Here is a 53,913-nt window from a genome sequence, read left to right as displayed (position 1 = left end):
TTTGTAGTGGTCCCCCCTGATATAGGTCAAGCTTATCTGTATGCCAGTAGGCGTTTTCCCTTACCCTGGGATTGGAACTGGAATGCCAATACTCTGGCTGCCACGGTGGCAAACGCCTGGGTATTAATGAATAAATTCGATTTTAATCCTTTCCAATACCAGGGTAAATTAAGCGGTGAAAATTATTCTGTCCCCGCTAAGACGGATATAAGAAATGTTGATAACTTCATAGAAGGTGGGGCACTGCCGAAGCGCGTTACTGTGCAGTTTACAGCAGGTGATTTGGGGGCAATCAGTCAGTTAAGCCTAAGTTATAACCTGGATGGTTCTCAAGCCAATTGGTTTGTAGCGTCGACAATAGGGCGGCGCGAAGGCATTGCCTTTTTACCTAAAGGTACTCAGGCTATTGCAATTACCTTTTTTAACGGAGGATGGGCAATGGCTTGTCAGGTAATTCCAGCTTCCAAGATCTGCAAGGATCAAGAATGTGGTGGTGTTAAAACTATTAAAGCACGGTGGAGCTCTGACGGAAAAGGAGAGTGTGATTTAAGTGATTAACTAGTTTGGAGTTAAGTTAATAGTTATTCATGAACTAATTAATTAACCTGAATAGGTGGCGAACCATGATTAGTTAAATCACCTGTATCTGTAACCTTCGCTTTTTCTACTTTCTGCTGCTGGGCAAAAAATTGGAATTTATTTTCGTCACAAGAAACGCCTTCATTTTTAAATAAAATCTCTCTACAAAAATCAGTGAATTTGATGAGTGCAATCCCCATGGAAAGCAATAAACCCACTGACTGATGTTTTTTCTGTGCAATAACCGCTTGGGCTTTCTCTGAAAAAACCATACCATGACTTTGGAGTGTATTGAGTAGTCCTAAATCAGTTTTTTCAATAACGGATAAACTTAATGATACTGTTTGCAGCAGAGCAGGTGACAAGTTTTCTACTAAAATTTGTACCGAAATGGGTTGATTTTTCTTGATTGCTAACAGCAAATAGTCCAATTTTTTTCTATTGTCTAGCGGATTAGCTACAGTATCCACTTTTTCCAAGACCAATCTAAGGCAGGCTGGATCTTTTCCAGCAATTGCTGACATAACTGCGTCCTTATCTTTAGTCTTGGCAAGCAGCGCTCGGGTGACATCACTGTCAGTAAAAGGTTGTCCAAATATATCTGTACTATGTGTTTTAAAAGCATCGATCATTTGTTGTAAAAGTGCGGGATTACCGCCCCTTGCAGCATTATGAAAGATAAATTTGGCATTCACGTCATCTTTTACAAATTTGTCGAAAACCTTTTTTCCACTTTCAGTCTGTATGAAAGCATCAAAGGCTTCTTTTCTTCCACATCGTAATGTGGTTAAAAAGATAATTTGGGTCTGTTCCTTATTTAACTCTGGTAACAATACTGTTAGTGTTGCTGGGTTATTATTTACGGCTGCAATGTGGGCTGCCTGAAAAATGTTGTCTTTATCTTTTTCCAAAACAAGCAGTTGCCTTGCCAGATCAGCATTATCAAAATACCCTGCAAGTTCAATGGTACTCGTAGCTATATCGTCTGCTCTGGCTTTTTGACTCACATTAGTAGTGGTTAAATATTGCTGATAAATTGAATCAACCTTTGGGAAATTGGTTCTTACCGGTTTTTCTGGATGACTAACTACACTCACTAATAAGCCCATTTCCGAGGTACTGTATGTAAAGATATTTTTGCGTAATTCAGTTACCAAATCAGTTTCGTTAGAGAAAAATTTTGGTCCATCCTCATAATTCGGATCGTAGACTTCGTATTGACCGTTGCTTTTGGAAATAGTCACTGTATGGTTGGGACTGCGTACCAACATAACTTCATCATTCTGTAGGTTGATATCTGCAAATATTTTTCTCCAATTAGTATCGTTAGTCACTAAGGGGAGATCAAAGTCTGATTTTAATGGTTTATTGTTAATTTTTTGAGTTTCATAGGCACGGGTTTGGTTGAGTCCCTTGATGTATTTATCAGGCTTAAAGCTGAGAATAACTTCCGCTACAAATTGATTAACAGACTCTTCTTCGTTCTGGCTGATTTTCTTTCCTGCCACATAGTCCATTAATTTCCAAAATTCCCCTTTTTTACCTTCCAGGATATATTTTGCATAGATAATAGCTAATCCATTACAAACGCCGTCAGAATTCATTTTCAAGGGTAGATTATGCCATTGCAGGTACTGATTAAGATTTTCGATCACCTGATTTTGGGAGAGATCCACTGCCATTAAGTCACCTTTAAGCGTTAACCTTCCATGAGCCACCTTAATCCGTATAATCCATATATTAGAGCGTCTGGAGCTCTATAAACAGTTAGTCTAATTTTAGCAGTCGATTATTAAGCTTAAATTAAGTCGTAATGAGAAAGAAACTGAGAAACTAATTGAGGCAATCACATTATAAAATAATACCTAGCACTACCTCACGTTGTTCACTTAGCAGCACGTTGAAAGTACGGCAAGCAGCACCAATAGACATACACTCCAAACCAATCCCCTGATTTGCCAGAGCCTGGATTATAGAGAAAGAAACAAACTCTCCCTGTTTATGGTGGCCGATAATAAGGATTTTCGGTTGATATTTAAGAAGAGGGAGTAATAATTCGTCATTCAATTCATTAACCCGGTGAATTGGCCAGTCAGTTATAATTTCATGGCGATTAACAATGAGACTGGTTTGATAAGAAATTGAGTCAATCTGAATTTCTTTTTCACTATAGGCTTGTACCGCGTGCCGGTCTGTTGTTTCTAAGTTGATATGCATGGTGTTTAATCAAACAAAATAATTTATACTACTGCTCAGTATACCACAGAGGTTAAAAAGATGAGTCAATTTCCACGAATCAAACGTTTGCCGCCCTATGTCTTTAACACATTAACACAGTTGAAGTCTGAGGCGAGGGCGCGTGGAGACGATATCATCGATTTTGGCATGGGTAATCCTGATCAACCAACACCGCAACATATTGTTGATAAATTGATTGAAACAGTAAAGCGTCCTGACACTCACCGCTATTCTATGTCGAAAGGGATTCCCCGATTACGCCGTGCGATGGCATCCTGGTATGAACGCAATTATCAAGTTAGCCTTGATAGTGAAAAGCAGATTGTTACTACAATAGGTTCAAAAGAGGGGTTAGCCCACCTTGCTTTGGCAATTAGTGGCCCAGGCGATACGGTACTGGTTCCTGATCCTGCCTATCCGATTCATACCTATGGCTTTATCATTGCAGGAGCAAATGTTAAGCAAATTCCTCTCATTGATGAAAATCAATTTCTCGAAGCGGTACAGGCTGCTATTGAACAAACCTGGCCAAGGCCCAAAGCCTTGGTTATCAGTTTTCCTGCTAATCCAAGTACCCATTGTGTTGAATATGAGTTTTTTGAACGGGTAGTTGCTTTGGCCAAGCATCATGGCATTTGGATTATTCATGATTTAGCTTATGCTGACATTGTTTTTGATGGTTACAAAGCACCATCGATTTTACAAGTACCAGGTGCAATTGATGTGGCAATTGAAACCTATTCTATGTCGAAATCCTACAATATGCCTGGTTGGCGCGTAGGATTTGCTTGTGGTAATGAGGAGTTAGTAGCTGCCTTAACCCGAATTAAATCTTATCTGGATTATGGAACATTTACCCCCATCCAAGTGGCTGCTATTGCTGCGCTCGAGGGGCCTGATGACTGTGTGCATGAGATTCGAGCTTTGTATGAACAGCGACGGGATGTGTTATGTGAAGGTCTGCAGGATCTTGGCTGGTATGTAGAAAAACCAAAAGCTACCATGTTTGTCTGGGCACCGATTCCTTCTTTTTACAGCGCAATGGGTTCCCTTGAGTTTTCCAAATACCTGCTACAGGAAGCCTGTGTTGCCGTATCTCCTGGCATAGGGTTTGGTGCACAAGGAGACAATTTTGTTCGCTTTGGCTTAATAGAAAATAACCAGAGAACCCGCCAGGCGTTACGCAATTTAAAGGCATTATTTAAACGAGATGGTTACTTGCAGGCAGTTTAGTGATGGATGTGGTTGTTAATAGTGTAAAGGAAGATGCTCCAGATGGGAGTAAACCACTTGTCAGTTATGGACATTATTACCTCAATTTTTTAAGTTGCCTGGGTTATGATCCAATCTATCCTCCTCTGGCTGATTTACTGCGTCTCTCTCACCACTTAGAGGGGAAATGGGTAATCGCATCCCCCATTCATTGGCAAGCAACTCATAATGATGCAATGGTGGTTGCAACTGGTGAAGAGCTGGAGTTAACAGAAGAAGAGTCTCTCTTATGGTTTGCGGAGCTTGAGCAGTTTTTGAAAGAGGATGATTTTTCGCCGGTATATCACGACGCGCAAACTTGGTTATTTAACATTGATTCGAAGCCTGTTTTTAGTAGTAAATCAGTTTACGCAATGCAGCATCAGTCGATGATGCCTGCTCTTGAGGCAATGGATAATACCCTTTTTTGGTTGCGTCTGATCACTGAATTACAAATGTATCTGAGTTCTCATCCCCTGAACCAGCAACGACAGAATAAATTGGCTATTAATGGCTTGTGGTTTTGGGGGCCCGGTGAATTTAAACTCCCCAAAAATAGAAAAATAGCCACCGATGATAAAGTGCTCCTTGTTAATCCTTGTAACCAACTAGAGCAAATTACCCTTTATACGCCAGATTCAGTCATTCAAAAAAATGATTTGTTGCTCTTGAAATACCCGCAGCAATTTAATTTGGCGATGATCGAGGCAAACACCAAAAATATTACCACGCATTGGTTTTGGAATAACATGGCATATACCAAGCAAAAGAGTCGCTGGTGGTCGAGATTATGGAGATAATAGGTTATGCGTATTAAACAACGAGAGGTACCCGACTCTTTACCCATTTTTCCTTCTTGCCCGCCTGTTTTACAACGTATCTACGCCTCTCGTGGAGTAAACTATGAATCCCAATTAGACAAAAGTTTACAAGCTCTGCTGCCGTTTGACGCCTTAACAGATATTGATAAAGCTTGTATTCGTCTTGCTAAGGCCCTGGAGGCGAAAGAACGTATTCTTATTATTGGTGATTTTGATGCAGATGGTGCAACATCCACGACTCTCGCTGTTTCAGCATTACGTGCAATGGGAGCATCTCAGGTTGAGTTTTTAGTTCCTAATCGTTTTGATTTTGGCTATGGCTTAACGCCAGCAATAGTGGAGGTTGCTAAAAAATGGCAGCCACACCTGATAATTACGGTCGATAATGGTATTGCCAGTATTGATGGTGTTGATGCAGCCAATCAAGCGGGTATTGATGTCCTGGTTACCGATCATCACCTGCCTGCTGACATTTTGCCAAAGGCTTGTGCAATCGTAAATCCTAATCAAGTAGGGGATCAATTTCAGAGTAAATCAATTGCCGGTGTTGGTGTTATTTTCTATCTGATGTTGGCTTTAAGACGGCATCTTGTTAATCACGATTGGTTTAATGCCCAAGAACTTACTGCACCCAATATGGCACAATTTCTTGATTTGGTTGCTTTGGGCACCGTTGCGGATGTGGTGGCGCTTGATCAAAACAATCGTATTTTGGTTAATCAAGGTCTGGCACGTATGCGTCAAGGTCTTTGTCGTCCTGGTATTAAGGCTTTAATTGAAATTGCCAATCGTGACTGTTCCCGTTTACGGGAAAGTGATTTGGGTTTTGTCGTTGCGCCAAGATTGAATGCCGCAGGACGACTTGATGATATGTCATTGGGTATTGAGTGTTTGTTGAGTCATGATCTTGATAAAGCACGTCTATTGGCAGAACAATTAGATGAGTTGAATCAAGAGCGGCGAGTGATTGAAGCTGAAATGAAAGAGCAGGCAATGATAGCAGTAGACAAGTTAGCTAAAAAAATGGCTGATACACAACGGTTGCCGCTTGCTTTATGTTTGGTGGATCAGTCTTGGCATCAAGGGGTTATTGGTATTTTGGCAGGGCGCTTAAAAGATCGTTATCACCGGCCAGTCATTGCTTTCGCTGCGGTGAGTGAGAATGAATTGAAAGGTTCGGCAAGATCAGTACCTGGTTTGAACATACGTGATGTTTTGGCTGTTGTTGATAAAGATAGGCCTGGGTTGCTCACTAAATTCGGTGGACATGCTATGGCAGCTGGTTTAAGTATGCATCCTCACGCGTTCGAGGATTTTCAACAGGCTTTTGTTGCTGAAGTTGCCAAACATATTGATATCTCTCAGTGTGAGGGCGAACTCTGGACAGATGGTTCTTTGAATCCTGACGAATTATGTTTGCAAATGGCCTTGCTTTTGCAGCAGGCTGGACCTTGGGGGCAGCAATTTCCTGAGCCTTGCTTTGATAATATTTTTGAAGTCCTTGATCAACGTTTAGTCGGGAAAAATCATTTAAAGTTAGCCTTGGTTCATCCTGATGGTGGAGAGGCTATTGATGCAATTGCTTTTAATGTCGATCTAAATCAATGGCCCAATCACAGAGTTAAAAAAGTACATGCTGCTTATAAGCTGGATATCAATAGTTATCAGGGAAGAACGAAACTCCAGTTAGTCATTGATGCCTTAGAGGCAATTTAAATATTAGGGGCTGCGAAGCGCAAGGAATCAATGTTTTTCAGAAATGTGAAAAGACTCTGCAAAATAGAGTATAATAGTGCCTTAGTTTAATGCTCCGATAATTTGCAGTGCAATCATTACCTAATCCGCCGTTTTCAACAGGGCTTACGAAAAACTCCGATGTCGAGACAAAATTTGATTTTAACAACGAAATCGGCGTTTTGCGCACATCCTTAATTTCGCCGCTTGCTATAGCGCCAATGATTGATTGGACTTACACGCATTTTCGGGTCTTTATGCGTCTTATAGCTCCCCATGCCTTGTTGTATACAGAAATGCAAACCATAGGGGCTGTCACCAATAATCCTGAGCGCGCACTTGCCTTTGATCCTGTGGAACATCCTTTGGCATTACAACTTGGTGGTGCAAATAAGGATGGTTTAGTTCGTTGCGCAAAAATCGCAGAAGAAAAGGGCTTTGCAGAAGTTAATTTAAATTTGGGTTGCCCCAGTGACAAAGTACAGGCAGGCCATTTTGGTGCTTGTTTGATGGCTGAGCCTGAACAAGTAGCTGATTGTCTTTCAGCAATGAAAAAAGTAGTTTCAATTCCGGTGACGGCTAAGACGCGAATCGGAATAGATCAGCAGGATAGCTATGATTTTTTTGCAGCGTTTGCCCACCGATTGATAGATGCTGGTTGTGATAAATTGATTGTGCATGCTCGCAAAGCCTGGCTGCATGGTTTAAATCCCAAGCAAAATCGCACCATTCCTCCTTTGCATTATGACTTTGTTTATAGAATTAAAAAGGAAATACCAGCGATACCTGTCGTTATCAATGGTAATATTAATACAACAAATGAAATTAAAAGCCATTTGCAACAAGTTGACGGGGTGATGTTAGGGCGTTTGGCTTGCCAAAATCCTTATGCATTGGCCGCTATTCATCATCAGCTTTATCCGGAATTACCCCAACCAACACGTTCTGCTATCTGGCATGAATATATTGCCTATATTCGTGGACAATTTGAGCGTGGTGTGCCTTTAACTCTATTACTTAAACCAGTTTTTAATTTGGCTTATGGTTTGCCGCATGCCAAATCCTGGAAAGACAAATTAGTACAAGCACAACAGCTAAAACAAATTGATAAATTAGACGAGTCAGTCGCTATGCTAAGTGAAATGGAAGAGGCCGCAGCTCTGGCTGCGATATAAAAACTCAGCGAATCAAGTTGTATTTATTGTTATTGCCCCCAAATGAACAAGAATAGGATATTCAAACGTTCATTTTGTTTGCAGTGCTGAGCTATTTGGCTGGCATTGTATGGTTTACGTGGCATTTTGGGCAAAATTCTAGTAAATTAAGCGCCTTTAAAGCCGGAATTATCGAGAGGATTATCAGGGCTATGCTGAATACGTTGATGAAAAAAATGTTTGGTAGTCGCAATGAACGTACTTTGCGACGCATGGAAAAAACAGTACAGGTTATTAATGCTTTTGAAGCCCAGATGCAGGTACTTAAGGATGAGGAATTAGCCGCTAAAACAGCCCAATTTAAAGCCCGTTTAGCTGAGGGCGAAACACTGGATGAGTTGTTAGCGGAAGCGTTTGCCGTGGTACGTGAGGTATCAGTACGTACTTTGGGATTAAGACATTTTGATGTGCAATTAATCGGCGGTATGGTGCTGCATGAGGGCAATATTGCAGAAATGCGCACTGGGGAAGGTAAGACACTGGTTGCTACACTCCCTGCTTATTTGAATGCGATTAGTGGGCACGGCGTGCATGTTGTTACAGTTAACGATTACCTTGCCAAGCGTGATAGTCAATGGATGCAGCCTATTTTTGAGTTTTTAGGCTTAACGGTGGGGGTTATTTATCCTGACATGCCACATGATACCAAGCAAGCTGCCTATGGAGCAGATATTGTTTATGGTACTAACAATGAATTTGGGTTTGATTATCTGCGCGACAATATGGCCTTTAGCCTGGCAGATAAAGTTCAGCGTGAATTAAATTTTGCGATTGTTGACGAAGTTGATTCTATTTTGATTGATGAGGCACGTACACCTCTGATTATTTCAGGTGCAGCTGAAGGTAGTTCAGAATTGTATATGAAGGTGAATACATTGATCCCCTTGCTAAAAAAGCAAGAGGAAGAGGGAGACGATGGCGATTACACGATTGATGAGAAACAAAAACAAGCCCATTTGACAGAGCTTGGCCATCAGCATATTGAAGACCTGTTAATGAAAGAAAATTTACTGGATCCAGGCGAAAGCTTGTATCACGCCAGTAATATTATTCTTATGCACCACGTGAATGCGGCACTTAGAGCCCATGCAATGTTTCATCGTGATGTGGATTATATTGTTAAAGACAATCAAGTTGTGATTGTGGATGAGCATACTGGTCGTACTATGGCGGGCCGGCGTTGGTCAGAGGGTTTGCATCAAGCTATTGAAGCCAAAGAAGGTGTCGCTATCCAACAGGAAAATCAAACACTCGCTTCAATAACCTTCCAGAATTATTTCAGATTATACAATAAACTGTCTGGGATGACAGGAACAGCTGATACGGAAGCTTATGAATTCCAACAAATTTATAATCTCGAAGTGGTGGTTATTCCTACGAATAAGCCCATGCGCCGCCATGATCAAGCTGATCTGATTTATCTAAGTCAGCAGGATAAATATCAAGCGATCATTGAAGACGTAAAAGATTGTGTGGCACGTAAGCAACCTGTGTTAGTTGGTACGGCATCCATTGAGGCATCGGAATTGTTAAGCCAGTTGCTAAAAAAAGCGGGTTTAAAACATCAGGTATTAAATGCCAAATTCCACGAAAAAGAGGCGCAGATTATTGCCGAAGCTGGACGCCCTGGTGTTGTAACGATCGCTACTAACATGGCGGGGCGAGGTACGGATATTGTATTAGGGGGCAGCCTTTCTGCGGAGCTGGCAGCTTTATCAGAGGATGCAACAGAGGCTGACCGACAGGCTGTCCGGGCTGATTGGAAAAATCGCCATGAAGCAGTGCTCAAAGCAGGTGGGTTACGTATCATTGGCTCGGAACGCCATGAATCTCGTCGGATTGATAATCAGCTACGTGGTCGTGCTGGGCGACAAGGTGATGAAGGAAGCAGTCGTTTCTACCTATCACTAGATGATAATTTGATGCGTATTTTCGCTTCTGAGCGTGTTGCCGCCATGATGCGTCGTTTGGGTATGAAACCGGGTGAGCCTATCGAACATAGTTTGGTGACTAAAGCGATTGAGAATGCCCAACGTAAATTGGAAGGACATCATTTTGATGTCAGAAAACAGTTGCTTGATTATGACAACGTCGCCAATGAACAAAGAAAAGTCATCTATACTCAACGTGCTGCGATTATGGCAATGACTGATCCACGCGGGGTAGCTGAATCAATGCGGGAAGATGTTATCTATGGCTTGGTTGACAATTTTATACCCCCGCAAAGTTTGGAAGATCAATGGGATCTGAAAGGACTTACACAAGCTCTATCGGAAGATTTCAAGCTGAAGGCAGATGTTGAGCAATGGATAGAAGACGATCATAGTATTCAGCCTGAACAGATTAGAGAAAAAATATTCCAGCTTTGCCTTGAGCAATATCAGGAAAAAGAGAAAATAGCGAGCAGGGAAGTACTGTCTCAGTTTGAAAAGTCGGTCATTTTACAGACGATGGATACCCATTGGCGTGAACATTTAGCCGCAATGGATCATTTACGTCAGGGTATTCATTTGCGGGGTTATGCTCAGAAAGATCCCAAACAAGAGTATAAACGGGAAGCATTCTCTTTGTTTACCATGATGCTTGATAATTTGAAATACGATATTGTTCGTTTACTCTCTTCGGTTGAAGTACAAACAGAAGAAGATGTGAATGCGGTTGAAGAACAACGTCGAGCAGAGCAGATTCGTAAAATGCAGTTTCTGCATGAAGAGGAACAAGCTGAAGCCAGAGAGCAAAATAGTGATACTACCTTTAGGCGAGTTGAGAGAAAAATAGGGCGCAATGATCCTTGTCCTTGTGGTTCTGGCAAAAAATTTAAAAGTTGTCATGGAAGCTTGGCGTGAAGGTAGCCGTTGCCATCATTTTTGATCAGGAACAGCGGGTATTAATTACTCGTAGACCCGTGCATGCTGCTCATGGCGGCATGTGGGAATTTCCTGGTGGGAAGTTAGAAGCGAATGAGTTACCTGAGCAGGCTCTGATTAGGGAAATCAAAGAAGAAGTCGGTATTGATATTCTTGATTATCGTTTTTTGACTGAAGTAACTCATTACTACAATGCCCAAGTAGTTAATTTGCTGGTGTTTATCATCACTGGTTATGAAGGAAAACCCAGCTGTCGTGAATCTCAACTTGACCTGCGCTGGGTTAGTGTTGATGACTTGGATAACTATCAGTTTCCTGAAGCTAATATCCGGATTATTGAATTGATAAAAAAGGACGCTAGGCAGCCAGAAAAATTATTGTAACCTTTATGATAACTCATTTTTTTTGCCGTTCACTCAGTAAAGCAAGTAAGGCACCTGACAATAAGATCAATACACCCAGCGTTTGAATAAAATTGATTGTTTCATTCAAAAGTAAAATACCAAATATAACGACAAAGACTGGTTCCAGGACAGATAGAATCGATGCTTGTACAGAGCTAATATATTTTAACCCTTGTAATAGCAAAACGATGGGTAAAGCGGTACAAATAATCCCAATGCCACAAATATTAAACCAGACGTTTATACCGAGAGGGACTTTGAAGGTATTATCCATTAAAGCTGCTATTAAACAGGCTACCATGCAACCAATCGAGACCATTAAGGTAGCTAACAGAGAGGGTACGGGACTGCTTTTACTGGCTATCAAATAAAGGGCATAGAGAAGCGCCGATAATAAGCTTAAACCAATTCCCGTCACATCAAATTTTATTCCCTCTCCATGCGTGAGAAAGACCAATCCAATGAAGATGATCGTGATTGCCAGATAATAAATTTTGCTGATTTTCTGTTTGTAGAATAAAAAATTGATCAGCATAACGATAGCCGGATAGGTAAAAAAGATAACCATCGACAAGCCGCTACCAATGTATTTAGCCGCGATAAAATAAAAGATAGAACAGGCACCGTAAAATAAGGCACCGGCAGAGGTTACCTTGAAAAGCTCCCAGATACTGGTGGTAGACAGGGCGGTTTTCATGCTGGGAATTAATAGAATAGCAATAAAAAGGCCGGAAACAAGAAAGCGCCAAAATAGCATATTAGAGACTGAAATATCAGCATTAATAACACTAACGCCAAAGTAGCCTATAAGGCCAAAAAAAAGACCAGACAGCGCAGCATAGGCTGCGCCCTTTTTGTTATGTTGCAAGGAGGGTTCTCCCGACAGACGTTTTTTATTGTTGGGGTTCTACCTTTGGTAGTTCTTCACCACCTTGGGGTGCCTCGTTACTCTTATCATCTGTCAACGCAGGTAAAATATCCCGTTTTAGTACGCTTTCCCGATTTGTCTCTGCTTGGCTGAACAACAGAGATTTACCTTTGTATCCGCGATACAGCATAAGAGGTATGAAGGCAAGGGTAATAAATTGTAACACATCTGCAAGAACACGGCGACCGAAGTGTTGATGTTCAAAATGTTCGTGCGCTAAAGTACAGAGTTCCTTCTTTTTAGCCTCACAGGACTTATCTGTTAATAAAGCAGGGATTGCTGCTTTACGGAATTGCCCTAATTGTTCTCTGACTGCTGGTTTACAATCGTAATCATCAACAAAGGTATCAATTTTATTGATAACCGCTGCCATTTTGTTAAGGATTCCCTGTGTCATGAGCGCTTCGTTAATTTCAACGGAACTATATTTATTAATCAGTCCTAAGGCCTTAATTAATTCAGCGTTATCTAGCAGTTCTTTCGTTATAAATTGATCTAAGCCTTTTTCATGCAGTAAATTAACTACCTCGACTGTCGAGCTTGAGGTTAGATAATTTACAGCATCAATCTTTTTAGCGGACAATATTTTAATAAACTGTAATTGCTCTAGCATACCTGAGTATTCTGGGTTGTCTTGTGCCAGGTCCTCAATTGCTTCGATTGCAGGTTGTTTAAAAATATATTCAAAACCGATCGACGTAATACAGTCTTGCAGTTTTTCATTTTTTACAGCTAGATACCTGCCCAGCATAGTAAGCATCGCTGTTGCCTTAGCTTTATCAGCCATATTCATTTCAATAAAAAAGCCGTCATAATGTCCGAAGGCAATACCGTCATGAATAGCGACCATCTCTTTTATTTTTTCGGACTTACCAGCCAAGCCATCCTTTTGAATTTTAAGGGCTTGCATATGCTCTTCTAGCTGTGCACGATCGGTCCATTCTCGATAAGTTCTCGGCAAGGGGGTTTTAAATTCATTGACAAGTGCTTGCTCAGTTTCATCAAATTGGTATTCTGGTTTAAGTTTCCCTGCAAGAGCTTCTCCATGCCCTGTCTCAATTTCATCCACTAATGAATCGATCCTATGCTTTAAGTCAACAACGATATCATTTTCGGCTTGAACTACCACTCTATCTAATCTTGTTGCAATTGCTTTCAAGGCCTGCAATTTACTGTTATGAAACTCGATTGGATCGATTTCATCTTCATTGATTGCATTGAATGCACTATCAAATTCTTCATTGATTTCCGAAACGGCGGTGTGATCTAATCCGTAAGTACCCAAATCAGCGTGCACTTTGTTAAAGACGTCTTTAAATACTTGCTTTTGATTTGCAATACTCTCTTTCAATTCTGCGATTTTGATTACTGTGCAACGTTCTATTGCTTTTTCTACAGTCGATGAAATTTCTACAAATTTAGCTTTTTTCTCTTTTGCTCTTTGTAATACGGGATCGAGATATTCAGGCGAGGTTGCTTGTGCATAAGCTTCTGTAATCAAAGCGTTATCCATGAGTGCAATGGCTTTGCTTTCCTCAATATCAAATTTAAAATTCTGGCCTTCCATTTGCTGGAGAAGCTCATCACGTTTTGCAGTGATTCCTTTTGCAATCTTGCTTATTGCTTGCACCATTGCTGAAGCAAGCCTCTCATTTTGCCCACGTACAGCTCCAGTCAGCTGCTCGTTAATTTCTTTTAATTCAGCCAACTGCTCTTGGTAAAAAAGAATTGGATCTACATCACGACCAGGTTTTTCGGCAGATTTTTCTTCGAATTGGATTGCATAATAATGAATATCGCCCTCTTCATCCCACAAACCATAATCCACTAATTTGCTACGGATACTTTCGTAATAAGGTTTGAAAGTCTCAGATAATAATTGCAACTCTTGCTCCAAAGATGCAACTCTTGCTTGTCGACTACGTGCTATTGCTTTGTCTATTTCTGGTAAAGCAACATTTTTTAAAAGGTCTCGTTTTTTAATAGCCTCTTTGAATTTTCCTTCAAGTACATCAGGAGAGGTTGTTTTCTCGTGGCTTTGTCCAATAAGATAAGAGTCTACTGTTTTAAGAAGAGCGGTTTCTTCTTCCGTAAAAACTAATCCCCTGCCTCTAATACGTTCTATAAGTTGCTTGCGAAGTGATGTAATCTCAGAGGATACTTCTTCAATTTTTGCAACGATTCCTTCCGCTATGAATTCCTGTTCTGCGACCATTGCTTCAGTTAATTTAGGAGCAATCCCTTTTAGTGCAGCCAGTTTTTTCTCAAGGAATTCAACTGGGTCGAGCGCGTCAGTGTTCGCTTGATTTAATTTGTCATTAAATTGCTTTGCTATGGGTGAAATAATACTTAGGTCTAAGCCATAGAGTGCTAATTTTTTACTTTGTATATCATAGTTTTCTTCAAAAACCTGCTTCAAATCAGCAATAGCAGCGTTTAATTGGACTAATTTAGTTTCTCTTTTTTGCTTCAATAGCTCGATTTCAGCTTTAAGTTGTTCAATTGTGTCTTCTAAGGCACGAACATCGTTTTCGCATTCACGTGTTGCTGTTTGGTATTTATCTACCAGATTTTTATTACCTTCCGTGAGGTATCTTTTAATAGCTATTGGAGCTGCTTTTTTTACTAGAGCTCGTATCTGGCTCGCATCGTCTTTAATATCCGCTTGCAAATCAACATGATAGTCAGAAATTACGGTCCCACATAAGCGCCCAATTTCGTCCCACAAGCCGTCCTTCTTCTTTTTTGCTTGTACATAGGCTATGGCTTCAGGTTTAATTAGATTGTACCGTCTCTCTGCTTCTTCTTTATTTGCTCTCAACTGATCAAGAGACATTTCAACAAGAGCGAAAGCTGCTTCAAAAGAAGGTTTTCGGCTTTCTCTAATCATTTTTGCTTGTTGTTCAACAAGATGTTGAAGAGAAGAGGGCGATGCTCCTATTTGTGCTAAAGTTAGCGAAAGCTGTGTATCTGACAAGTAGCTTTCAGGAATAGTAAAGAATAAAGGATAGGGATCACTAGTTACTTCTGCTACGACTGCATTTTTAAAAGCGACGTATAAGGCTGCTTGATCAGCTCCAGCTTTACTAACCGCATTGAGATACGAAATTTTACTATTTATTATCGCACGGTAACTTCCTATTTGTGCTTCGCACTTAGAGTAGGTCTCAGCTATTTTGGAGCTATCATTGGGATTATCATCAGGGAATGTCGAAATTAATTCTAATTTGCTAGTCAAATCAGCTTTTATTCGACGTAACTCTGTAATATGAAGTACTTTCTTATCCAAATCTTTCAATGTGGGGCCCGAGCACTGCGTTTCTAAGTTCTCTATTGCCGCTACCATTTTATTAACTAACGCCTGAAGTGCTTCTTTATTCATAAAAACCCCGTATTCTTGGTAAATTTCTATGCTTCCTGCTGGCATTACCGAATCAATGTGACTATCTGATGTTCATATTTAATAATTGTTAATATAGCTGATCAACATTAAGCAACTATTAAGAATCAGAAAAAATTAGAACATTTTGAAAGAGTCAGGGGGCTGGGGCGTTACGCATTTGCTTGAATTACGAATAAAAAGACTTTTTATAACTGGCAAATCGCCAAATCAAGTCTGGCTTCTGTTTCGCGAACTTCACGCATCGTACTGATTTCACATAGGCGCAGGGTAAAACCATGATGGCCAAGTTGCATTCGAGGCGCAATTCCAAAGGATTTATCAATTCTGAGCAGGATGAGATGGCAGGAAGTCCGCGATGGCAACTGTCGCTGATAAAAACCATTGAACATATCAATTTTGTCAAATTGAGCAGAGTCACGCAATAAAGATAAATAGAGATCAACAGTAGCGTGCAGGGTGCGAAGGCTGTTCAACCAGACAACGAGATCTCTCTGTCGAAGGGCTGGATTAGACTCTAACCATAATAAAAGTTGTGGTGAATAACCTTCGTAATCATTAGTCTGCGTAGGTAAGGTAAGCCTTATTGATTGTAAAAAAGGATTATTATGAATATTTTCCCCGAAACGACCCACCACATGGGTCAACACTTGTATTTGGGTATGAAGACTGGCACATAATTCTTTAGAAAGGCTGGTATTGGATTTATTTAAGATGTGTTCTATCCGCATCAATTCCTTTAAGAACCTACTTTTGAGCTCGGGTTTTTCAATCAGTTTAATGATTTCTATCACATTTTTCAGTGCATAGTGATGGATAACAGGGTGGGTTTCTTCACAAGCCTGATCAATGGTTTGATACAAACATTCAAGCCGTAAGGCAATTTTAGGCAGATAATGAGTGGCTAATTGAAAAGTAATTGTACCTTGAGGCATATGAAATTGCTGTCCTTAGCCGATTTTTGTGCAGTTTAGCATAAAATTATAATACTATAAAAAGGGAAAAAAACATACCTCAGCGCAAAGCTCATGAATAATAAGTAAGTTTTGACTCATGATGGCTTTTGGCGAGCAAATTGTAAATACAGATAATGCAAATTTTCAATTTTTTTTTCTAGTTCCGTTAAGCTATTATCATTTACAACAATATCATCGGCAATTTCTTGTCGATTTAAGTCGTTGGCCTGGGTTTCTAGGATTTGCAACGCCTGTTTGCGAGGACTCTTATCTCTACGCATGACTCGTTCGATCTGTTGTTCACGTTCAGCAAGGACAAGTAATACACGATTTAGATAAGGATAATCCTTACGATTTTTTAGTAATGGAATTTCAATTACACAGTAAGGGCTATTGGTTGTCCTAATTTCGTTTGCGATCTCCTGCCGAATCAGGGGATGTAATAATGTTTCCAGCCATAAGCGCTGTTTAGGATCAGTGAAGATAATTTCCCTTAATGCAGTACGGTCGAGTTCCCCTGTATTATTAATCACGCTATTGCCAAAATGATTTGCAATTTTACTTAATGCAGTTTGGCCAGGGGTAGTTAGTTTTCTTGCAATTTCATCGGCGCTAATCACTTTGAGGCCACGTTTTTTAAAAAAAGAGGCAACGGTTGATTTTCCACTGGCGATATTGCCTGTTAACCCAACACAATACATAGTTAGCGATCTCTTGAATTTAAATTTCTACACATGAACAGGTAAGTGTAGCAAGTATCAGGCAGATCACTTTTAGAATGGCAATAGGCCTTTGCGGCCAGAGCAGCATCGTCTGCATGCATATAAATATTGGATCTCCAAACTTTAGCTTCAGCGTCTAGTGCAGGGCATTGCCACATAGGTCGAGTCGATACGCCGTGTAAGAAAAAATCACAGTCTTCCCTTGAGCTTTTACAACTGCCAGGTATTTGACTTGCTTTTTTGCAGGCATCGAAGGCTTTATTGATGGCTGTTAATTGATACGAATTGCTAACAGTCCATTGTTTGTTTTGGGCGTCATGGGCTGTACACTGCCAATAATTGAGATCATCGGCCATAAGGAAGGGTGAAAAAAGAGAACCTAAAGCTAAACCAAGAATTGTGTGCTTGTTCATGCTATGGCACCTTATTCAATAAGTTGAAATAACTGTTCATGGGGCATTGCTTTTGCAAAATACCAACCTTGCATGAGATTAATTTGATAATGGCGCAGAAAGTTAAATTGCTCAATAGTTTCCACTCCTTCAGCGATAATTGTAAGTTTCAAAACATTAGCCATTTGTATAATGGCTTGACTCAATGTTTCAGTAACGGCTCCTGTGCCAATAGAATGTACAAATAGTTTGTCAATTTTAAGATAATTAAAAGGAAAATGTTGTAGATATTTAATACTGGCATGCCCCGTGCCAAAATCATCAATTGCCAGTGAATGGCCTCTAGCCCGCAATTCATTCATTCTAGTTACAAGGCGAGAATCATTTTGATCGAGTAATTCTCGTTCGGTTAGTTCAATCAATATCTGCTGGGCAGGGATCTGATATTTATCGCTCAGATGATAAAATTGAGTAAAAAATTCCTCTTTCTGAAAGTGGCTCGCTGACAGATTGAACGCTAAATGGAAATAAGAGTGCGTTTTAAGAAATTGATGGCATTGCTGAAAGCTTTTTTCAATCAACTGTAGTGTAATTGGAACAATTAAACCCGATTTTTCTGCTTCCTCAATAAATACATCTGGCAAAATTTCACTGGTGTTTGTATGCCAACGCAGTAAAACTTCCGCTCCGCAAAATCTATTTTTTGCATTATCCATGATTGGCTGATAGACAGGGTTGAAATGTTTGTGTTTAATGGCATTGCTTAAAGCATAGTTTAAAGAAAAACGTTTACTCAAAAGCATGCGGAATTTTAAGTACAATAGAATTAAAACAAGCAGGAGAATTACACCAAGAACTGATTGGTGAAGGAAAAAATCCTTATTAAATTGCAGCTGATTGACGGTAATAATAATTGAGTAGTTATCTAAATCCTGTAAAGGTGTTTTAGCAAAATTATGTCGTGGATTCGTGGAGGTATCGTTACCAATATGAAAAACGATTTTTTTTTCTCTTTCATTGTATAAGCCAATATATCCAATTTGGGGGAAAACCGAGCGAAGCAAATCTTCAATAACATTTTTTATAATGTAAATGCCAAAATAATATTTCCCCATTCGTTGTTGTACTAAAAAAGCAGGTTGCTGTCCGAGCCCTAGAGGGATAGGACCGAAAATAGCCGGGTTTTGGGATGAAGGAGCTGGGAGTAAATAGTTATCCTCTAAGGTTGAGCAAATAATTTTATTTTCTTGATCACTGATGACTGCACCGGAAATAGCAGGATTATTAAAAATAATATTACGCAGTACAGGTAAGATATCCTGCTTACAGTTTTCAAAAGGATGGCCAAAGGGTAGGGTATAAGCTGAGTCGAGTGCTTTATCAAGAAAGTTATCAAATCGAAGTGCTACCTCATTGGCAATAAGCTGTAGTTGCTGTTGTTTTTGTAGATGATATTGTTGCCGTTGATAGTAAATGGAAACAATAATTAACAGGATAGCCAAAAACACCCAGGCAAAATTTAGCAAGCGCTGAGCGTTGATATAGTTAGCGTAGTGTTTGGCGTTCATTTACCTTTAATCATAGACAGCCTTAATTGAGTTTAAGGTGATTTCAGCTAAATTCTCAATGGTTTGCTGATCAGTATTTAATGGCGGTAGCCAATATAAGGTGTTTCCCAAGGGTCTAAGCAGTGCTCCGCGCTTGAGTGCTTCTTGATATAGCTGATAACCAACCCGTTTATTTTTTCTGACAGGCAAATCAGCTGCGACCATAGCTCCTACTGATCGAATGTGGTTTAACTTGCCAGTAATTGCTGCCAGCTCTTGAAATTGTTGTTGCATGAAGCGTCCAAGTTTTTGTGCCTGTTCATTCATGTTTTCTGTTTCAATGACTTTGATAGTTGCCAGTGCTGCACTAACTGCTAGAGCGTGACCGCTATAGGTATGAGAATGAAGGAACGATTTACCTTTCTCATAATCATCATAAAACAAATCGTAAATGGGCTTGTCGATAAGAACGCAGCTTAAAGGCATGGTTCCAGCAGTTAAGCCTTTGGATAAGCAGATTAAATCGGGCTGAATGTCCGCATGATGGCAAGCTAGCCATTGCCCTGTTCGACCAAGCCCTGTCATGATTTCATCAGCAATTAAATAAATATCATTTTCTTTAGCCCAAGTTGCCAGTTTTTTTAAGAAATCCGCACTGTAGCAACGCATGCCGCCTGCACCCTGAATAATTGGTTCAACAATAAGAGCACAAGCTTTGTTCTTAATTTTTTCAAGTGCAAGTTTTATTTGTGGCCAATGAAAATCAGCGTTATGCCATAAAAATTCATTACTATTAGAAACATAGGGAATCGCTTGGAGAAAATGACATTTGACGCCATAGCCTATGTAAGGCTTTTTGTAGATCCCTAAATCGCTGACACTTAATGTCCCTAAAGTTTCACCATGATAACTATTTTGTAGTGCGATAAATTCATTACGAGGCGATCCTTTTAACTGGTTGGCATGTAGAGCCAGCTTCATAGCAATTTCGACGGCGCTTGAACCATCGCTCGCGAAAAAGACATGCTGCTTTTGGCTCATAGCAGCCAGTTTTTCCCCCAGTTCGACTAGCAATGGATGAGTCGTGTTAGCGCTGATCACATGTTCGAATCGGTCCAATTGCTCTTTAATCGCAGCAATAATAGCTGGATGGCCGTGGCCTAAGGATTTACACCACCAACTGGATAAAGCATCAATAATTGGCCCTTGATCAGTGTAAAGATAACTTCCTTTTGCATGGTTAACGACCAGCGGTGGAGTTTGCTGTAGATCCTTCATTTGAGTACAAGGATGCCAAATATGTTTTAAATCTTTTTCAATTAGAGTGTGGTTAACCATCTTTCTATTTTTTGGTTGACAAGAAGTTGTGTGACTTTATCATGTTCACCACGATAAAAAAAAGGGGTGAAGTGTGAGTAATAATAATTCACGTTGGACATTTGATGAGGTGGCCAGTATTTATGAACAACCATTTAACGATCTTATTTATGCCGCACATGGCGTTCATAAGAGCAATCATCCGGCTAATTCTCTGCAATTGGCGAAATTACTAAGTATCAAGACAGGTGCTTGTCCAGAGGATTGTGGTTATTGTTCACAAAGTGGCCATTATAAAACGCATGTGGAAAAAGAAAAATTAATGTCAATAGAGCAGGTACTCGCTAAAGCAGAAGAAGCCAAGGCAAGTGGAGCTAAGCGCTTTTGCATGGGTGCTGCATGGCGTTGTCCTCCTGACAAGGCGATGCCCGAATTAAAAGCCATGATTGAGGGAGTCAAGGCAATGGGTTTAGAAACCTGTATGACCTTAGGCATGCTTGATCGTGAACAGGCTTGTGCTCTAAAAGAGGCGGGATTGGATTATTACAATCATAATATCGATACCTCACCTTCCTACTATGGCAAGGTAACCACAACGCGTCAATTTAGTGATCGACTGGATACCATAGAAAATGTGCGCAAGGCTGGTATTAATGTTTGCTGTGGCGGTATTTTAGGATTAGGGGAGAGCCGTGAAGACCGCATCGAGTTTTTGCTGACTTTGGCCAATATGGAAACTCCACCTGAAAGCGTTCCAATTAATCGCTTGATTCCAGTCGAAGGAACGCCTTTAGCGAAATCCAAACAGGTAGAGGGAATTGAATTGGTAAGGACTATTGCTACAGCGCGATTACTCATGCCAAAGAGTGCTATTCGTCTTACTGCCGGGCGCACTGAAATGAGCGATGAGCTGCAAGCTTTATGTTATTTTGCAGGTGCTAATTCAGTGTTTATAGGTAATAAATTATTAACTGAAGACAATCCGCAACGCGATAAAGATAAATTTTTATTTGAGAAATTAGGGCTCAACGCCTTTACTGAAGCATGATTAGTCAATCTCTTATCCTTTATTCAAAGCAGTTGCAACAGCAGGGTTTACATCGTAAACGAACACTGCCTGCCTGCTTTGATGATAGGGACGTTATTAATTTCAGCTCGAATGACTATCTTTCATTAACTGCAGATGAACGAGTGAAGAAAGCGTTTCAAAGAGGTTTCGCTAACTATCCATCCGGTAGTGGTGGCTCCATGGTTGTTTGTGGCTATCATCCGGTTCACCGCGAACTAGAAAAGGCTTTTGCTTTGGCATTAGAGGTTGATGATGCGCTCTTGTTTAGTTCAGGCTACACAGCGAATTTGGGTGTGATCTCTTTGCTTGCTCGTTTTGAAGGGGAGCTCCTTATTGATAAGGCAGCACATGCTTCATTTTACGATGGTTTGAAACTTGCCAAAGCCAAATACAATCGATTTTTACATAATGATTTGGATAATTTGGCAATTAAATTACAAGCGATGACTTCTAATCCAGTTGTAATCACTGAAAGTGTATTTAGCATGAGTGGGCAAACCGCTTGTCTCGCTGAACTCGCGCGCTTATGCGCCAGGCATAAGGCAGAGCTTATTGTGGATGAAGCCCATGCTTTTGGTGTGCTTGGCCCACAAGGGTTGGGAGCTGTAGCCCAACATGGACTAACCCAGAAAGAAGTGCCTTTAAGAATAATACCCTTTGGTAAAGCGTTTGCTTCCCAAGGTGCAATGGTTGTAGGACAGGGAGAATGGATAGATGCCTTGTTACAGTCAGCTCGCTCTCATCTCTATTCAACAGCCGTTAGTCCAGCAATCGCCTATGGTTTGTTGGAAACACTGAGCATTGTTAGAGAGGCGGATGAGCGACGACAAAAATTGTTGTATTTGATTGATTATTTTCAGCAAGCTATTAAGAGTTCGCCACTAAGATGGCGACATTCGCAAACCGCTATTCAGCAATTACAGTTGGGTTGCCCTCATCAGGCCTTGGTTTATGCACATTTCTTACATGAAAAAGGAATTTTTTGCCAAGCTATGCGTGCGCCTACCGTGAGTAAAAAAGACACTGGTTTAAGAGTTATTTTGAATTATCATCATGAGCCAGCCCATATCGATTACTTATTTTCTCAATTACAACGTCTTTATGAATCTACATATTAACATTATAGGGAAAGGTCGTACCTTGGTTTTTTTTCATGGATGGGGCTTTGATCATCGAGTATGGTTGCCGCTTGCCCGTCTTCTAAGTGCTCGCTATTGCCTTTATCTTGTTGATTTACCTGGATTTGGTCAAAGTTCAGTGATGAGTTGGGAAGTATTCAAAAAGCAGTTATTACCACAACTACCCGAGCATTTTGCTTTAGCTGGCTGGTCAATGGGAGGTCTATTTGCTACCCGTTTGGCGCTTGAAGAACCTGAGCGCGTATCTTATTTGTTAAATATTGCTTCCTCACCACGCTTTATCAAAGACAAGAATTGGCCCGGCGTTGAGCAGGCAATTTTTGATAATTTTTTCCAAAAATTAGCTTCTCAACCAACAAGGACTATTTCTGAGTTTATTGCTCTGCAGCTCAAAGATCAGTCCTATAACTACAGCTTTCCACCAAGTCCTTCCCTATCTGGTTTAGAGGCTGGATTGCAGGTGTTGGCTGATTGGGATTTACGGCAATCACTCTATACGTTTACCAAGCCAACTGGTTTTATGTTTGGACGGCTTGATGCAATTACACCTCGAATGACAATGGCGACTATGCAGAAACTGTATCCTGCTTTTGATTATGTGATGTTTGATAAAGCGGCGCATATGCCTTTTTTGTCACATCCAGATGAATTTATTGCTATTTTGGAGCGTATTTTACAATGAAGACCTTCTTTATTACGGGCACGGACACTAATTGCGGTAAAACCTATGTTACCTGCCAATTATTAGATTATTTAAATGAACAACAGAAAAAAGGTTTGGCCTTAAAACCAGTAGCTAGCGGATGTTTTCTAAGCGATGGACAGTTGCTGAATGATGATGTCTTAAGTTTGCAAAAACATAATAGGAATCAGGATTACTCAATTAATGGTTGGCAGTTTCCCGAGCCAATATCTCCACATCTTGCTGCGAAGGCAGCCGGTAGTTCTTTAACAGCACATGAAATCGCCGATTTCTGCTTGAGCAGGCAATTTGCTAATCATGACTATTTGTTGGTTGAAGGAGCAGGGGGATTACTAGTACCACTAAACGATAAAGAAACTTGGCTGGATTTCCTAAACCTGACACAAATGCCTGTAATCTTGGTAGTTGGCATGCGTCTTGGTTGTTTAAACCATGCTTTGTTGACGGCGAGTGTATTAAAAAATAATAGGACAGCTTGTGTAGGATGGGTTGCGAATTGTCTGGATAAAGAGATGTTGGCTTTAACCGAAAACATCGCTACGTTATCCTTAAAAATGGAAATGCCACTTTTGGCAACTATCCCGTATCAGGGAAAATTAACTGAAACTATTAAATTGTCACAACTGTTTGGTTAGTTGTTGATGAATTCTTCCTAATTGACTTACTGTGAGAGAAAAATTAAGGCTATTAATGGGCCCTAATGAATCGAATTGGGAAAATGCCTTGATTTTAGTCATGCCATGCATTGTTCATAATCAGCTTGTTAGCTATAATTACGGTTTTTGAAAAAATAATATAACTGACCGATCATCTGTGGAGATTTGTTGATGCCAATTTATGAATATGAGTGTACAAGTTGTCATCACCAGTTCGATCTGATGCAAAAAATAAGCGATGCTCCTGCGAAGCAGTGTCCGCGTTGTTTGGAAAATACGGCTGTGCGCCTGGTTTCTGCTGCCGGTTTTCAGTTAAAAGGAACTGGTTGGTATGCAACGGATTTTAAAAATAAAGGCAAGCAAGAAAACAAGAAGGACACCGTGGTTTCTGATAATACAGCTAAACCGGCGTCTGAAGAAAAAAAGACGACTGACTCTAAATCATCAACAACCAGTACAAAAGGTGATAAAGATTGAAATCTAAATATCTTCGCAGTTATCTGTTAACAGGTTTGGTAGTCTGGTTACCGATTTTAGTCACCTTTGTGGTATTGCGTTTTATCATTGATATCCTTGATAACACGATGGCCCTTTTACCAAAAGCGTACCAGCCAGAGCAGCTTTTAGGAGTCCACCTACCAGGTTTAGGTGTTGTTTTATCGCTGGCTTTGTTGTTAGTGACGGGTATTATCGCAACCAATATTTTGGGGCAACGGTTAGTGATTTTTGGCGAAGCATTGCTTGCCAGAATTCCATTAGTACGCTCCATATACAATGCAGCAAAACAAGTGATTCAGGCAGTTTTTGCTACCAATAGTCAGGCTTTTCGTAAAGTGTTGTTAATTGAATATCCTCGCAAAGATCTCTGGAGTCTTGCTTTCCTAACGGGTAAAACCAGTCCAGAGCTTTGTGCTCATACTGGAGAAGAAATGCTTTCTCTATTTGTACCAACAACACCGAATCCTACATCAGGGTTTTTGATGATGATACCAAAACGAGATGCGATTGAGTTATCAATGACCGTTGATGAGGCGTTAAAATTCATCATTTCTTTGGGCGTAATGCAAGCACCACCATCGATCGGTTCGGAAGTAAAAATTTAAATTAGATAGGCGGCTTTTATGAGATCACACTATTGCACAAGAATTAACGAAACAATGATAGAACAGTCAGTGAGCATTTGTGGCTGGATCCATAATCGTCGTGATCATGGCGGGGTTATTTTTTTAGATGTTCGGGATCGTTCTGGTCTGGTACAGGTTGTTTATGAGCCAGAATTTGCAGAAATATTTGCTGTCGCTGAAACGCTGAGACATGAATTTGTTGTACGGATTCAAGGGACAGTGCGCCCTCGTCCGCAAGGCATGGTGAATGATAAAATGGCCACAGGCCGTATTGAAATCCTTGGCACTGGGCTTGAAATCTTGAATCAGGCGCAAACACCACCCTTTTTGCCAGATGATCATCAGTTTGTTAACGAAGATCTCCGTTATCGTTATCGATATCTCGATTTACGTCGTAGTGAGATGCAAAATAATCTGACACTGCGCCACAGAATGATACGTTGTATCAGAGAGTACCTGAATGCGCAGGACTTTGTTGATATTGAAACGCCTATGCTGACTAAGGCCACACCAGAAGGGGCTCGGGATTATTTGGTTCCCTCCCGTGTTCATCCTGGTGAGTTTTATGCGCTTCCTCAATCACCACAGCTGTTTAAGCAGTTGTTGATGATGTCTGGTTTTGATAAATATTATCAAGTTGTACGTTGTTTCCGTGATGAAGACCTGCGGGCTGATAGACAACCTGAGTTTACCCAGCTTGATATCGAGATGGCCTTTATTAATGAAGGAGTTATTCAACAACTGATTGAAGGCATGTTAAAAAAGGTTTTTCAAGACATTCTACAGGTTGAATTACCGGAAACGCTACCAAAAATGACCTATGCAGAAGCAATGCGCCGTTTTGGTAGTGATAAACCCGATCTACGTATTCCTTTAGAACTGGTGGATATTGCGGATTTGGTTAAAGGCTGTGATTTCAATGTTTTTGCAGCTGCAGCGGATAATCCGGAGGGGCGTGTTGTTGCCTTGAAGTTGCCCGGTGGTTGTGAGCTCAGCCGTAAAGAACTCGATGCTTATGGCCATTTTGTTGGTATATACGGAGCAAAAGGATTGGCTTATATCAAGGTGAACGACCTTACTCAAGGCATGGATGGTCTACAATCACCTATCATTAAGTTTCTTTCTGAAAAAAATGTGAATGCTATTCTCGAGCGTGTTGAAGCTAAAACTGGTGATGTTATTTTCTTTGGTGCAGGACATGCTCAGTTAGTGAATGAGTCTATGGGGGCACTACGAATAAAATTAGGGCACGATAATAAATTGGTAGAACCCGGTTGGCGTTTGTTATGGGTGGTTGATTGGCCTATGTTTGAAATTGACATGAAAACAAACCAATTACAATCAATGCATCATCCTTTTACATCTCCCCAGGAGTTGTCGATTACTGCATTAAAACAAGGCCCAACAAAAACCTTAGCCAAGGCTTATGATATTGTTATCAATGGTTATGAAATTGGTGGTGGTTCAATTCGTATTCACCAACCACAACTGCAACAAGCTGTTTTTGATTTGTTAGGAATAGGAGAGGAAGAGGCGAAAGAGAAATTTGGATTCTTGCTAGATGCCCTGCAATATGGCTGTCCTCCGCATGGCGGTATAGCGCTTGGTATTGATCGCTTAGCCATGTTATTGACAGATTCTAATTCAATACGTGATGTTATCGCCTTTCCTAAGACACAATCAGCGGCTTGTCTCTTGACTAACGCGCCGACTGCGGTTGGAAATGCACAACTTAATGAGTTAGGAATCCGTCTTGCACCTACGTCACAAATTAAATAAATTTTCGTTATTAAGTAGTACAGCCTCTGCTTGCAGGGGCTTGGTTTATTATTGTTTGTTTTGTTTTCTTTCAATTCAATTCGCATCGTTGCCTGCCTTTGCCAAATCGGTTAGCAGCGCGAATAAATTAATCGAATACCTCGTACAGGAAAAGATTAATTTGACCCTGGCAATTAATAATATAAAGCTTACCGAATCACCAGCCAGTGTAGCTGATTATGAAAAGTTGCGTCAGGACAATGAAAAATTGATGGCTTTAAATCAGGCTAAGTTAGTTAGCCTTGAGAGCTTCCTTGTCAACCAAAAAAAATTGCAACAGGATTTTACTCAGCATTTAAAACGACTGCAACAAACGCCTTTAGCTCAATCAGTGCAGATAAGCTCCCAAGAGCGGATTGATAAAATTAACACCTTAAATGAGGTGAATAAAAAAACAATAGAGTTGCTTACTGAAAATTTAGTGCTGGCCAATCGCTATAATGATACGTTGGTTTTACAAAAGCAGCATCTTAAGTTGTGGAAAGCTAAAGAGCAAATGAATGAGCAATTGGAAAAATTGCGTAACCAGGATAGCCGCCTCAATGATGCGCTAACCAGACTTTATGAAAACAGTATTAAACTGCAACAAGACATTAAAAACAACAATGATACTAAGCTAAGCTACCTTATTGAAGCAAAGCTACTCTTAAATAATCAGATTATTAGCCTCACACAGCATAAGATAGCCGAAGTTGATTTACAAAAAAAATTGGTCAAGGCAGATTATTTACTGCAAAAAAATCCGAATGTAGGTACTTTGCAAAGAATAACTGCTATTTATAAAGATAGTATTATGCGCTTGTCTGAAATGGAGCAATCGCTGAAGAAAATACAAGTACTGATTAATAATGAGCAGATTCATATAACTGATTCAAATTTGAATCAGCAATTCGGAACCTTATTAACTATTATTAATTCGCGCATTAAAGGTCTTGTAATCCAACAACAAACCCTGCAAGAAGATCTTGAGAATCACGAACAGGAATTAAAAAAACAATTATCTGTACGGCAAACGCTAAGTGAGTATCGAATGGATAGCTGGTTATCCATTATTCAGCAATTAGTTCATCTACCTACTCAATTATACAATTACCTCAAGTCACTCAGCTTGAAGGTAAGAGACAACTATGTTTGGCAGGATGTCTTGCCAGCAGCGCTCATGTGGGTGGTGCTACTGTTAGTTGTTCTTGGTGCTTTTAGTTTGTATAAGGTATTAAAGCGGTTGACGCGCAATAGAGAACGTTCGCGTTTATCTGCCCATCTTTATGATGGCGCTATAACTTTGCTGAGTCGTAATATTCCCCATTTGGCTTTTGCAACAGCAATTATGTTGGTACTTTATTTAAATCAAGTCCCTTTTTCCAATTATCAATTGTTGCTAAATCTATTTTTTGTCTGGCTTATTTTTCGCCTGCTAATTCTTGTTGCTCGTTTGACCTTATTAGAGAGGGTAAGTGATTCTTCGGGTACAGATGTCCGCTTGTATTACCGTATTAAGTGGCTTTTATTAGCCGGAGGGTGGACTAGTGCCCTGATGGTAATTAGTCATCTGCTTCCTCTCTCATCGATGTTACAAGATATCTTTAATCGTTTATTTATGCTGTTCTTACTTGCTGTTTCACTAGTGAGTTGGAAGAGCAGGGAAGTGATTACTCATTTACTGCACCCACTCTTGAAAACCAAAAAAAGATATTTCCGTAACGCTGTTATGTTGCTGGTGGTTTTAATCCCCTTAACTGTTTTCACTACGGCAATTATAGGGTTAGTGGGATACATCAATTTGGCTTGGATAATGAGTCGTTATCAGGTGCAAATTTTATTAGTAATTACTGCCTATGTCGTGAGTAGAGGACTCATTGTGGATGTCTTGGATTTGATATCCGAGTGGATGATTTCTTCTTTAAGTAATGGATGGCTTTGGATTGAAGTTTTACTAAAACCTTTGGATAAAATATTACGTGTTTTATTATTCATCTTTAGCGTGCTTGTTTTATTTCAGTTATTTGGTTGGTATTCAGATCCAGCTGTCATGGCTGGGGTAGAGGGACTTAGCAAATATCCACTCGTCAACTTGTCGGGAATATATATTACAATCACCAGTATTGTTGAGTTTCTCATTTTATCATCTGTATTTGTTTGGGCTGCTAAATGGACACGGGAATTTTGTTACCGTTGGCTTTACCGGGATGCAAGAGATGCGGGCATTCGTAATAGCTTATCGGTCTTTACGCAATACGCAGTGATTTTGATTGGTGGTTTCATTACTTTGCGCGTTTTGGGACTGGATTTTAGTGGTATGTCGATGGTCATTGGGGGCCTTGCTGTAGGTATGGGATTCGGTCTACGCGATTTTGCGTCCAATGTGGTTGGTGGATTAATGTTGCTCATCGAGCGTCCTGTGCGTGAAGGTGATTTAATTACTTTAGGAACCTATGAAGGACGGGTGGCTCATATTGGTATTCGTTCGATGCGAGTATCTTCCTGGGATAATATGGAAGTGCTGATTCCTAATGCCGAGACTTTCAATAAGCCATTTACCAATTGGACACATCAAGACAGCATTGTCCGTACTGTAATTCCTATCAAAGTTAGTCGAGCAGATGATCCAGCAATGATCCAGCAACTGATTTTAGATGTTTTGGCAATTATTCCTGAAATAGTTGATGAGCCTCCGCCACAGGTGTTTTTGAAGCAAATTGATGATGCACTTATTGAATTTGAAGTGCGTTATTTTATTAATGTGCAACTACATACACGGTTTGAGATCCGTTCCAAGGTCCTATTTGCTATTACAGCCCAATTTAAAGCGGCCGGGGTCAAACCTCCTATTCCGCCGATTAGCATCGAACTAAAAGAAGGTCAAAATGAACCCTCTGTTGTCAAAGCGTCCAGTGAAGGATGAAGCAGAACTCCTCGCGCGATGTCAATTAATTGAAGGCTTGAGTTTTGCGCAACTGGCAAACCTCTTGCAGATTAGTATCCCACGTGAGCAAAACAAGCGCAAAGGTTGGGCGGGGCTTGCAATCGAACTAGCACTTGGAACAACTGCAGGTACGAAGCCTGTACCTGATTTTACGCAACTTGGTATTGAATTAAAAACCGTACCACTCAATGCACAAGGTAAGCCGGCTGAGTCGACGTTTGTCACCAGTATTCCCTTGTTAACCCTCCACCAGCAAGATTGGCTGTCTTCACAATGCTATGCAAAATTAAAGCGGGTCCTGTGGTTGCCGATTGAAGGCGATAAAACTATTCCTTTTGAACAACGGCGAATAGGGCGGGGGTTTTTATGGTCTCCCAATCAGGCGGAAGAAGCAATTCTGGCAAATGATTGGCGTGAACTTAGCCTTATGATTAGCACTGGCCAATTGGATGAAATTAATGGCCGAATTGGCCAGTATTTGCAGGTTCGACCCAAGGCTGCTAATGCTAAATCCTTATGCTATGGGTTTGATAATGAGGGAAATAAAATTTTAACCTTACCCAGAGGGTTTTATTTACGTAGCCTGTTTACCGAACACATTATTAGAACAAATCGGCTTATGTAGAATAGGCCAATTAATAAAATTGGCCTGGAGAGTGATTTAAGTTAGATTAGCCTTGGCATAAATTTTCATAGCGGCTACTAAAAACTCCACTAGATCAGGATGGTAGGCGTTATAAAAATTTCTGAAATCAGGATGATTGAGATACATTTGCCCTAGACCATCGTAACTTAATCGGGTAGGTGTCCAAAAATTTTTTACCCAGTTATAATGTCGTTGAATCAAGGCCAGTACTTCTTTATCCTCGGGTTTAAGATGGTTATTCATTGCGTTAGCCAGCTCTCGATTGATTTTCTCACCTTCCTCTTGATGTTGTTGCCAATGACCTTTTTTCCAATGACGTACATTTTGCCAACTCTCATCAATTTCTTGTTGGCTTAGCGTACCGCTATTAAGCAGGTAATTTTCATATTCCTGCTGTTTTTCTGCATTAAAGCCTTCGTACATTTCAATCTCTTTCATGATTAATTTTCCTCTTAGATGGGAGATGGTTTTGTCAATTGTCTTGATCAGTGTTTCTGTCCTGGCAAGACTTCTTAAGAGGATTGTTTTGTGAGTATTCAAGGCATCAATTTTGTCGAAGTCATGACTACAAACTATCCTCTGTATATCATTTAGAGGAAAACCAAGTTCACGGAAAAACAAAATTTGTTGCAGTATCAAAAGCTGCTCTTCTTCATAATAACGATAATTATTATCACCGTAATAAGCTGGTTTTAATAAACCAATCTCATCATAAAAACGAAGAGTACGTGGGCTAACATTGGATAACTTAGCTAATTTTTTTACCGTATAAGGCATTTTTGTCTCCTCTATTTGACAAAACACACGATAAGGGCTGACGTAACGTTAAGGTCAATAGATCAATGCATGAAATAAAAAACTTTTTACTGGTGTTGTTTTTAACCGAGAATGCTACAAAATTAGTGTTGCATTCAAAATCAGATTCGTTAAAGTAATTGACGAGGACATCTATTTTACCACAGGAGTTGACGATGAAAAAAAAGAGCAAATTGATTTTTTCCTTAATGTTTTCAACGGCGTTACCGCTATCGACTTATGCAGCCAGCGTTGATTCTTCAGCACAACAAATCCAGCAATTAAATACCCAGATACAAGGTCAATTGAAACAGATTCAAGCCCAGCAACAACAGCAAATTGATAAACTGAATGGACAGCTACAAGTGCAGATGAAGCAAATGCAGGCCCAATTACAGGAGCAAATCCAAAAGGTGAATGCTCAAACCCAGGCTCAAATGCAAAAAATACAAGCTTCATTGCAACAGCAAATTAGGCAGGTACAACAGCAGACCATAAAAGGAACATAACCTTATTATCCATGGTTTATAGTGTTCCCCTCCTTGTGCATTTATTGACAATCAATGTGAATAGGCTATGCTTTTATTGTGCGCTGCAGCATAAAAGGAGGGTATCATGTTAGAACAAACCTATCTTAAAAATGTACCTGACCATATCCAGAGGCCTATACAAGAGTTAATCACTCTAAATTTTAGAACGCTGCAAAATTTTTCCTATTTAAGACCGGAAGAATTAAATGATTTGCGTCAGCCACAAGAAATTTTGCAAAAAAACGTCGCAGTTTTTTTTGAAAACGGTTATAAAACATTGAGTTATTTCCAACAGGCGTTTTCTATTTTTGAGAAGCATTTATTGTCTCTTGAAGAGCAAGTGCAAGATCATGGGATTGGTTCGAGTAATTGGTACTTGGAGAAAGTGCAGTAAATTTAATGCTTATGATTTCTCCTTCATTTTATCCTTAAGTCCCGTATTGGACAGCGCCAATAGGGGACTAATCTATTAATTAATAATGAAGTTTTGCGAATTAAATTAATTCTGGTGGCTTAAGGAAGTAATGAAAAAGAAAGCATTATTTTGTTTTTATTAATTACAGTATGAGAATTTAATTGTCATTTATTGGGCAAATTAGTACAATTATGGCAATTTTTAACTACGTATTGCTTTTGGCCTATATGACATCAACTGTCCCTAATAAATCTCATGAATCAGGTTATATTTTTCAACTTACCCGCAAAGTGGATGAGAAGGGACGATTTTTAGCCAAAAAATTTCATTTATTTTCGCTGTATTTGGCTATCGATAGCGGCAAACTATCCGGTAGCATGATCAAATATTACTTCGATGTGTTTCTTGCAAATGGTGATTTAGCTACCAAATCTATGCAGGCATGGATGAAAACACCGGGTGGTATGGCTACTGCAACGTCAAGCGGTATTGGTCTTGTTGCTTTCTCACTCTTGGCCAATCATTTCAGTGACAAAGACAAAAATCTTTTTAAGCGGTACATTGCAGTGACCTGGCCTTATACCCGCGACTCCCTCAAGGCGCTAAGAAATGCTTATCGTGCTGTAAGCGGCACGTTTACTTTAATGAGTCTGCTTGAGATTGAGGATTTACGCCCTCTTATTGTTCCTGCGGGAGTGTTGTTAGGTGGTTTATCAATACTGAATCGTGTTTTTTATCGTCGTGTTGCTGAACAACGCAGAGCGCTATTGGCAGATAATGAAATGCTGCTTTCTATCGTTGAAGCGATAGATGACGCGAATCCAGAGGAAATCAAAGCGTTGCGTCAATACATAAAAGGACAATCGCAACAGTTAAGAAACCATGCTTTATTGTCTGCAGCAGCCATGGGTCTAGTTGATGGTCTCAATCCCTATATTGGAGCGCTTGGACTTTGTGTTTTAACGCCTAATATGCTAACAGTCATTACGGTTTTTTGTGGATTTTATTTGCTGGGTAATTTGGTAATGCGAGTTTATGATGAAATCAATTCACAGCGCCAGTTGAACAGGGCACAAATTCATGTTGAATTAGCTTTATATCAAAAGGAAATGACTTATTTAGGTAAACAACTTGCTGATGGCGAGCTGGAACTCAATGATAGAATAATACAAAAAATCGAACGCCTTAGCGCCTTACATCAGCAATTGACTGATAAGCTAAAAGAAGAAAATGCATTAGTATTACCACCTCTCCTAAAAGGTTTAAAAAATGGTTTGGCTGCTTATAAATATGTGATGCTTACGATAAGTACGGTACTCTTTTTATCCCCTATAAAATTGCAGACTTTTCAGCCTATTGAGCGGGCTATTTTAGGCATGACTGCGTTAACGTTTGCTTCGGTGCATGCTTTAATTGTTGATCATAGACAACAAACTAAAAACAAGAAACTGGAAAAAGAGATGGGCGGCGAGAAGCAACAACAAGTAAGCTCAAGTCTCTCGTTTAATTTTTTATTACAATGGCTTATTACTGTTCCTGCGCACGTTTTAAACAAAATTAAGGAATCACAAGTAATTCCTGATTATGCAAACAAACTGGGGAGCGAGAAGCAACCTAATAAAGAGCCAAAACTGGTTTCTCCAACAAAATACGGTGAAGTAGCATTTTTTTACATGCCCAAATTAACGGTCTCTTCTCACTATCCACAACCACTCTCTAAACCAATGTTAGCAGCAACAACACCAATAACTGCGTTTGGTTAAGAGCGACTTATTTTATAATCGTTTACAGGGTAGTAGGTGTCTTTAATCATTGCGAGCCTTGGTGAGCAATCTAGATGATATTGCATAAGATTTGAACTGGATTTCCTCACTTTGTTCGCAATGAGGACTGTTCTTTTTGTCTGGTTTTCAAAAACTGAAGTACTCCGTAAGTGCCCGCCCTGATTTGGTTGAAATTTAATCTAATTGCGAATAAAGAGGTTTTTTTTGTGATATAATTCACAGAATTTTATTTCTGTGGGTTGGTTCAGATGTTGAGTGGTCGATTGAATGGCGAGCAGTTAAGTAAACGACTTATCACTTTTTTTCTCATGCTGTTTTTTTCGCTATCTTATGCAGTAGAGGTGCCTATTTATGATTTTTCAATCAAGGCCTATACGCAAAATACTAATGATTACCTACCTTCAGATAGCGCAGATTATGAAGTCTCGTTATTAAAGCCTGACTATCAAGCTGCTCAGTTACAACAACTCTATAAACATTACTACGCAACTGACGCGCAAGCGCTCTCACCATGGAGCGAGCAAATGGTGAAATCCATTTTACCTGTGGTGAAAAAGATTGAACTCCAAATTTTAGACGATTTTGATAATCAAAATAAGACTGGGGCTGATCGTCATTATGCCGAGAATTTTAAAGAACATGATGAGAGTTGGTTAAATCAAATTAAGCAGAATATGGATGTTTATGCGCTGGATAATGTTGAATATCAAGAAAAGAACAAAGCGATTTCCGTTAATAATACTTATGCGCGCGCCTTACCAGACATGGCCCCCGATTTTTTTCATTTCAGTCTGCCCGGACAAGGTTTTCCTTTTGATAACTTACAAGAGTCTGTCATTTGGGCGGGAACACCGCTTTATGTTTTTGCTGTTTCACAAGATAAGGCCTGGTCGTTAGTATTAACTCCAGATGCCTATTTTGCCTGGGTTAAAAGCAGCGATATAGCCTATGCATCAAGTGGATTCATTGGTCAATGGCAAGCTGCTGCCCAGAAGGGCCTTGTGGCTATAACTGAAACAGGCGCAACGGTAGTTGATAAGCAGCAACATTTTCAGTTTACAGGTTACATTGGTGCTGTATTCCCTCTTGCCCAGCGTAATGAAGAGACAATTTCCATCTTAATTCCAGTAAAAAATGCACATCAGCAAGCAGTGGTGACAATGGGTAGTGTGAGTAAAAACGCTGCAAGTGTAATGCCGTTGGCCGCATCGAAAAAAAATATGGCCAAGCTCATCAAACAATTACAGAATCGTCCATACGGATGGGGTGGTGCTTTCTTTTTTAATGACTGCTCTCAGGAAATGAAAAGTTTGTTTACCCCCTTTGGTATTTGGTTGCCTAGAAACACAGCGCAACAGGCAAAGTTGAGTTCAACTGTGGATTTGTCAAACAATAAACTGGAGACACGTCTTAATTTGTTGCAGCAAAAGGGGCATCCGCTTATGACTATTATTTATATTAATGGTCATGTTATGTTGTATGTGGGCAAAAAGAAAATAAATCAAGAGGTGGAAGCAATCACCTATCAAAATGTCTGGGGGCTTTCTCCTGCTAATGGGGATAAGCGCTATATGATTGGTCAGGCAGTTTTTTTACCGTTGCTTAAATATTACCCTGAAAATCCAGAGATTAATTCACCAGCAAACAAAGGATTTTTTAAATTGGTTTATCTTGATGCCTTGGATACTAAGGCACTTTCACCACAGATGTTTAAAAAGCGCTTTATTGATACCCCTCCTGCTATGAATGTGGAAGATCCCATACTATGAGATATAAATTAATCATTGCTTTTTTGGCTCTTGCATTCGCTATTTTGATGATTGAGAAATCAAAGCAAAATGCAAGTGACAATTGCCAGAAACTTGTGAGTACCATGAAGCAGCAAGATTTACCCTTATCCACGTCACAATTAGTTATTGTCAAATCAACGGATGGTTTTAAAGCAGAAATGAGTACCTGTCAGCGAGAAGGAAAAGTGTGGCAGGATACAATGCCCCCGTTTCCTGTAGTGATCGGTAAAGCTGGTGTAGCCTCTTTAGGGGAAAAGAAGGAAGGGGATATGAAAACCCCAGCTGGTTTCTATTCTTTAGGACCAGCATTTGGTTCACAACCGTTAGCACTTGAAATGGATTATAAATACATTACTGCAGAGGATAAATTTGTCGATGATGTAAACTCTAAAAGTTATAACACCTGGGTTAATGGTAAAACGGATGCCAAAAGTTACGAGCCAATGTTGATTGATGAATATAAAATGGGTTTGGTAATTAATTACAATACGGATCCTGTTATTCCTGGCGCTGGAAGTGCTATTTTTATGCACTTATTAGCCTCTTCTAACAAAGGCACTCATGGTTGTGTAGCAATAGATAAACGGCATTTATCAACACTTCTTCATTGGCTTGATAAAAAGCAGCAACCTTATATCTATATCGATTAAAAAGCCGAGTTTAACTCCACAACAATATGCCCATGGTCATTCAACAGGAGTTTATTTGCGGAAAAAAAGGATTTTTGCTCTAAGGTATGGGCTAACCATTGGCAATCTTCAAAGCGGGAAGAGTGGAGCTGAAAATTTTTTAGCGACAAGGGTACTATTTCGAGACGTAAAAACTCTAAACTCTGTGCATCAAATTCTAGAAAATACATTAAAGACAAATAAGTCTTAAATTCTTCATGGCCGTCAATCCCTTCATAATCATTAATAAAATCACCACAGCCATAAAATATGGGGCAATTCTTATAAATTTCGAAACCAATCGGGTGATGAGATGAATGACCGTGAATTAAACAAACTCCCGCTTGATCCACGAGTTCATGAGCAAACAGTTGGTGAGCGAAGGGGATATGATAGCCCCAATTTCTACCCCAATGGATACTGACGATACAGAGATCCCCAGTTTTTTTATAGCTGGCAATTTTTTCCTGAACCTGCTTGAGTGAGTTAGTGTTTAAATCATCAAGTAACCAAACTCCTGGCTGATTTTGAGTGGCTTGCCATTCAGAAGGAATGCCACTTGAGCGAAGCCCCATAGAGAATACCAAAATACGTTTTTTAGAAATGGGAAGAATAGCAGGTTTCTGTGCCTCTACCATGTTTTCGCCAGCGCCAGCATAAGCAATATGATTTTTTTGCAGAACTGAAAGGGTTTCCCTTAGACCTTCCACATTCCAATCCAGGATATGATTGTTGGCAAGTGTGCAGGCATTAATATTTGCCGCGGTTAATGCAGTTATATTGTCTGGGTTCATACGATAATTTATCCCTTTGTGGGGCCAAGGGATATCATGGCTTGTAACACTGGTTTCGAGATTAATAAGCTTTAGCTGGGGCTGGTGAAGCTGCCATTCTTTTAGAGCATCGCCCCATAAATAATTGTCATTGACAGGATAAGGTATTGAGCCGTTCACTGATTCAGCAAGTCGTACATAATCTCTGGCATCAGTGAGATAAGACTCATAAATTCTCGGGTTGGTTGGATGAGCGAGGATTTGATCAATTCCTCTGCCAGTCATGACATCCCCACATAAAAAAATCCTAATTTTTTCCGCGCTTGTAGCCCCCATAAATTGATTCCTGCAGCAAAGCGTTCAAACATGGGTTAAAAAATTATAGCTCATAGAGGGAAGTTAATTAGCGATTTCTTGAGGAAATTAGTTAGCAACAATTTATTCAGTGACCTTGACGGATTGGTTATGTGATTATTGGCCAGCAATAAAGAAAAACAGAGTTGTATTCTGGAGAGAAGATTACAATGTGCTGCAGCAACAGCACGTCTTTTTCAGTATGAAATAGCAAGGGGGGTTAGAGAAGAATGGGCAATCCCTCGCCCTGATTTTCAGTTAATTTGTTATCGATGCTATGCTTCAATTTTAGGCCTTGGACCACGGCTAATATCAAACAAATCCAGAGGTGTAGGTGTAGTTCTTGTTATGCTCGCTAGCTCTTCCGGAGAATGTTTAGTTGCGGTTTGCTGCAAGTCTTCTTTTTCCTCTAGCGCAGGAACTGGCAGGTTAGGCAGTATATTTTTACTCAATAAACGCTGAATAAAAATATCATAATATTGCGGGCTGGGAATTTTTATAGATAATGTGTTTTTTTCCCGGTCACGTACAGCATTTATTGGTTCATTAATTAATTTTCTATCTATTAACTCTTGACTAAAAAGGGCTAATTCCTGTTCTACTGCATCAAACAATTCATCTAAAGTTCCTGGAGGCAAATCACGCTTACCCTCAAACAAGAGCTCACCATTCTCCATATCCAGTTTAATAGTTAATAAGGCATCGAGATTAGAGAATTCAAGCTCTAAGTCTGCCTCTTCGGCTAATGCCCACATGCCACTTTCAAGAAGAAACTGGATGAGTTTTTCATTCTCGGTCACTGGTTTCGAAACAGGCCACGGAGATCCTGACATAGATTGCGTATTATCCTGAGTTTCTCCTGCGCTACCCCCATCTCCGCCACCGCCACCGTGACCGCGGCATATTGGGAGGCCAAATGCACGGCACATATTACAGGGATTGTTTTCGATGGCACGAGTGCGTGAATCTTTCTGTGTTTCTTTGGAGTTACTAACTTTCATAATGACGCTCTTTTAATTTTGTGCGTGAATTATAAAGTGACTTTGTGTTCTATTTTTTTTTGCAATTCTGAATTTTGCGGAATATTTACAATTAAATTTAATTTTTTTGTCCTTGAGCGAATTGTTTGAGCCGAATGCCTGCCGTCAAACAGACTAGAAAACTAAAAATCCATGCCAATAAATTAAAATAATGAGGGATAAGAACCATTACGATGAAAAAAGAGAATGCTTCGGCACGCTCCATTAAACCAGGACTGTAGTGAAAACTTTTGTCCGAATTATTTGGTGTAAAAATGCCTACAACCAAAAAACTGGTGATACAAAATAAAATACTGCCCAGCATAAAAATCGTGGCGAGTGCACGAGTATTGGGAGCGAGTAGATACAATCCCAAGAGAGTACTGAACTCAACAAAACGGTCCATTACAATATCAAGAACAGTGCCTAAGGCCGTGGTGTTCTTTTGAAAACGAGCTAGTGTCCCGTCCAAGGTATCACAGTAGCGGAAGCTAATAATAAGGCAATTGCAGCTAAAGGATAGTTTAAAAGTAGGGCTGGAATAAAAAGCAATCCCAGTATGCCCGCAAGCACTGTAATAGCGAATGGATCAATGCGGTGGCCAATCCATCGCACAGCGGGTTCTACTAATAAACTTTGATAGAGCGGACGAATTGATTGTTCTAACATAGCATCATCCCTGATGATCTTAACAATAAGTCTTTTTACACCGTATTACGGCGTATTGCTACAGGGTGGTGTGTACGGCGCAGTCTTTTGAATTCGCTCGCCATTACAACCAGTTATGACAAAATTGGTAAAGAACCTCTGTGTTGTGTTTAACGAACGCGGCCTTTACACCTGGTTGTGCTGCGCCTGCAGCCAAACTTAAACCACCAGCACCCACAATGATAATAGCCAAATCACAATGACGTGTTTCTTTTTTTCCTTCTATGCTTTTCCTTTAGCTGGTGGTAAATAATGGGTAAAAATAATAGTAAAGCCAGGGCGATTAAAGGTAACAAAATTTCCGGAGAAAAAACAATATGCAAATCGGGTTTTTCATTTCTATCAAATATCAAGCCCAAGCTATTGCCAATCATGGCATAAATGAAAGCACCAGGAATAATGCCAATAAAGGTAGCAAGAATAAATGTTTTTGGTTTTACTTTTAAAAGTCCCGAAACAATATTAATTGCCCAGAAAGGGAAGACGGGTATGAGTCTTAGGATTATTAAATAAGAAAAAGCATTTTCATGAAATCCTTTTTTCATTTTTGTTATCCATTGTGTGGTTTTTTGGCTAAGCCATTCTCCAAGTGCACTATGCACTGCAAGAAATAACAGTGTCGCTCCAATAGTGGCACTGATAATGACATAGAGGGTTCCCCAAAAAATACCGAATAAAAAACCGCTTGTCAGAGTTAAAAAAAGTGCGCCTGGTACAGCGATTGCCACAGTCAGAATATAGGTTCCCATAAAGGCTAAAACGGTAGCCAAATAATGTGTTTTAGTCCAGGTAATGAGTTGCGTTCGATGTTCTTTTAATGAATCAAAGCTTAAGTATTGCCCTAACCGAAAATAGAAGAATAAAAACAATAATAGAAGTAATATAAGCAAAGGCAGTAAACGTTTTAATGGTATTTTTAACATTGATAGCCTTCCTTGGCCAAATTAGGTTACGTTATTATTTTAATTTCTCTTTATAAATGTGATTTGCTGAGGCCTGTACTGTCGGCATAATCGTCATTTCTGCAATATCAACATGGGCTGGTCTGGTTAAACAGTAGTAAGCCGCATCAGCAATGTCTTGTGCCAATAATGGTGAAAATTCCTTGTAAAATGATTGAGCTTTATTTTTATCACCCCAACGAACTTCACTGAATTCTGTCTCAACGGCACCGGGGGCTAATTCAGTGACTCTGATCGGTGTTCCCAATAAATCAAGACGCATCGATTTTGTAATGGCTCTAACGGCTTGCTTGGTAGCACAATACACGTTACCGGCAGGGTAACATTCTTGGCCTGCAATGGAGCCAATATTAACAATATGTCCGTGATTCCGCACTAACATGCCAGGTAAAATACTACGGCTTACATAAAGTAAACCTTTGAGATTTGTATCGATCATGACATCCCAATTATCAACTGAGCCAACTTGGATGGGGTCGCTTGATAGTGCAAGCCCTGCATTGTTAATTAATATATCAATCGATTGCCAACTTGCTGGTAGAGTCCCCAGGCTTAGTTCTACTTCTGATTTATTCCTGACATCAAGGGCTAATGGTAAACAGTCTGTGCCATGCATGGAATAGAGCTCAGCTGCAAGATTATCAATTCGTTCTTTTCTACGAGCAGCCAAGATTAGTTTTGCACCGTTAGCGGCAAAAAGGCGAGCACAGGCTTCACCAATCCCGCTGGAAGCTCCGGTAATTAGGATAATTTTGCCGTGTAAATTCTGCATGGTACTCATTCTCCCCATTTCATCTCAATGATAAATTATCTATCCAATAATAAAAACATAAGGTAGGTGATATAGACATTTCTGTCTACCCACTTCGCTTAAGGAGATAAGATTTGGCTATGCCATTGATTATCAAGCCAGGTATATTCAGTGACATCGGATAACTCATCCGAGCGCAATGCGTAAAAAACAAATTTGGTCGGTTTAAGGCGAAAACCACAGTAGAAGGGGTTAAATGGCAATAATTTTCTGCCGTATTCCAGTTTAAGTTGCCGTTTTTTGCTTTCGATCATTTCTTTGGAGGCTATAGGCTGTGTAGAGGTTGGTGCATAAGCAGCAAATCGGATTTGAGCTGTTTGTGGGTAGCTGTGCCAATAGTGTTCATTTTCGACTTTTGATAAGCGCTCAACGAATCCCTCAAGAGTAACTTGCCTCTGTTTCAATTCAAACCAAAATAGTAGTGAGGCTCGCGGATTATTTTCCAATTCAGTTACTTTTCTTGTTCCTTTCTGAGTGAAAAATAATAAAGAGTCCGTTGAGATTTCACGTATTGCTACTACACGGCTATGAGGTATAGCTTGCAAAGTTGCAGTTGATAGTACAGCTTGTTTGGGATTAGGTGCGCCGGCTTCCTTTTCCTCATTGAGCCATTGATTTAAAAGTTCAAATGGCATAAATACCTCGCAAGAAAATCCGTTAACTCCATTTTTAATTTTAAGCCATAGATGGTATTTGTGGGGATTTAATTAATTCCGTTGAGCTGGAAAACCCTGCTGTGATAACCGAAATTAAAGATGCCAGATGTTTTTCGCTACAGTCTTTAAGTTTTTTTCTCATTGCTTTGTTGGTTGGCGAGTCAAATTCAACACGATCATTCTGTTCATAACAGCGTAGTAGCCAATCTAAATCTTTCTGAGTTACGGGTGACGAGAACAAAGAGCTCAGCCTGGAGGGTGGTTTAATTGATTTACTGAGTTCTGCCAGATCAACAGCAACCATTTTTCTGAGTTTATCTCTTAGTATGAGTGTTCCCTCGATGTTTAACAAAAGATTATGCAAATTGACCCGTTGTTCTGGGTCCATTAAAGCAATGAGCCGATCTTGAAAGTGGTTTTCCAAACTCAGCAATAAAGTTGGATATTTTTTTTCTGTAAGCCACGTTTTATCCTGGGCGGCTATTCTTAAGCGCAAAACATTAAAATCCCTATCTACATTAGCCTCATCAATTAGGCAAAATTGTCTAAGCGCTGTAAAAAATTCCAATATTGCCTCTGGATTAGGCCGGTCTTGCTTATATTTTGCTGCCATTTTCATGATGAAATTTTTTACTAATTCGCAAATAAATGCTTCGGGTTTTTTTTCAAAGTGCTCAAATAAACCATCGTTGCTGAAACCAAGCTCAAGGTATTGCTTTACTAAGTCAACCCCGGCCATGCCGGGGTGGGTATTCCTGAAATTAAGAATCCTTTGCAGGGGGTTGTTAGCACCAAAAAGAGTTAATAAGAGAGGGGACAGGGCAAAAAAATCGCTGCTTTCTGAATAGTAGCCATCTAGAAGTTCGATTGCAAAATGCTCAAGAGTTCCTTGTGGGCATTGTGGATTACTAACGATAGGTTTCGCATAATCATCATCAAGATAGCAGACATCAACTTGGTAGATGTTGCCGTTAAGAGTTTTCTTGATTCTTATCTTCACATTACTGCCCTTGATATCACCATGTACAACCGAGGGGCCGAAGGTATTGTTATAATGCCTGCTATTTAATCCCTGAATGAGTTGCCAGGCCACATCTACAACCTGGATAAAATTTAACTCCCTCAACTGTGGATTCTTTTCTCCCTCTGGATGGATATGAAATCCATCAATATATTCCATGATGAGGACGTCTTTACCTGCTAATTTCAGAGTAGCTATTTCTGAATCGTAAAATTGGTAGGGGGATGGATGCTTTCCTGCTTCATAAAATTTCAGGGCAACTGCCTGGGTTTTATCAAGAGTAATGTCTTCTTTCTTTACTCGGCAAGGTTTTAATTCGGTTTGCGGAGAGCGTAATGTGCATTGATAACCTTTATAGACCGATCCACCTAATGGTTCAGAGTAATCGCTGGCATAATAAACAATTTTTCCGTTTTTCAGCTTAACTGGAAAGAGAACAAAGGTTTGCTCACTATCAGTTTCCCTATCGCCCATAGAAGCCTTCGCCTTATTTATTTCTGTGACGGTGAATACAGGGAAAGCATTATATCATTTGCCCGTAAATCATGCATTAAAAATCACAAAAAGTCACAAAAAATAATCTGGTTGAGCATTATTTGTATCGAAATACTATACTCTAATTAACCTATTGAAGAAGATAAATAATCTTATTGTTTTATTTTAATGCATTATATCTTTTCAATACTTTAACAATCTGTTTAATATTTGCTTAGCCTTAAGGGATTAAGGTAGAAGAATAAATCTGTAGATCTAGTTGGATGCTAGGCCATCTACATTTGCTTCGCATCCAGATCTGAATCTTTATAAGGAAGATGAAATGATACCTGCAAGCGAAGTAACTAAAGCACTTGATGAAACAAAAAAACGTCTCATTATTGAACAATATTTGAGGGGGAAATACAAGCAGGGCTTTAACCCGCGCTGGCTGGATAATATGGATAATTATGGCCATTTAGCCGACGCCATTGACTTTTTCTATAATCTGAACAATGACAATTTAAATATTATTGCAATCGGTAGTGACAATTTAGAAACTCGCAAAACTCATGAAGTACAATTTAACGAATTAGCACGTTTATTAGACGAACTCGTAGTCTTCACTGGTGTTGCCCCACCAGTGGCGACTTCATTCAATGAGAAAGCTGCCATTTTAGTTGGGCTTGAACTTAACCAACGGCTTGAATCTCGTTCTTTAAGAGACTTGCATGCCCAAAGTAGCAATTTAGGGGTTGCTGAAAAATTGCTTAATGGTGATTTAGGTCCAACTGAATGGCTAGGTGAAGTTGATTTAGAGCGCCTGTTAATTAAGATGGGTGTCAAAGATAGAGTGCATATTACCCGATTAACTGCGGAAGATATCGGGATGATTTTGCATTTTGAGAGAGCGAAACATGCCAATGCAACAGTACCCTATACGATTCCATTGCTTATAAATCGAGGCAGTACCGATTCGTTGCGTAGCCAGGGCTCTCATTGGACTTATGCAATGGTGACTGTTGATCCAACGACCAATTCAGTGACTATCGCTTATCAGGATTCGATGGCGTTGAGTGGGACTGAACAAGGTATTTTAACTGATGCAATCAATTATACACATGGGCTTTATAGCGCCTTCCCGGGTGCTACAACCAAAACAGTTACTCCAGCGTCAGATAATTTGCAAAGAGATAGTTGGAGTTGTGGTTATCGCGCATTGAGGGGGTTATTAACTGCACCTGGTTTTCCAACTCATGGTGGTGTGACTGCGGGTCCCGCGTGGATTCAATTTACAGGGTCTGAAATAGAATCTTATGCTCTAAGAAACGCGGCTTATCAATTGTTATTAAGCGATTTGGAAATTGATCCAGACTATTTTGTGGCAATGGAACTCGATGATGAGGTTGTAGGATCTTCCAAGAGTGGTAAAAAATATGAGGTTGATAAAGAGTTTACCAAGCACTATATGGACTTGTTATTAGCTGGCGGTAATAAAACCAAACCAGTTATAACCACCAACCATTTTGAAAAAGAATACCAGGCAATTCTCAAACAGATGGGAGGAAAAATAGAAACAGAACGCACTGCTAGTATAGAGCGTCTTAATAAAAATATAAAAGCAGTCGTTGAAGCTAAAGATTTATCTCCTGATGCAAAAATTATTGCTCTGTTGAATGTCTACGCTGATGAATATGCTCAGATTCTAAAATCATCAGGTGGAGCAGGTAGTAAATTAGGTAAATATCTTAAAACATTTTGTGAGAAAAATTTTGGTGTTGAGCTAGGTAAAGAGCAAAACTACCGCATCAAAAAAGACGGTTTAATGATGCGTATCTTTAAGTCTCAGTTGGATGTGAAGCCTGAACACGTTGATGAAGAGAGCTTATTGCCGCCAGTGATAAAAACTGAGATCGGAGTAACTGAAACCTCAAAAAGTACCCCTGTGGTTGGTTCAGAGAGATTAAGTGTCTCTACTACCGTTAGTAAATCAGTCGACCAGGTTGTCCGAAGAGATTTAAGTCAACCACAACTACGCACAGACAAAGAATTAACGCGTTTAGGCAGTATGTTTGGCAGTACACAGTTTTGTTATGCAGAAAAACCAGGTGGTGTAGAACCAGGTTTTAGAGCGATTGATTTGAATGCGGCGTTTTTTAAAGAGTTACAAAAAATTTTAGCGGAAGAAAATCTGCCTTCATTGGAAAAACTCAGCCTCGAGGGTAGAGGTAGGCTTGCTGAATTAAGAGTAAGGCTTAGTAACGGCGATCTGGAAAAAAATCGTTTTGATTTTGCTACTTTTATCAATGTTCATGTGTCAGGCCCTCATAGCAAAAGTGTAATGGATCCAGGGGTTCGATGGCTTTGTAATGAAGTCAAAGAGGCAGTTGCTAAAAATAATAAGCTAAGTGCCTGGATGTATAAACTTGATTATGCTGAAGGACAGAAAAAGAGAATTGATGCGAATAAAGAAGCCATAAGAGAGTTTGTAGGTACACGGTTAGCGGGTATCTTCAGTGATCAAAACCAAAAACAGGAAATAGCTTGGGTTAATAATGGTAAAAAAGGTGCTCATGCTTTATTAGCCTGTGGTTGGAAAAACGGGTTACAGGAATTAAGGCAGTTTCTCCACGGTGGCGATGAGCCGGATTATAATGGTATTTTAGTCGAGGATAGAGATGCACTGATTAAACGTTCCAAAAATATTCCTGGTTTAGGTAAAAATTTAATTTTTGGAATTGCCATCGGTGATAGAGATGGGATGGGTAAAGAAGCCCAGAACAAAGGGTTTGCCGAAGGTGCTTTTTATGGTTTTGACTATGGTAAACCCTATGAAGGTAATGGCGTATGCTCAAGCTTGAAAGATGATTTTTCATTTGAAGATACAGCGGCCAAAATGCCTGCAATCTTTAGAGGCTCTTCCAAAATTGGTATTGCTCGTCATTTTATGTACCGAAACTATAGTGTGTTCTACGATACGCCTTTATCAGACCGTATGGTAGGTGTCCATTTATTAAGAAAAATGATTACTGGCGATAATCCCAGTGAAGAAGTGATAAAAAGCTATCCTGGTTTAAGACAGGAATTAACCCGTATACAAGAGCGCACACCCTCTGCAAAAAATTTATTAAATCGTTTGGCTGATATCAGGGCTGGGAGCGAGGAGGGAAGCAAATTACAAGGTCTGGTCGATACTTATATCGTGAAAATCAGTACAGGAAAACTGACTCCTTTTGCTGCCTATTTCGCTGAAATTAAAATTGATTTAATTAATGAAGCGCTGAAAAACAAGATGCCCTATGACGAGCTCGAGCAATATCTGACTTTTATTGGTGAAATGGAAGCGACGGCTGCTAAAAGTAATGAAAGAATCATAGAGGTGTTTCAACAGCGAGTGTTGCTGACTAGCCATGAAATTGATTTAATCGACAAGTTAGAGAAAATTTTCTCTCCCACTTCGGTTATGTCACATGATGGCACTGTTTTTCTTAATACGATGCGTTTTGATCCGTCAGATAAAAGGATACCCTTTGAGTTATCAAGAAAAGAAAATGGTGATTATATCCTAAGTACTTCTAAACCAGAGGTCGCAGCTAAATTCAAAGAGTTATTTGGAATTGATTTCATTAAACAGAGTGGTGAGCTTTCGACATGTACTGTACCGCAAGAAGACATGCTGAAATTGATGTTTGCAGCTGATGCACAGTATCATCAAAAAAGAGAACAGCAGTTGATTAGGCCTACATATGAACAGCAAACCATCCCTATGCTTGTCTCTTTAATGAATCATGGTGTTGGACCACAAAGAAGAGTTTCTATTATCCCTACATGGCATGAAGACGGTAGTTTGTCTCTTCGTGTTACCGCAAGAACAGCTGATCAGGTTAGAAAAATAGAAGAAATCTTTGGATTGGAGGTCAACGTTAATGAAGCACAGCTAATTGAGATTCCTCCGGAGGGCTTTATGGCACTTCAGAAAAAGATTGCAGTTGCCCATAAGGAAACAGAAGCAGTTGAACTTGATTTTATAGGAAGTTTTCGCCCTAAAACAGATGTTGTTAATGAAGAAATGTCGACGAAATGGAAGACACTTAAAGAAAAGGCTGCGATAGAAGAGCCAGGCACCGCATTATTACTTGAAGAAAACAAGGCTACATTAATTGCACGAATGAAAAGATTAATTACTCATTCAGTGACGCAGGGACAACTTGAGGAAGCAATTGGGGATATTACCAGTTCTGCTGATATAGAAAAACTTATGTCATATACCGATAAGACACTAACGACACCTGAGAATATTCAATGTATTATTGAAGATAGATTAAGTGATATTAAAGTTGTTCCCGAATCTGTGGTAACGGTTGTTCCTACTACAACTGATAACCCAACTGCGGATAAAAGAACTACTTTATTTTAGGAATAACTGATAGGAGGTCACTATGCCCATACAAACCGTAGATCCAGCAACTCTAAAAGACTGGCTAGATAGAGGGGAAGCAATATTGATTGATGTGCGTGAACCAGAGGAGCATCAAAAGGAAAATATTCCAGGTGCTATTTCCCTGCCTTTGGCAAAAATTTCATACCGAACATTGCCTGAGCTGGAGAGTAAGCGCCTTGTAGTCCATTGTGCTCTGGGTAAGCGTGGAGCACAGGCTTGTGAAAAACTCTTGGATGAAAACCCTGAACTTGATATTTATAACCTTGATGGTGGCATTACTGCTTGGCTGCAACATGGAAATAAAGTAAACAGGAATGAGAGTGAGTACTCATAATTTGCACAGGTTTATAGCCCCGTTTGCTCGCAAGCGGGGTAAGAGAACCCTAGTAATGTTATCTAAAAATTCATCCTCATTTCAATGCGCTGATGTAATGAATTATGAGGCGTGCAAGCTCTTCTCTATAGCTGAGACAATTGTTACCATCCTGGGCCGTGGCGCTCGGTGAGAATCCTGGCTGTTGGGACATCACCGCTTTCTGTTTCAGCAACTACTTCATTCTCTTCTTTGCATTTTTGCCACCGTTTCCAGAATCGTCCCTGAGTACCAAAACACCGCATTTCTTGAGATTGACTGGATTCATCCACCCAAACGTCCTTGTTGGTCACATAAACTGTCGGGGTCATTCTGGAGTCTTCCGCTTTTGGATCTAAAATAGCATCACTGATTATTTTACGCAGGTGACCTCGTCTATTAAAAAGTAGTGACTCATTTTCAGAGATTTTTGAAGAAATATTTTTTGTTGATAGCAGAGGATTCGGCCTGGTGAATGAAAAATTTTTCTCATTAAACCCACTTATATATTGTCGATCAAACCCCTCCAAGGCATAACGCTCTATCGATGAATCACCGCTATGCCAAAATTTTTGGTAAATTAAAGCTGTCGTGTTTTTAAGGGCAATATACCGTGCCTCAGACAATTGATTGCCTGGTTTATTATAATCTGGCAAGGCCTTTTTTAATAAATCTGCAAGTTCATGTCCCCTGGTACCCATCTCCCACAAGGCATCAATCATTTTTAAAGAAACAAAGCCCGGAGGTTCTTTCCTTGCAAATTTTTCTTCGCAAAACTGATACAAAAACTCTAATAAACTAACTTTATCCTTTTCTTCTAGCGCTTGAATTGCTTTTTGAGGCAAGGGTGGATTTCGGTCAATCTTTGCTTTAGGCAATTCATCGACCAAACCTTGGGGACCAAGAATAAAATTTTTGCCTATCAGATAGGTACCATTCTCTTCTTCAGTGAGCAATTTTTTCTTTTCCAGGTAATTTGCTTTAAGCAAATTAAGTTTTGTAGTGATTCGATTATATGCTTCCTGTTCTTCAACCGTTTTGTTTGAAAGACGTAATTGCTCATTGTAATTATGGATTGTGGGATTAAGCAGTTGATTTTTAAAAAACTCCAAGTCTAATGCATCTTTACAGTCATGCAATAACGCCTCAACACGGATGAGTTTTGCTTCAAATTTAGTAAATATCGGACGCATCTTACCGTCATCGCCTCGCTGTAGTTTTATAATTTCATTTTTTCTGAATACATGGTAATGTTAAAGAGTTTGCTGATCAATTTGCAAATGGAAAATGACGGCAGAGGATTTATCCGTTAATTATTAGGATTTTTTAGCTCTCCAGGTTGGTTATGGTTTTACTGCAGCTGTAAAAAACAATTCATTAGTTTTTGTTTCATACTGATTCTTACTAGAGTAATAGAACAGCTTGATACCCATTCACTAATATATAATAAATAAGTTGAATAATACGCTAACAAAAATCCGGCATAACATCAAAATGAAAGTGCTCATAAAAAACTGTTTTCTTATCTTCTTGGCCGTCATTGTTTCAAATGCTTTTGCTCAGGAAAAACTTATATTTGCCCTTGAGCTTATTCGACATGGCGATAGAACTCCTTTGGAGGAAATTCCTAACTCGCCGCATGACTGGAAGCGGGGGGTTGGTGAGTTGACGCAAAGAGGATGGTATCAGGAGCTAGAATCAGGCAGGGCTGCACGCACAAAATATGTGAAGCAATATCACTTGTTACCGGCTAATTATAACCCAAGGCTAGTTTACGTACGTTCAACGGATACCAAACGCACCATTGAGAGCGCCAATGCTTTTTTATTGGGTCTTTATCCCTCAAAAATGAGACGGGGTAGTATTCCTGTGCATGCAATCAGTAAAAGTCAGGATAATTTGTTAATTGTTACACCGGGTAAAAATATCTTTTCTTTAATCAAGCTTTATTTCATTAGCCGCAAAGCCTGGCAAGAAAAAACCAGCTATAGACAAGAGAAATTAAGAAAGTGGAGGAGTGTAACTGGTTTATCCTTGAAAAATTATCAGCAAATTGTTCCCTTGGCTGATAATTTATACATTCGTCGAATTCATCATGTACCCATGCCAAAGGGGATTAGTAATGCTGATGCCAATGAAATTATCCAATTAGGTAAATGGGCAGTTGTTAACTATTTTAAGTTGAGGCAGGTTAGCTATCCCATGGGGCATTCGTTTCTGAATGCGGCAAACAATTATTTTGTTAATGCTGTGGAGAAAAAATCCTCTTTAAAATATGTATTACTCTCCGCGCATGACAGCTCCATTATGAGTGTCATGGCCACTTTAGGGGCTCCCTTGGAAAGTATACCGCCCTATGCCTCTCATGTTGATTTTGCTTTGTTTAAAAACAATAAAAATTATTATATTAGAGTAAGTTATAATAATAAGCCGGTAACGATTCCTGCTTGCGGAGGAACAGCTTGTTCCTTGTCCCAGTTTTATGTTTTGACGCAAGCGACGAAACAGCAAATTGCTTAATTGCTTAATTGGTTATCTGATAACGTTTGTTTTACAAATTTTATGATTAACAACGATTACTTTAACTACCATTAGTGCTACCGCTATATTTGGGGTTTTACCGCATATCCAGCCGAAACAAGTAGCGAACTAACTCAGTCCTCTTAACTGAAAATATTGTAATTTATTCACTGAACGACAATCATGCATTGTATAGCAAATGTATTTTAAAATAGAATGTGATCACATTCCCCTGATTCACGTTACCATCGAGTAATATAGTATTGGTGTTATAGTGCTAATAGTCAAAGATAAGGATTTCTAAACATGCGAAGAATCATTGCAACAAACCTTCTTGTATTATCAGTTGCATGCCCTGTATTTGCAGGAACCATGGGTGATGTAATGGTAAAACCACGTCCAATTTTTTATGTTGGTGGCTATGGCGGTTATGGTACCGTTTCAGGTGGGTATAAAAATGACGGCAATGTTGCCCAAGGACGTTTTACATTAGGCGTTCACGCAAAGCACTATAAGCAGTGGATGCTGGGTGGCGAAGTTGGCATCTAATCTGGTAATACAATGCGTCTTGCCACGAGTTCGGAGGTGATCGATTCAACCACGGATTTACTTCCGCAGGCAACATTAAAACCCTTTCTCGATTTATTGTTAACTGTTAAAGGTCAAATACGACCCGATAAACCTTTTTATTATATTCTCAAAGGCGGCATCGCATATCGTCAATTACAATTAGAAGATAGAACATCAACCTATGGAGACGCTTTAAGTAAAGTCGCCGGTGAGTTTCAAGCGGGACTTGGCGTGAACATTACCGAACACGTCTCATTCAACGCTTTTTATCAAGGCATTTATTCCAACAACAATGCTGGCGTTTACTTAGATAGTTCTGGTAACACGCCTATTGCTCATATTCCAACACAGCAAGCTGGATTTTTAGGTGTAGAGTATTCATTTTTTTAAATGGCACGAAATATCTTTCTCTGGTTTAAAGAGTGGTTTCTTACAATCGGGACTTCATTGGTTTTTTTAAAAAGCTCGAACAGCGCGAACACGAAAGTTACTACTATTCGTGCTGGTTGTCACAATGCCCGTTAAAAAGTTTACGCTAAATGCTTGCGAATTCAATGTACCTTGCGTAGAACTCCAATAACTAGATGATGCGGGAGTAGAGCCGCTACACGCCGACCAAAATGTTGTATTCCCTAAAGCAATGCTCGAAGTTGATTGTGCATACAATGTGGCAAGTTCATCCTGAGAGGGAAGATACCAGCTTGTACACTCAGTACACGTATCGCCATCAGAAGTGTAACTATTGGCAGCACTTGCTGCAGGAAAAATACCGATTGTTGATAAAATTGCATTAGTGTTTGCCTCGCCAGTGAAATAGGTTTTTTGTGGCGTTGGTGTTACCGTTGTTGATCCTCCGCTTTGCCATGCCATAGTTGATGAGCTTAGTGCATCTGTCGGTGCGGCAATTAATCCTCGTTGACCTGCTGGTGCATTCGCATCAGAACTCGCATAATAGACCACGCCACCACCAAAGCAGCTCCCTACGGGATGGGCTACGGCTGGAATCGTATTGAGTGCGTTCATTTGCGCCTTGAGTGCGTTTACTTGAGTCAGAAGAACATTGTTAATTGCGTCGATTTGAGTCTGAAGCCGAGCTGCAGCGGCATCCACATCAGCCGTTGATGCAGGTTTAGCAGCTAAAGATACTGATGCTGACAGAGATAACAAAACACAGATACTTTTCTTCATCTAAAATCCTTTTATTAGATTCAATTTCAATTAATAACTGACTAATATAGTTAGGCTCCATTAATTGCCAACTAGCTTGAGATTTATTTCATCAATTTCCGCTTGAATTACTGCCATCTTGCTATCAAGGTAGGCTTTTGATGCAGGGGTTGCAGCATGTACTGTCAAAGCCACCACTATTCCAACAAATGACATTAGCCATTTCCTCTTGCCTCTTATTTTCATTTTTTTCCTCGTTAGCAAGCCAACAAATTAATCTAGAATACGATATATATCATACTCTAAACAACACCCATTATACTCATCAAGGAGTTTGGACAGATTATTAAAAGCCTGTTTATTCTTCGGTATATTGATGACGTGGAATTACAACAGGCTGTTGAAAAATAATTAAATCGCATTAAGCTATCGAATAAATTTTCAAAAGCTACCCTGTTTGATAACAATCAGGAGATTCAATACAGCAGTAAAGAGGAACTGGCTAGCAACGCCTAATCCAGAATGCAATTGTATTATGGAATGGGCTGTACCTTTGGCAAAAATTGGCTCTGCTAGAGGATGAAGAAAGCCGGAATGCACTATTAACCCTATTCACAATGGCTCTACTTTAATCTGGCACTATAGCAATTTGAATGGGGGAATATAACTTATTCAATATGCACAAAATATTGTGCATTCAAGGTCGCTTGACTATCTCATTGCCAGTTTGGGCTGGATATGCTGTAAAACCCCTATTTAGTACAGAAAACAAAAAAGGGAAAAGTACTTTCCCTTTTTTGTCATTTTAAAGAGAACTATTAACCATGGGCGATTTCCCTTTGAACCGCTCTGGCTTGTTGCAGATGTTCAGCAACATGGGCACGAGTAGCTTCTAATTGTCTTCTCAATTGTGGGTTTGTAGCTTCGGTTTTCAACTTGTGATCGATCATGTGTAGGGCTGCAGCATGATCTTTTACCATCGCGTTGATATAGACTCTATCAAAAGCTTTGCCATTGAAGCGATTTAAGGTAGCCAACTCTAGTCGGCCTTGTTTTTGGAGCGCGAGGGCAGTAGCACCTTTTTCTGGCGCAATACCTATTCTCTGGCTCAGGCTTTGAGTTTCTTGCAAGTTTTGATTATGGGCTTTGTACATCCAGGCTGCATAGTTTTTCACAGCTGGACTAGACGCTTTTCTTTGTGCCAATGTGGCGGCTGCCATTTCATTTTGATTAAGGACAACCAAACTACCAAGGATCCTGGCATCAACTTTCATTTGTGCAGGAGTAGCCGGTGCAGCTTGGGTATAACCATTAAAAGGAGAAGTGGCATTCCATTGTTCACATCCAGAAGCCAGCAGAACGGCACCTAAAGACATTGCAGATACAATCAATTTGATTTTCATAGGGGTCCCTTATGTTTAGTGTCCTTGAGATCCAATAGCATACAATATAAATAGGGAAAAACAAACTATGTGATTAGCCCTCGGTGCAGGCATAACCAGGTTTGTTTGAATGACTGTTCCATCATCGCCATATACGCTAATTGAAGTCCCGGATTACAGCCTTCGGTTTTCATCCAGGCTTGTATCTTTAAAAAGTAGGCAGAAATGCTTAATCTCAAGGGCACTTGGGATGGGAGAAGAGAGCTTGTATCC

General features: G+C 39.8%; 50 protein-coding genes. 27 read left to right on the top strand and 23 right to left on the bottom strand.

Going from position 1 to position 53,913, the window contains the following annotated elements:
* The coding region (locus ACN4Z1_RS14565) for a hypothetical protein (protein ID WP_419413461.1) at nt 1-558 on the top strand (558 nt) is incomplete at its 5' end.
* 38 nt (nt 559-596) lie between these two features.
* On the opposite strand, the gene ACN4Z1_RS14560 is transcribed toward ACN4Z1_RS14565, so the two are convergent.
* Both ACN4Z1_RS14560 and ACN4Z1_RS14555 read right to left on the bottom strand, forming a co-directional pair.
* Nucleotides 597-2,261 (bottom strand): hypothetical protein, encoded by a 1,665-nt coding sequence (locus ACN4Z1_RS14560; protein WP_228363918.1) that lies wholly within the window; start codon nt 2,259-2,261, stop codon nt 597-599.
* A 169-nt stretch (nt 2,262-2,430) separates the two neighbouring features.
* Nucleotides 2,431-2,796 (bottom strand): Mth938-like domain-containing protein, encoded by a 366-nt coding sequence (locus tag ACN4Z1_RS14555; protein WP_228363919.1) that lies wholly within the window; start codon nt 2,794-2,796, stop codon nt 2,431-2,433.
* Nucleotides 2,797-2,856: 60 nt separating this feature from the next.
* On the opposite strand from ACN4Z1_RS14555, the gene alaC reads away from it, so the two are divergent.
* From alaC to mutT, 6 genes are all read left to right on the top strand, one after another.
* Nucleotides 2,857-4,050 carry an alanine transaminase gene (gene alaC / locus ACN4Z1_RS14550; RefSeq protein ID WP_115221382.1) on the top strand — a complete coding sequence of 398 codons (1,194 nt, stop codon included), beginning with the start codon at nt 2,857-2,859 and terminating at the stop codon, nt 4,048-4,050.
* 2 nt (nt 4,051-4,052) lie between these two features.
* A complete protein-coding gene (locus ACN4Z1_RS14545; RefSeq protein WP_419387988.1) occupies nt 4,053-4,868 on the top strand; it encodes a hypothetical protein in 816 nt (271 codons plus the stop codon).
* A 6-nt stretch (nt 4,869-4,874) separates the two neighbouring features.
* Nucleotides 4,875-6,605 (top strand): single-stranded-DNA-specific exonuclease RecJ, encoded by a 1,731-nt coding sequence (gene recJ, locus ACN4Z1_RS14540; RefSeq protein ID WP_228363921.1) that lies wholly within the window; start codon nt 4,875-4,877, stop codon nt 6,603-6,605.
* A gap of 239 nt (nt 6,606-6,844) precedes the next feature.
* Entirely contained in the window at nt 6,845-7,798 is a 954-nt protein-coding gene (dusA, locus tag ACN4Z1_RS14535) for a tRNA dihydrouridine(20/20a) synthase DusA (RefSeq protein ID WP_370634566.1), read from the top strand.
* Between the two features lie 191 nt (nt 7,799-7,989).
* Entirely contained in the window at nt 7,990-10,683 is a 2,694-nt protein-coding gene (gene secA, locus ACN4Z1_RS14530) for a preprotein translocase subunit SecA (protein WP_228363922.1), read from the top strand.
* Nucleotides 10,680-11,087, top strand: coding sequence for an 8-oxo-dGTP diphosphatase MutT (gene mutT / locus ACN4Z1_RS14525; RefSeq protein WP_228363923.1), 408 nt, complete (start codon nt 10,680-10,682; stop codon nt 11,085-11,087). The genes secA and mutT overlap by 4 nt, the downstream gene beginning before the upstream one ends.
* A gap of 13 nt (nt 11,088-11,100) precedes the next feature.
* Here mutT and ACN4Z1_RS14520 read toward each other — a convergent pair whose 3' ends face one another.
* From ACN4Z1_RS14520 to bioA, 7 genes are all read right to left on the bottom strand, one after another.
* Entirely contained in the window at nt 11,101-11,976 is an 876-nt protein-coding gene (locus ACN4Z1_RS14520; RefSeq protein ID WP_228363924.1) for a DMT family transporter, read from the bottom strand.
* A gap of 25 nt (nt 11,977-12,001) precedes the next feature.
* Nucleotides 12,002-15,463 (bottom strand): hypothetical protein, encoded by a 3,462-nt coding sequence (locus ACN4Z1_RS14515; protein ID WP_419387987.1) that lies wholly within the window; start codon nt 15,461-15,463, stop codon nt 12,002-12,004.
* Nucleotides 15,464-15,624: 161 nt separating this feature from the next.
* The gene (gene zapD, locus ACN4Z1_RS14510; protein WP_115221376.1) at nt 15,625-16,371 is read right to left on the bottom strand and encodes a cell division protein ZapD; all 747 of its coding nucleotides are present in this window, start codon (nt 16,369-16,371) and stop codon (nt 15,625-15,627) included.
* 116 nt (nt 16,372-16,487) lie between these two features.
* Entirely contained in the window at nt 16,488-17,093 is a 606-nt protein-coding gene (coaE, locus tag ACN4Z1_RS14505; RefSeq protein ID WP_228363926.1) for a dephospho-CoA kinase, read from the bottom strand.
* 2 nt (nt 17,094-17,095) lie between these two features.
* Complete coding sequence (locus tag ACN4Z1_RS14500) at nt 17,096-17,527, bottom strand: hypothetical protein (protein ID WP_115221374.1); 432 nt, start codon at nt 17,525-17,527, stop codon at nt 17,096-17,098.
* A gap of 11 nt (nt 17,528-17,538) precedes the next feature.
* Nucleotides 17,539-19,074, bottom strand: coding sequence for an EAL domain-containing protein (locus ACN4Z1_RS14495; RefSeq protein ID WP_228363927.1), 1,536 nt, complete (start codon nt 19,072-19,074; stop codon nt 17,539-17,541).
* A 6-nt stretch (nt 19,075-19,080) separates the two neighbouring features.
* Nucleotides 19,081-20,391: an adenosylmethionine--8-amino-7-oxononanoate transaminase gene (bioA, locus tag ACN4Z1_RS14490; RefSeq protein WP_228363928.1), complete on the bottom strand. Its 1,311-nt coding sequence runs from the start codon at nt 20,389-20,391 to the stop codon at nt 19,081-19,083.
* A 73-nt stretch (nt 20,392-20,464) separates the two neighbouring features.
* Between bioA and bioB the strand changes: the two genes are divergently transcribed.
* The 9 genes from bioB to mutH all read left to right on the top strand — a co-directional run bounded on the left by bioB (nt 20,465) and on the right by mutH (nt 30,427).
* Entirely contained in the window at nt 20,465-21,418 is a 954-nt protein-coding gene (gene bioB / locus ACN4Z1_RS14485; RefSeq protein WP_115221371.1) for a biotin synthase BioB, read from the top strand.
* The gene (locus tag ACN4Z1_RS14480; protein ID WP_228363929.1) at nt 21,415-22,557 is read left to right on the top strand and encodes an aminotransferase class I/II-fold pyridoxal phosphate-dependent enzyme; all 1,143 of its coding nucleotides are present in this window, start codon (nt 21,415-21,417) and stop codon (nt 22,555-22,557) included. The genes bioB and ACN4Z1_RS14480 overlap by 4 nt, the downstream gene beginning before the upstream one ends.
* Complete coding sequence (locus tag ACN4Z1_RS14475; RefSeq protein WP_228363930.1) at nt 22,541-23,260, top strand: alpha/beta fold hydrolase; 720 nt, start codon at nt 22,541-22,543, stop codon at nt 23,258-23,260. Before ACN4Z1_RS14480 ends, ACN4Z1_RS14475 begins: the two co-directional genes overlap by 17 nt.
* A complete protein-coding gene (bioD, locus tag ACN4Z1_RS14470) occupies nt 23,257-23,916 on the top strand; it encodes a dethiobiotin synthase (protein WP_228363931.1) in 660 nt (219 codons plus the stop codon). The genes ACN4Z1_RS14475 and bioD overlap by 4 nt, the downstream gene beginning before the upstream one ends.
* A gap of 192 nt (nt 23,917-24,108) precedes the next feature.
* Nucleotides 24,109-24,414 carry an FmdB family zinc ribbon protein gene (locus tag ACN4Z1_RS14465; RefSeq protein ID WP_115221367.1) on the top strand — a complete coding sequence of 102 codons (306 nt, stop codon included), beginning with the start codon at nt 24,109-24,111 and terminating at the stop codon, nt 24,412-24,414.
* Nucleotides 24,411-25,040, top strand: a complete 630-nt coding sequence (locus tag ACN4Z1_RS14460; RefSeq protein WP_115221366.1) for a DUF502 domain-containing protein — start codon at nt 24,411-24,413, stop codon at nt 25,038-25,040. The genes ACN4Z1_RS14465 and ACN4Z1_RS14460 overlap by 4 nt, the downstream gene beginning before the upstream one ends.
* An 18-nt stretch (nt 25,041-25,058) precedes the next feature.
* Nucleotides 25,059-26,840, top strand: a complete 1,782-nt coding sequence (gene aspS / locus ACN4Z1_RS14455; RefSeq protein ID WP_228363932.1) for an aspartate--tRNA ligase — start codon at nt 25,059-25,061, stop codon at nt 26,838-26,840.
* Nucleotides 26,815-29,781 carry a mechanosensitive ion channel domain-containing protein gene (locus ACN4Z1_RS14450; RefSeq protein ID WP_228363933.1) on the top strand — a complete coding sequence of 989 codons (2,967 nt, stop codon included), beginning with the start codon at nt 26,815-26,817 and terminating at the stop codon, nt 29,779-29,781. The genes aspS and ACN4Z1_RS14450 overlap by 26 nt, the downstream gene beginning before the upstream one ends.
* A complete protein-coding gene (gene mutH, locus ACN4Z1_RS14445) occupies nt 29,744-30,427 on the top strand; it encodes a DNA mismatch repair endonuclease MutH (RefSeq protein WP_228363934.1) in 684 nt (227 codons plus the stop codon). The genes ACN4Z1_RS14450 and mutH overlap by 38 nt, the downstream gene beginning before the upstream one ends.
* A gap of 36 nt (nt 30,428-30,463) precedes the next feature.
* On the opposite strand, the gene ACN4Z1_RS14440 is transcribed toward mutH, so the two are convergent.
* Complete coding sequence (locus ACN4Z1_RS14440) at nt 30,464-31,225, bottom strand: MerR family transcriptional regulator (RefSeq protein ID WP_228363935.1); 762 nt, start codon at nt 31,223-31,225, stop codon at nt 30,464-30,466.
* A 194-nt stretch (nt 31,226-31,419) separates the two neighbouring features.
* Between ACN4Z1_RS14440 and ACN4Z1_RS14435 the strand changes: the two genes are divergently transcribed.
* The 5 genes from ACN4Z1_RS14435 (at nt 31,420) to ACN4Z1_RS14415 (ending at nt 36,412) form a co-directional block, all read left to right on the top strand.
* The gene (locus tag ACN4Z1_RS14435; protein WP_228363936.1) at nt 31,420-31,752 is read left to right on the top strand and encodes a hypothetical protein; all 333 of its coding nucleotides are present in this window, start codon (nt 31,420-31,422) and stop codon (nt 31,750-31,752) included.
* A 106-nt stretch (nt 31,753-31,858) separates the two neighbouring features.
* A complete protein-coding gene (locus ACN4Z1_RS14430) occupies nt 31,859-32,167 on the top strand; it encodes a phasin family protein (RefSeq protein ID WP_228363937.1) in 309 nt (102 codons plus the stop codon).
* 212 nt (nt 32,168-32,379) lie between these two features.
* Entirely contained in the window at nt 32,380-33,951 is a 1,572-nt protein-coding gene (locus ACN4Z1_RS14425; RefSeq protein WP_228363938.1) for a hypothetical protein, read from the top strand.
* A 269-nt stretch (nt 33,952-34,220) separates the two neighbouring features.
* Nucleotides 34,221-35,741 carry an SH3 domain-containing protein gene (locus ACN4Z1_RS14420; protein ID WP_228363939.1) on the top strand — a complete coding sequence of 507 codons (1,521 nt, stop codon included), beginning with the start codon at nt 34,221-34,223 and terminating at the stop codon, nt 35,739-35,741.
* Complete coding sequence (locus tag ACN4Z1_RS14415) at nt 35,738-36,412, top strand: L,D-transpeptidase family protein (RefSeq protein ID WP_228363940.1); 675 nt, start codon at nt 35,738-35,740, stop codon at nt 36,410-36,412. The genes ACN4Z1_RS14420 and ACN4Z1_RS14415 overlap by 4 nt, the downstream gene beginning before the upstream one ends.
* Here the strand turns inward: ACN4Z1_RS14415 and ACN4Z1_RS14410 are convergent.
* From ACN4Z1_RS14410 to ACN4Z1_RS14375, 8 genes are all read right to left on the bottom strand, one after another.
* Complete coding sequence (locus tag ACN4Z1_RS14410) at nt 36,409-37,539, bottom strand: CapA family protein (protein ID WP_228363941.1); 1,131 nt, start codon at nt 37,537-37,539, stop codon at nt 36,409-36,411. The two genes, ACN4Z1_RS14415 and ACN4Z1_RS14410, sit on opposite strands and share 4 nt — an antisense overlap.
* Before the next feature lie 293 nt (nt 37,540-37,832).
* Entirely contained in the window at nt 37,833-38,558 is a 726-nt protein-coding gene (locus ACN4Z1_RS14405; protein WP_228363942.1) for a hypothetical protein, read from the bottom strand.
* 97 nt (nt 38,559-38,655) lie between these two features.
* Nucleotides 38,656-39,048, bottom strand: coding sequence for a CDP-alcohol phosphatidyltransferase family protein (locus tag ACN4Z1_RS14400; RefSeq protein ID WP_228363943.1), 393 nt, complete (start codon nt 39,046-39,048; stop codon nt 38,656-38,658).
* Nucleotides 39,033-39,245 carry a hypothetical protein gene (locus ACN4Z1_RS14395; RefSeq protein ID WP_228363944.1) on the bottom strand — a complete coding sequence of 71 codons (213 nt, stop codon included), beginning with the start codon at nt 39,243-39,245 and terminating at the stop codon, nt 39,033-39,035. Before ACN4Z1_RS14395 ends, ACN4Z1_RS14400 begins: the two co-directional genes overlap by 16 nt.
* A 233-nt stretch (nt 39,246-39,478) precedes the next feature.
* Nucleotides 39,479-40,207 carry a TVP38/TMEM64 family protein gene (locus ACN4Z1_RS14390; RefSeq protein WP_064088277.1) on the bottom strand — a complete coding sequence of 243 codons (729 nt, stop codon included), beginning with the start codon at nt 40,205-40,207 and terminating at the stop codon, nt 39,479-39,481.
* A gap of 34 nt (nt 40,208-40,241) precedes the next feature.
* Nucleotides 40,242-41,018: an SDR family NAD(P)-dependent oxidoreductase gene (locus ACN4Z1_RS14385; RefSeq protein WP_058447730.1), complete on the bottom strand. Its 777-nt coding sequence runs from the start codon at nt 41,016-41,018 to the stop codon at nt 40,242-40,244.
* A gap of 98 nt (nt 41,019-41,116) precedes the next feature.
* The gene (locus ACN4Z1_RS14380) at nt 41,117-41,692 is read right to left on the bottom strand and encodes a pyridoxine/pyridoxamine 5'-phosphate oxidase (RefSeq protein ID WP_228363945.1); all 576 of its coding nucleotides are present in this window, start codon (nt 41,690-41,692) and stop codon (nt 41,117-41,119) included.
* 40 nt (nt 41,693-41,732) lie between these two features.
* Nucleotides 41,733-43,208, bottom strand: coding sequence for a serine/threonine-protein kinase (locus ACN4Z1_RS14375; RefSeq protein ID WP_228363946.1), 1,476 nt, complete (start codon nt 43,206-43,208; stop codon nt 41,733-41,735).
* Between the two features lie 343 nt (nt 43,209-43,551).
* Here ACN4Z1_RS14375 and ACN4Z1_RS14370 point away from each other — a divergent pair, with 343 nt between their 5' ends.
* On the top strand, nt 43,552-47,625 hold the full coding sequence (locus ACN4Z1_RS14370; protein WP_228363947.1) for a hypothetical protein: 4,074 nt from the start codon (nt 43,552-43,554) through the stop codon (nt 47,623-47,625).
* Between the two features lie 22 nt (nt 47,626-47,647).
* Nucleotides 47,648-47,983 carry a rhodanese-like domain-containing protein gene (locus ACN4Z1_RS14365; RefSeq protein WP_058447726.1) on the top strand — a complete coding sequence of 112 codons (336 nt, stop codon included), beginning with the start codon at nt 47,648-47,650 and terminating at the stop codon, nt 47,981-47,983.
* Between the two features lie 143 nt (nt 47,984-48,126).
* On the opposite strand, the gene ACN4Z1_RS14360 is transcribed toward ACN4Z1_RS14365, so the two are convergent.
* Nucleotides 48,127-49,194: a hypothetical protein gene (locus ACN4Z1_RS14360; RefSeq protein ID WP_228363948.1), complete on the bottom strand. Its 1,068-nt coding sequence runs from the start codon at nt 49,192-49,194 to the stop codon at nt 48,127-48,129.
* Nucleotides 49,195-49,495: 301 nt separating this feature from the next.
* Between ACN4Z1_RS14360 and ACN4Z1_RS14355 the strand changes: the two genes are divergently transcribed.
* The 3 genes from ACN4Z1_RS14355 (at nt 49,496) to ACN4Z1_RS14345 (ending at nt 51,481) form a co-directional block, all read left to right on the top strand.
* Complete coding sequence (locus ACN4Z1_RS14355) at nt 49,496-50,521, top strand: histidine phosphatase family protein (protein ID WP_228363949.1); 1,026 nt, start codon at nt 49,496-49,498, stop codon at nt 50,519-50,521.
* A gap of 306 nt (nt 50,522-50,827) precedes the next feature.
* A complete protein-coding gene (locus ACN4Z1_RS14350) occupies nt 50,828-51,070 on the top strand; it encodes a hypothetical protein (protein WP_228363950.1) in 243 nt (80 codons plus the stop codon).
* A 12-nt stretch (nt 51,071-51,082) separates the two neighbouring features.
* Nucleotides 51,083-51,481, top strand: a complete 399-nt coding sequence (locus tag ACN4Z1_RS14345; protein ID WP_228363951.1) for a hypothetical protein — start codon at nt 51,083-51,085, stop codon at nt 51,479-51,481.
* A 66-nt stretch (nt 51,482-51,547) separates the two neighbouring features.
* Here ACN4Z1_RS14345 and ACN4Z1_RS14340 read toward each other — a convergent pair whose 3' ends face one another.
* Together ACN4Z1_RS14340 and ACN4Z1_RS14335 are read right to left on the bottom strand one after the other, a co-directional pair.
* Complete coding sequence (locus ACN4Z1_RS14340; protein ID WP_228363952.1) at nt 51,548-52,279, bottom strand: DUF1566 domain-containing protein; 732 nt, start codon at nt 52,277-52,279, stop codon at nt 51,548-51,550.
* Nucleotides 52,280-52,339: 60 nt separating this feature from the next.
* Nucleotides 52,340-52,474, bottom strand: coding sequence for a hypothetical protein (locus tag ACN4Z1_RS14335; RefSeq protein ID WP_255673141.1), 135 nt, complete (start codon nt 52,472-52,474; stop codon nt 52,340-52,342).
* Between the two features lie 99 nt (nt 52,475-52,573).
* Here ACN4Z1_RS14335 and ACN4Z1_RS14330 point away from each other — a divergent pair, with 99 nt between their 5' ends.
* Nucleotides 52,574-52,669: a Tn3 family transposase gene (locus tag ACN4Z1_RS14330; protein ID WP_419388015.1), complete on the top strand. Its 96-nt coding sequence runs from the start codon at nt 52,574-52,576 to the stop codon at nt 52,667-52,669.
* Between the two features lie 407 nt (nt 52,670-53,076).
* Here ACN4Z1_RS14330 and ACN4Z1_RS14325 read toward each other — a convergent pair whose 3' ends face one another.
* On the bottom strand, nt 53,077-53,661 hold the full coding sequence (locus ACN4Z1_RS14325; RefSeq protein WP_228363953.1) for a DUF4142 domain-containing protein: 585 nt from the start codon (nt 53,659-53,661) through the stop codon (nt 53,077-53,079).
* A gap of 65 nt (nt 53,662-53,726) precedes the next feature.
* Nucleotides 53,727-53,913: hypothetical protein (locus tag ACN4Z1_RS14320; RefSeq protein WP_419413460.1), on the bottom strand; the 187-nt coding region annotated here is incomplete at its 5' end.

This window comes from Legionella sp. ST3F1, from assembly GCF_048553315.1.
Taxonomy (GTDB): domain Bacteria; phylum Pseudomonadota; class Gammaproteobacteria; order Legionellales; family Legionellaceae; genus Tatlockia; species Tatlockia donaldsonii.
The sequence above is the reverse complement of the archived record's forward strand: the minus strand, read 5'-3'. Positions and strand labels throughout refer to the sequence as shown.

Coding starts and splice junctions, on each gene's coding strand:
- ACN4Z1_RS14345 (WP_228363951.1), top strand. CDS start 51,083: ATGCGTCTTGCCACGAGTTCGGAGGTGATCGATTCAACCACGGATTTA.
- secA (WP_228363922.1), top strand. CDS start 7,990: ATGCTGAATACGTTGATGAAAAAAATGTTTGGTAGTCGCAATGAACGT.
- ACN4Z1_RS14355 (WP_228363949.1), top strand. CDS start 49,496: ATGAAAGTGCTCATAAAAAACTGTTTTCTTATCTTCTTGGCCGTCATT.
- ACN4Z1_RS14495 (WP_228363927.1), bottom strand. CDS start 19,074: ATGAACGCCAAACACTACGCTAACTATATCAACGCTCAGCGCTTGCTA.
- alaC (WP_115221382.1), top strand. CDS start 2,857: ATGAGTCAATTTCCACGAATCAAACGTTTGCCGCCCTATGTCTTTAAC.
- ACN4Z1_RS14350 (WP_228363950.1), top strand. CDS start 50,828: ATGCGAAGAATCATTGCAACAAACCTTCTTGTATTATCAGTTGCATGC.
- ACN4Z1_RS14380 (WP_228363945.1), bottom strand. CDS start 41,692: ATGCCATTTGAACTTTTAAATCAATGGCTCAATGAGGAAAAGGAAGCC.
- ACN4Z1_RS14360 (WP_228363948.1), bottom strand. CDS start 49,194: ATGCGTCCGATATTTACTAAATTTGAAGCAAAACTCATCCGTGTTGAG.
- ACN4Z1_RS14515 (WP_419387987.1), bottom strand. CDS start 15,463: ATGCCAGCAGGAAGCATAGAAATTTACCAAGAATACGGGGTTTTTATG.
- recJ (WP_228363921.1), top strand. CDS start 4,875: ATGCGTATTAAACAACGAGAGGTACCCGACTCTTTACCCATTTTTCCT.
- ACN4Z1_RS14425 (WP_228363938.1), top strand. CDS start 32,380: ATGGCAATTTTTAACTACGTATTGCTTTTGGCCTATATGACATCAACT.
- ACN4Z1_RS14370 (WP_228363947.1), top strand. CDS start 43,552: ATGATACCTGCAAGCGAAGTAACTAAAGCACTTGATGAAACAAAAAAA.
- ACN4Z1_RS14435 (WP_228363936.1), top strand. CDS start 31,420: ATGAAAAAAAAGAGCAAATTGATTTTTTCCTTAATGTTTTCAACGGCG.
- coaE (WP_228363926.1), bottom strand. CDS start 17,093: ATGTATTGTGTTGGGTTAACAGGCAATATCGCCAGTGGAAAATCAACC.
- ACN4Z1_RS14390 (WP_064088277.1), bottom strand. CDS start 40,207: ATGTTAAAAATACCATTAAAACGTTTACTGCCTTTGCTTATATTACTT.
- ACN4Z1_RS14500 (WP_115221374.1), bottom strand. CDS start 17,527: ATGAACAAGCACACAATTCTTGGTTTAGCTTTAGGTTCTCTTTTTTCA.
- bioA (WP_228363928.1), bottom strand. CDS start 20,391: ATGGTTAACCACACTCTAATTGAAAAAGATTTAAAACATATTTGGCAT.
- mutH (WP_228363934.1), top strand. CDS start 29,744: ATGAACCCTCTGTTGTCAAAGCGTCCAGTGAAGGATGAAGCAGAACTC.
- ACN4Z1_RS14465 (WP_115221367.1), top strand. CDS start 24,109: ATGCCAATTTATGAATATGAGTGTACAAGTTGTCATCACCAGTTCGAT.
- ACN4Z1_RS14340 (WP_228363952.1), bottom strand. CDS start 52,279: ATGAAGAAAAGTATCTGTGTTTTGTTATCTCTGTCAGCATCAGTATCT.
- aspS (WP_228363932.1), top strand. CDS start 25,059: ATGAGATCACACTATTGCACAAGAATTAACGAAACAATGATAGAACAG.
- ACN4Z1_RS14365 (WP_058447726.1), top strand. CDS start 47,648: ATGCCCATACAAACCGTAGATCCAGCAACTCTAAAAGACTGGCTAGAT.
- ACN4Z1_RS14480 (WP_228363929.1), top strand. CDS start 21,415: ATGATTAGTCAATCTCTTATCCTTTATTCAAAGCAGTTGCAACAGCAG.
- ACN4Z1_RS14325 (WP_228363953.1), bottom strand. CDS start 53,661: ATGAAAATCAAATTGATTGTATCTGCAATGTCTTTAGGTGCCGTTCTG.
- ACN4Z1_RS14420 (WP_228363939.1), top strand. CDS start 34,221: ATGTTGAGTGGTCGATTGAATGGCGAGCAGTTAAGTAAACGACTTATC.
- ACN4Z1_RS14410 (WP_228363941.1), bottom strand. CDS start 37,539: ATGGGGGCTACAAGCGCGGAAAAAATTAGGATTTTTTTATGTGGGGAT.
- ACN4Z1_RS14475 (WP_228363930.1), top strand. CDS start 22,541: ATGAATCTACATATTAACATTATAGGGAAAGGTCGTACCTTGGTTTTT.
- ACN4Z1_RS14405 (WP_228363942.1), bottom strand. CDS start 38,558: ATGAAAGTTAGTAACTCCAAAGAAACACAGAAAGATTCACGCACTCGT.
- ACN4Z1_RS14385 (WP_058447730.1), bottom strand. CDS start 41,018: ATGCAGAATTTACACGGCAAAATTATCCTAATTACCGGAGCTTCCAGC.
- dusA (WP_370634566.1), top strand. CDS start 6,845: ATGATTGATTGGACTTACACGCATTTTCGGGTCTTTATGCGTCTTATA.
- ACN4Z1_RS14335 (WP_255673141.1), bottom strand. CDS start 52,474: ATGTCATTTGTTGGAATAGTGGTGGCTTTGACAGTACATGCTGCAACC.
- ACN4Z1_RS14430 (WP_228363937.1), top strand. CDS start 31,859: ATGTTAGAACAAACCTATCTTAAAAATGTACCTGACCATATCCAGAGG.
- ACN4Z1_RS14415 (WP_228363940.1), top strand. CDS start 35,738: ATGAGATATAAATTAATCATTGCTTTTTTGGCTCTTGCATTCGCTATT.
- ACN4Z1_RS14395 (WP_228363944.1), bottom strand. CDS start 39,245: ATGTTAGAACAATCAATTCGTCCGCTCTATCAAAGTTTATTAGTAGAA.
- ACN4Z1_RS14440 (WP_228363935.1), bottom strand. CDS start 31,225: ATGCCTTATACGGTAAAAAAATTAGCTAAGTTATCCAATGTTAGCCCA.
- ACN4Z1_RS14375 (WP_228363946.1), bottom strand. CDS start 43,208: ATGGGCGATAGGGAAACTGATAGTGAGCAAACCTTTGTTCTCTTTCCA.
- ACN4Z1_RS14545 (WP_419387988.1), top strand. CDS start 4,053: ATGGATGTGGTTGTTAATAGTGTAAAGGAAGATGCTCCAGATGGGAGT.
- bioD (WP_228363931.1), top strand. CDS start 23,257: ATGAAGACCTTCTTTATTACGGGCACGGACACTAATTGCGGTAAAACC.
- ACN4Z1_RS14555 (WP_228363919.1), bottom strand. CDS start 2,796: ATGCATATCAACTTAGAAACAACAGACCGGCACGCGGTACAAGCCTAT.
- zapD (WP_115221376.1), bottom strand. CDS start 16,371: ATGCCTCAAGGTACAATTACTTTTCAATTAGCCACTCATTATCTGCCT.
- ACN4Z1_RS14560 (WP_228363918.1), bottom strand. CDS start 2,261: ATGGCAGTGGATCTCTCCCAAAATCAGGTGATCGAAAATCTTAATCAG.